Source organism: Anaerosolibacter carboniphilus (assembly GCF_014205875.1).
GTDB lineage: Bacteria > Bacillota > Clostridia > Peptostreptococcales > Thermotaleaceae > Anaerosolibacter > Anaerosolibacter carboniphilus.
The window spans coordinates 1-57,671 of sequence record NZ_JACHEN010000009.1; the positions used below are offsets into that span (position 1 = coordinate 1).

A 57,671-nucleotide genomic window follows, 5' to 3' on the forward strand; every position below is an offset into this window, starting at 1 on the left:
ATGGTTATGAGTCTATTCTTGTTTGTCGATTCGTTTGCCAGAAATTCATATTTTTCAAATCTTTTTAAAGCAGTACGAACATTTTTTATAGATATTCCCAAACCACTTTTCTTCGCAATCGACTCTAGGCTAGTAACAAATTGACCAGGCCTTGCTTTATATTTCTGTCCCTTCCACTCCCATTCTTTTTCCTTGTGGTTCGCCATCATCAAGAGTGTTATCAAAATTGTTTTTTGTTCAGGCGTTGATTCCGTCCATATTGGCTTAACTAACAGTTCCCTATGCAACTTAATCCACCCTTGCATCTCATCACCCGCCTCTTAAAAGAAATGGAACTGAAGCTTATGCCCCAGCTCCATAAGGGTCAAAATCAAGCTGCTATCTACTTACAAACTTGTCTTTCTTATCGTTATACACCAGGTCTATAGGGCTGTGGCAGCACTTACATGGTACAAAACTTACTTCATTGCTGACTTTAAAGGTTGCTGTAGTATTACATTTTGGACATTTATATGATCCATCTGTAATCCCATCTAGCTTGGTCTCTTTCTTGCATCGATGGCATGTAGCCGTGTCTCCTTCATTCCCGAATTTATACTGGACTGTTCCGCACTCATCACATTGAAAGAAAATGAGTTTTGACTTACTTGCATTGCTTATACTTACGGGTTCTTCCTCTTTGATCAAGCTTTTTGTAATTGGAGTTTTTTCTTCATAGGCCTCTTTCACTTTTTCTAAAATCTCTTTGGCAGTTATCGCAGGAGTCAATTGTATCGACTGACTATTGTAACTATGAGGTTTATGTAAGTAATTTCTCTTTGAAAACTCTGTAAGTTCCGCGGTACCTTCTTCATCCACATATCCTAGTATGATAATATTTGGGCTTATGATGAGCCCCTTCCCTTCCATGGGTGTCATTACAAATATTGGTTTGTTCTCTTCCTTTGCCAAAGCATCGTCGATCTTATCTAATACATCTAAAGCCATTGATGTAGGCATATTCATTTTCATTTCCATCCTCTTACCGAGGTTTAACAATAAGTTTAGAGTTGCCATCTCATTTCCCCCTTTATTTGATTTTCTCGTGTTTCTTCTGACAGTCTTTGCATAGGTGCTTTCCATAGTAGTTCATGGAGTAAGATTGTACAGCCTGTGGAATCTCAGTGCTACAATCACCGCACTGGCCATCATTTTTAGCTTGTCCTTGATTACTACTGCCGCCATTTCCACTGGTAGGAGCATCATTTTTCTTTTCTGTCTGCTTACCACTTTTCTTTCCATCAGCCTTTTTCAGCTTCTCGTCCCATTCATCTGAGCTGATCTTGTCAGGATCTTCACCAGTTGGAATAGCAAAAGTCCGAAGAAGCATATATTTATAGCTGTAGGTCATAGCCTTGCCTACACCCTTATCCTGTGTATCCACACCAGTACCGCTGCTGACGATGATCTCACTCTCTCCTGTATCAATGTCTACGATCTTGTATTTGGTGTTGACAGTGGTAAGCACATCATCCTTGAAGTGCTGCTGATCTATTGGAATGATCACTAACCCATGCTTGATCAGGCTGTCTCTTACAGTAGAAGTAACCTTCTCCTCAGATATGGCTTTATATTTGGTTTTTCCAAACTCGATTTGATCATCTTTCTGGAGATATTCAACATCCTTCATGACGGAGTGGATCTTCTTCCAAAGATTTTTCTTATCTTCCAATTACTCCACCACCTTAATCTCTAGTTTGTCTTCTCTGTCAGTGATCGTAATACCATCGATGATCTGACCATCAGGATCTACCGCTTTACCATCTACAACTCTAAAGAGTTTCTTAATTTCATCTTTCTTAGGCTCTTCTTTCACCCGGATCAACTCTTTCAATCCGGCTTCTTTAAGGCTATGTATTGCCTTTTCTTCGTCATACTCCCATTTTGGCTGCTGCTTTCTAAATCCAATCTTTCCGTAAGGTGTACTGCATTTGAATTTAGGATCTGCTTCACGCTGTACCACTGCATATTCTGTAAGTTTTCCTTCAAAGAAGGCAATACTCTCGTCGATCTGCTTCGCTTCATTAACTAACCAGGTCTGTATTCTCTCAATCTCAGCTTTGGCTAAAGCTTCTATTTCAGCTTTCTGATTATGATAAGCCTTTATTTTCCTAAAGGCCCAATTTACACCCTCGATATCATTGATTATAAATCTATTTTCCTGGACACCTGATTGCTGCACCTCTTCAATTTCTAAAAGATCTAATTGATTGAGCATCCTGATTCCTCCCCAAATAGTTTTTTAAGTCTCTCATACTCTCTCTTTTCGCTTGCCAACTTCTTGCTTTCTAAGTCGATACCATCAATATCAGATATATACTGCCCTTCCATCAGGCTAAAATCATGTACCCAAGTCTCGATCTCTCCAGAAGTCTTAATCTTAATATCAACACTTCTATATCCCTGCTGCTGCCATTCACGAAGCTTGTATAGATCAGGCAACTTGTCCAATACTTTAGGATCAGGATTCTCAAGATATCCCTCCCAGGCCCTTGCTGTATCCTCGATGACCTTTGTGAATCTCTCAAACTGCTTGTCTCCCTCTTGGTCATTGGAAAGATCAGTTTCGCATTCTCCAGTTAAATGAATAATCAGCTTGATTTTATCTGCTAAACTTAAATGACTTGTGATTTCAATAAAAGTTTTTAATCCCATATTTATCCTCCTAACACTGTATTAAATTCAGAAAATCTGATATAATACAGACAGCTTGTATTTTTTTATCTGACTACTGAGCAGTTGCAGCTGCTTGGTGGTCATTTTCATTTTGATTCATTTCTCTTAGTTCCTGGTCTAGTGGACAACTTAAGCATCCATATTCTTTCCAGTCTAACCCTTGACACTGCTTACACTTTTCAAATCTTTTCATCCTTTTCAAAACTGCATCAATCTTTAATTCAGCAGCCTTTAATTGAAATGTTGCAATGTCGATATGATTTGGATCTGCATAGCTAAAATTCTGCTGTGCCTGTGAAAACTGCTCCAATGCCTCTAGAAAATCTTCCAAAACAATCACCCCCTATCATTCGAGTTCATCTCTTAATACATAAACCAATGTGATGGGGAATGCTATGCAAAACATCGTGAAGAAAATTCCCCACCAATTCACATCAATCACCTCCCTTCTAATCAGCCGCACCCACCAATATCTCCAGGATGATATCATCCTTGTCCTTATGTACCTGGCGGAGTGCAACTCTTTGCAAATTTTCTCTTCTAATTCTCCTTGGCTTGTCTGTTTCTCTTGCATTTTTCTTTTGCCTAGGCACTATCTAGCCTCCTTCACTTCTCTGCAAACAGATTGCTGAATATTCTTTTTTGTGTAGTTACTACACTTTTGAGGAAAAAAATATTTCCCTATGTCGGAAACTTCAATCTCTAACTCATCCACAATCTTGTCAATTTCATCTGCTCCAAAGCAGTAGAACCCATTTATTTTGTCTGATAGTGTGTTTGTTGCTATACCTATAGAAACAGATAATTTCCTATAGGAAGACTTTTTTTCTCTTATCAAACCCTTTAATGCCTGGAGTTCTACAAACCTTTTTCTCTTTTGTGTTTTTTTCATATTGCTCCCCCTTTCTTTTGTGTAGTAAATCAACTTTTGTAATTTCATTATACTATTTCGTTTTTGTTTGTCAATGATTTAATCAACATTTTTAGCAATTATTTGTATATTTTTATTGACTAAATCAACGTTTAGAATTATAATAACAGTATACATATCGGAGGTGTTTAAATTGCCAGGGAAAGCATTTAATAAAGAAATATTTGCAAGTAGATTGCAAGAATTAATGAAGGATAATGATGATACCATATATAGTCTAGGTGAATATTTACACCTTAGTCCATCGTCTATCTCAAAGTATATTAACGCAAACATGATCCCTAAACATGTTATGATAGATGCAATTGCAGATAAATATAATGTTAACCCTGTATGGTTGATGGGTGCGGATGTTGATAAATTCAACCCTACAGATAAAAAAAACAAAAGTAAGCAAATTCCTGTATTAGGGACAATTGCAGCAGGAAAGCCTATTATGGCTCAAGAATACATAGAATCTTATGAACATGTTGGATATGATGAAAAAGTTGATTTTTGCCTAAGGGTAAAAGGCGATAGCATGGTTAATGCTCGAATATTTGATGGGGATATTGTTTTTATACGAAGTCAACCAGATGTAGAGAATGGGGAAATTGCAGCTGTAATTATTGATGGGGAAGAGGCTACCTTAAAAAGAGTCTATAAAGTGAACGGAAGCATTATACTAAGACCTGAAAATCCTCAATATCAGGATTTTGTTTTTTCTAAAAAAGATATGAAATCCGTTAGAATCCTAGGGAAAGCAATATCTTTCAAGTCGGAGGTAAGATAATATGGCCAGTATAAAAAAGTTAGCTAATGGCAGTTACCAGGCCACAGTCTTCATCGGAAGAGACTCAAAAGGAAAGCAATTAAGAAAATATATAACAAAACCAACCATGAAAGAATGCAAGGCAGCTGCCAGAGAATTAGAACAGGAAATTGAAGAGAAACGGTTTATCAATGTGGACAATGTTAGAATGGCAGCGTGGATGGAGAAATGGCTAGAATTAAACAAAGAAAGCCTTGCTCCATCTACTTTTTTAGGCTATAAAATGTATGTAGAAGTCCATTTCAATCCATACTTTGGACAATTGAAATTATCTCAGATCAATGAGATTCATATTAAAGAGTATATGAATGCAAAGCTTAAAGAATTATCTAGTACAACTGTTAGAAAACATATGTTAATACTGCGTAGAATCCTCGAGGATGCTTTAAAACATAAAAGCCCATGCAAGGATATAAAAATTCCTAATAAGGATGACTACAAACCCACAGTGCTGTCTGAGGATGATTTTAAGGCTATACACGACTCAGTTAAAGACGATCCAGTAATGGGCCTGCGTGATGAAGGAGTGATACTATTAGCTGCATGGTGTGGGCTCCGCAGAGGGGAAATATTCGCTTTAAAGTGGGATGACATTGATTGGAAAAAGTTCACGCTAAGAATCGATGAGAGTAGATCTATCTCCGAGGAAGGATATATTGATAAAAAACCAAAGTCGAAAAATGGATTGAGGACCATTGTCGTTCCTGAGTATTTAATCAGAGTATTAGAACTTTATAGAAAGAGTCTTAAAAAAATTACTGAAAGGATATTTCCTATTCGACCCGATCATTTCTCTAGTTATTTTGCTAAGATGGTTAAGACTAGAAATCTTCCATCTATTCGCTTCCATGATCTTAGACATTATCACGCATCATGGCTATACAAACAGGGTATTCCAGACCATTATGCTGCTCAAAGACTTGGCCATGATATTCATGTTCTAAAAGGGATATACCAGCATTTAGACATGGATGTGAAAAGTGATATTGATAACTTAATACGATCTAATTTTGATGAAAAAAAGGACAAGCCATTTGCTCAAACGGTTGAAAAATAGAGCAGTCCAGACATACAAAAACCGCACAAAAAACCGCACAAAAAATTTAGATTCGTAATAACGATATTAAGAATAATAGTATCATTTCTTTAAACTCAACATTTTTATTGATTTTCAAAGTTTAACAAACATTAAATTTTCAATCATTTTGCTGATGTTTATTTTTACGAAACATATCGCACTCAAAATCCGGCGGGGTAACACCCGTGAGGGTTCAAGTCCCTCCTTCGGCACCAGTAAATAACCCAGGTTATGTAACCTGGGTTATCTTATTTTTTGATGTCGTGAAAATGACAATTATATTTTTTCCTATATTTTTTAACTCGCTTCCATTTGAACTATACCAACTTCTAGCTACATAGTCTATGTAATATTCTTGCCCAGACTGTAACACATATCCCCCTTCTTTCATAGTGTATATTAGAAAAACAATTTGTGGCAGCCTTGCATTATGAATGATTCGTAAAGGAGGTGGAAATTGTGACTGAAAAAAAAGCTGGTTTGGGCAATTGGCTAGGAGAAAATGACAGTTTGCTTTTCTTCTTCCTGTTGTTGGTTGTACTGTTTGGTGGCCCTTTATTCGGATCAGGAATAGGATTTGGGGATGATTCAAGCTTATTATTCTTCTTCCTATTGCTCATTGTATTATTCTCTAGTGGCTTATTCGGAGGCATAGGATTATAGTTCAAAATAAGAAAACTTAGGCAACATTCAAAAACAGACCGAATTTTCGGTCTGTTTTACATTATTTCTTTAATATTTCTTTAATCTTCTCATAAGCGTGTTGTTCATTGGCTTGATCAAATTCAAAAACTCTCGTCTCTTCTTCATCAATGACCAGTAAGGTAACGAGGTCGTCCCTTTGCCCCAGTAGATACTCTAAGCTATCCTCTCGATAAGGCTCTTTCATCAATATTTCTTTACCCTTAAATACACCAATGACACAATACCTACTTCCTTGATCATCATCTTTAAAAACAAGTTCCATCTCGTCTTCAGTACCAAGCCGTACTTTATCTAAATTATCACTCATATGTACTTCATCAGCATATCCGATGAACCGCTCTAAATACGGCATTTTAATAAATTCCAAAGCATATTCCTCCTAATCGGGCTTATAGTTTATAGTAAAAATTATACCATATCTTTTGAAAAAATTATTTTTTCATTTCAAATTTTTGTCTTCCCATTTTCATTCTTATCATAAATGATTTTTTTCATACAAAGTATGATACCTGTAAATAATAACTCTATAGTCATCAAAAATCTTTCTATAGAAGGGAATGCTCCGTATGTCAAATAATGAACGTCTTTCCATTGGAAAACGTGCCTCTTGGATTGCCATCATAGGCAATGTTGCTCTAACATCCGTTAAGGCGTTTATTGGTTTCATAGCAGGTAGTACCGCAATGATCGCGGATTCATTCCATTCGGCATCCGACTTAGTAGGAAATATAATCGTTCTTCAAGGTTTGAAAATTTCTAATCAACCTCCTGATGAAGAACATCACTATGGACATGGAAAAGCTGAATCGATTGTGGCGAAAATTATAGCTATACTATTATTTATTACCGCCTTTGGTATTGGCATATCTGCTGTCAAAACCATCAGAAATCCAAATCTTGAGGCACCAAGCTCCATTGCTATATGGCCTGCATTAGTATCTATTGTTTTTAAGGAATGGATGTATCGCTATACAGTTCGAGTTGGCAAAAAGATTGATAGTCCTGCATTGATTGCAGATGCTTGGCATCAGCGAACAGATGCTTTTTCATCGGTGGCAGCATTAATAGGAATTATTGGAGCCCTTTTAGGTTTTCCGATTCTAGATCCCTTGGCTGGTATCGTGGTAGCAGGAATGATTGCAAAAGCCGCTTTCTCTATTTATCGAGACGCTGTAAACGAACTAATGGATACTGCACCATCAAAAGAAGTAATCGAAGATATTCGTAAGATAACGATGGAGATTAATGGAATACATGACATTCAAGATATTAAAGCTAGGAAATTAGGCAATCAGATTTTTGTTGACATGAAAATCTGCGTAGATCAATACATTTCAGTTGCTGAAGGCCATGATTTAGCAGGCAAAGCCAAACATTCTATATTAAGCAATGTAGAGAATACAAAAGATGTGTTCATTCATGTAAATCCTTGTCCATCCCATGAAAATTGTCACGAGAAAGATTCTGTCAGTACAAAAAGCAAGGAAGAATAGTTTTAAATCTTTCCCTGCTTTTTGTATTTTTTTAGGCCAGGTAATATAATTTTGAATAGACTTCTTTTTTCAATATTTAGGAGCATCACATTGCCTATATCTTCAAAAATTTTATTCATTTGGTAGATTCCAAATCCAGTTTTTAAGAATCTATTGTTTTCGTCTAACACCAGCAGCTTATCATATAACCAGCGATTTCTCCTGGATGGATTTCTATCCTTAAGAATTGTATACATATTTTGTCCCCTCGGCAAATTTCCAGGATTGCTGATTTCAATCTTATTATCACCAATAAATACCACAATATTTCTTGTCAAATCAAAATAATCTCGATGAAGAACAGCATTGGCAATTCCCTCGAATATCGCTTCTATAGGATAATCTTGATCTTTGAGTATCTCAGAAATATAGCCATAGCATCTATTGAGCATCTCCATAATGTCCCCGTGGATGGGTTGAGTGATCTGTTCGTGTCCTTCATAATGTACGATAGTGACAGAACAGTAGGGAAGATATATCTGCGGATTCTTACAAAATAGCAGCATACCACCCATGGTAGGATGAGTTTTCCCCGTCTCAGCATCGTGGTGAATAATTCCCACATTATGCCAAACACTTTTTTCCATATCTGTACTGGGATTCAAACTTATTTTTTTTAGATAGTTATTAATCAACTCCCTATCTAATACTGTAGTATCTAAGTTGTATAGGGGAATTAATTCATTGCTGATTAATCCTATCTCTTGAAACATCCTGGCTATCTCATCCCTTCTAGCAAAATCTGTAGTAGAACCTCGTCGGATATAAAAAGTTCCTGTCTGTCTCATTTGATGAGGCCGCTGATAGCTTTTAAAAATAGTTATGACACAGACACATTTGTTTTCTATTTCAATATGTTCTACCCTAAGATTAATGGGTGGGTCACATCGATAGCTAATAATTTGTTGAATCCTCTCCTCATGAAGTTCTATTGGATCTATGCCTACTATTTCTTTGCTTTTATCCTTAATGCCGATAATGATATGCCCCCTTCCACCTATGCTATTGGCAATAGCGATGATATCTTTCGCTAATTCCTTCTTCGCTGACTCGGTGTTTAACAATAAGGATTCTTTGAAATCCAGCTTGCTTCCTTCCTCCTGCTTTATTAGCATTTTTAATCTCTGGACATCCATACAATCATTCCTCTCCATCGTGCTAGAAATTCAGTTTGCCATTCACATTTACTAAGACAAACACTCAATTATTCTCATTCTAAGTATTTTCATAATTTCTACTGCCTTGTGCAAATTATCAAAGTGTTTGATAATCCTATCAAAAAGTGGTAATATTACTTTAGTATAAACAAAAGCTGGAGTGATATTATGGATTTTAAGCAATTAGAAACCTTTGTGACCATTGCTAAATTGAAAAGCTTTTCAAAAGCCGCTGATTTTCTTTTTTTAACCCAACCTACAATCAGTAATCATATGCAAAATTTAGAAAAGGAACTGGGTACTATTTTAATCAACCGTTCTAATAAAAGAATAACTTTGACAAATGCTGGGGAGATACTCTTTACCCATGCCATGGATATTTTGAATAAGAAAGAGCAGACTCTATTCTCTTTGGAACAATTTAAAGGAAAAATAGAAGGCACATTAGAAATCGCTTCAAGTAGTATCCCAGAACAATATATTCTACCTATTCTTCTTAATTCCTTTCATAAGTTCTATCCTGACGTTCGATTTAATGTCCTGCATTCTGATTCAGAACAGGTTGTAACCAGTATTTTGAACGGAGAAATTGATTTTGGTATCGTTGGTGCAAAGAATGATATCAAGCATTTAAATTACCTGGAGATCATGGAGGATACGATGCTGGTAATCATGCCGTTTATGGACCATTATAAGTCCATGGATGAAATCACTATTGATGATTTATTCCGCGAAAAAATCATTCTGAGGGAAGAAGGTTCCGGTACACGAAAAATTTTCGAGCAAGTCCTTATGCAACATAACAAGACAATTGATGATCTTAATATTATTGCATATATAGAGAGCACTGAATCTATTAAACAGTGTATACGAAGAGGTTTAGGAATTTCTATTCTTTCAGAGCTTGCGGTGATTGATGAAGTAAAATCTAACCTCTTGAAAGCAGTAAAAATTAAGGATATCGAAATAAAACGTAATTTTTATTTCGTATTTCACAAATATAGGGCTCTGTCTCCTTTGGCAGAGGCTTTTAAAAACTTCGTCTTAGAAAACAAAAACCTTTTTCAAATTGAAAATATTTAATGTTTGGGCAGCAATAGATTTCTCTATTAATATGCATATTCCTCACCGATAGAACTATTCTTGAGAATATCCTTTCATTTATTGTCAAGCTATTGATGTACTAGATATTCGTCTTTCTTTTCATACAAAAATCGGGAGTATTCTCCCGATCCCGATTTATAATGCTTCCATGAAAGCTTTATAGGCTTTGTATGTCATATACACATCTACTTTACTCACAATTTCCATTGGCGCATGCATGCTTAATACAGGAACGCCACAATCCACGACCTCGGCACCATAGTTCGCCAATATATAGGCGATAGTACCACCGCCGCCTTGATCTACTTTACCTAATTCTCCGATCTGCCACACCACATGATTATCATTGAAAATTTTTCTAACTTCTGACAAAAACTCAGCATTGGCATCATTGGATCCAGACTTTCCTCTAGCTCCAGTATATTTGACCAAAACAACTCCTTTTCCCATAAAAGCAGCATTTCTTTTATCTAAAACATCGGGGAAATTTGGATCAAAACCTGCTCCAACATCTCCTGATAAAACCTTTGAATTAGCCATTGCCCTTCTAATCAATAATTCTATGTGACCTTTTGCCTGTATGGATATCAATTCTGCAACAGCATTTTCAAAAAATCTTGATTCCATACTTGTATTTCCCATACTACCAACTTCTTCTTTATCTACAAATAGGGCAACCGCTGTCTTTTTCGGATCTTCTATTTCCAGGATTGCTTGCAGGGCTGTATAGGAACATACCCTATCATCATGTCCATAAGCTCCCACAAGGCTTCTATCTAAACCAACATCCTTAGCCCTACCAGAAGGTACAACCTCAATTTCAGCTGTGAGAAAATCGTCTTCATCAATGCCATATCTATCGTTAATGATATTCATAATATGTACTTTTACTCTTTCTTTCTCAGAAAAGTCATCACATGGGATGTTACCAATCAACACATTAAGTCCTTCTCCTGTGATTCCTTCACTTAGCTTTTTCTCAGCCTGGTCTTTTGCTAAATGGGGAAGTAGATCTGTAATAAAAAATACAGGGTCATTGTCATCTTCGCCTATAACAATATGTACTTTTTCCCCATTTTTTTTCAGTACTACCCCATGCAATGCTAAGGGAATCGTAGCCCACTGATATTTCTTGATTCCTCCATAATAGTGGGTTTTTAATAAGGCCAATCCTCCATCCTCATATAAAGGAAATGGTTTTAAATCTAACCTTGGTACATCTACATGGGCACCTACAATATTCATCCCTTTTTCTAAATCTTCTTTGCCAAGAACAAAAAGGGCTGCCGATTTCCCTTTATTATTTACATAAATTTTAGTGCCTGGACTTGCTTCAGCCTTTCCTAAAATAATATCTTCAATATTTATAAATCCCTGTTGTTCCGCCATCCTTATAATTTCATCAATACATTCCCGTTCAGTCTTTCCTCTATCAAGGAAATTTTTATATTGGTCACATAACTGATAAACTCGAGTTCTATCTTCAACTGAAAGATTATCCCAAGCATTTTTAAATTCATATGTTACTTTTTTTTGTAGCACTTCTGTAGTAGATATTTCTTGCAAATCAATTCCCTCCTCCATAAAGTAAAATTTATATATATAATATTAATATCATAACTATCCTTTCATGGATTGTCAATGTATACATGGTTATTCTTCTGTGAAATCATCTTCTTTATGATGATATTCTTCTCCAAATGGCTTATAATTATCTTTTATATATAAATTTTCTTCTCTTATATCCAAACTAATGTATTCTTCTTTACATATTTCTGATTTTTTTATATCTTTTAGATATTCCTTTAGCTTATGTCTAAGTGTGTCAATTACCTCATCTATTAGCTGCCCCACATCGTCCGCACGGTTCACAGCATCATTCACATCATCTTTACTGGAAAAGGAGATATGATTAAACTCTTCTGCTGCATCCACTAATACTCTGTATGAGTTTGTCAATCCATTTAGAATATTTGATAACTCTTCTACTTCATTGGCAAGGCATTCCCTTTTTTTTCTGCATAGCTCTATATATTTTTTTGCATCTTTGCATGGTAATGATCCATTTGCCATCTTCTCACCTCATTCAAGGTTTATGATTAATGTATATTAAATATCCCTTAAAAATAAACCATGAAAATCGCATGTTTCAATCCTATTGATTTCTTTCAAAATAAAAAGATCTAGGATAGCCCTAAATCTTTTTTATATTATGCTTATATGCATAAATCGCTGCCTGGGTACGGTCATTTACATCAATTTTCTTAAAAATATTGGACACATGATTTTTTACTGTCTTTTCGCTAATAAATAATGTATCTGCAATTTCCTTATTGTTCTTTCCTTCGGCAATCAAACTCAATACCTCATATTCTCTTCTTGTTAATCTCTCTTTTTTGAACTCATCCTCATCCATCTTTCCTTTTTTATTAAATTCTTTTACAAGGGATGCCGCAAGGGAAGGATGAATATATGATTCACCACCATGAACATCACGAATTGCCTTTACTAGGCTGGCTGATTCAGCATCCTTTAATACATACCCTGATGCACCAATATTGATGGTTTCAAAAAGATACTCTTTGTCTTCATGAATTGTAAGCATAATTACTCTACTATCCAATCCCATATCCTTTAATCGTCTTAGGGCTTGAATTCCATTCATTTTGGGCATGTTAATATCCATAAGGATTACGTGAGGTTTCAATTGTTGGGATTTTTTGATTGCATCCTCCCCATCAATAGCAACATCAACGACTTCAATATCCTCTTCTAATTCTAAAATCTGTCTTAATCCTTGCCTCATTAGCGAATGATCATCTGCTATCAAAACCTTAATTTTTGTCTTATTCATAGCTTTCCTCCTCATCTCCTACTGGAATTGAAATTTTAATGCGTGTGCCTGTACCTAAATTGCTATCTATCTCAATGCATCCTTTCAGCAATTCGACCCGTTCTCTCATGGCAAGTAAGCCAAATCCACTTTCTTCTTTGCAGGATTTCATTTTTGTCTCCACATTAAATCCAACCCCGTCATCCAAGATTAATATGTGGATCGTTTTATTTATTATTTCTAGTTTAATGACCACCGCAGAGGCTTGCGCATGCTTCCTCACATTATTTAATGCTTCTTGTATGATGCGAAACAAAGATAATTGTACGGTTGAATTTATGACCTCTTTCTTTGCAATCACAGAAAAGCTCACATTGATATGGGTTTCCTCTTCAAAATTTAAAATAAACCGCTGAATCGTTGGAACAAGTCCGAGGTCATCTAAAGACATGGGGCGTAAGTCATATATGATTTTTCTTACATCTTTTAAACACTCTCTTCCAATACTCTTTAACTGACTTAATTCAAACTTTGCTTTGTCCACATCTCTATCTATCAGCTTTTCACATATTTCTGCCTTAATTACCAGATTAGCCATTAGCTGAGCCGGTCCATCATGGATATCCCTTGCAATTCGTTGCCGTTCCTCTTCCTGAGCTTTCAGAACCTTAATCCCCATAATCTGTCGTTGTTGTATATCTTCCAGGTGACCTACCACATCCAGTAAATTGCCGCTGAGGTACCCCATGACAACACCTACTTGAGATACGAGATTCTCTGCCTTTTTAACTACTTCATAGGAATTCTTTAATCTTTTTTCTAAATCAGTTCTTTGTCTAATGAGTTCTTTTTCTTCTTGTCTTTTTAGTGTGATTTTAATCTGAAGATCCTTAGCATTTTCATAGGCTGCCTTTATATCAGGTTCACTATATAATGAAAAATTTTTACTTACACTGACCAGTTTTTTACGGCTATCCTTTTCCTTCAACTCTAGCTGATCCACTTCTTGGATAACAAGTACTGTTTTTCTTTTTATTTCTTCTACCAATAATTCTATATTTTTGCATTCACTTCGTGCCCGCTCTGCAATTTCAAATATTTCGTTTTTCCCTCTTTCAATTGCATCAATTGTGCTCTTAACAATTTCATTAATCTTCTTAATATCCATTTGAAACCTATTATTCATATCTGCACCCCATCTAAAATTCATATAAATGCTATTTCTTCATATCTTTCTCATAATCCTTCTCTAACCAAATGTCAAATTATGAAAATAGTACTTTATATCTATATGTCTTATGCTCTTTATAGGAAAAAAGACTGTACCCTGACAGTCTTATTGGCTTATGGTATAATCACTCAGTTTCCAAATAGCTTCCTCTTTCTTAAGCGTAATCACATAATTTATTTCCTGTTCATAATTAGAATCTAATCCTTGCATCCGCCATAAAATGGTGGCTTCCACTTTCAAACTGGTATTTCCATACTCGACACCATCTATATCAAGTACTTTCACGTCAATCACTTTTTCTAGATCATGAGGGTATTCAATGGCATCGCGAAAAGATTCCAAATCAAAGGTAAATAGAGGTTCTGTTGTTATCCGTTGTAACTCTATCCCATAATCTTTAATGTCCTTTGGCGTTTCATAAAGACTGTTCCATAGGTTTGCTCTTTTTTGAAATAACTGCTGAATAATCTGTTTTTCATTTTGAAACTCATCAGAAATGACTTGATCAGTTTGTCCATTCGCAAAGATTGCGTGGACATGCAAACTTAGAATGATGATTGCTAAAAAAAACAGCAATACCTTTTTCATATTCCATCCCCCTATATATTGTATCGTGTATTTGATTATACACTACGAATGGTATGAAATTTGGCTATTACTGTTGTCAAATACTATTTTCTCTCTACATAAACTTCTCTTATTTTGTTTTTTATTACAGGTTTGTCCTCATGGAGACGATTTATTCCATCTTCACCCATTTGCTTTATTGGATATTTTGAATTTTCTCTTTTTCATCCTCTGACAACACTTCTTCTAAATTTAAAAGCAATACAATTCGATCCTTAAGCTTTCCTACGCCAGTTATGTATTTTTTATCTATACCAGCAACTAACTCTGGTGCGGGTTCAATATCCTCTTCGCTTAATCTAATTACCTGAGAAGCTTCATCCACCACAAACCCTACCTGTCTACTTTTGATATTAATCACAATAATTCTAGTATCTGAGTCAACGGATACTCCATCCAAATTGAATCTCTTCTTTAGATTAATAATCGGCGTGATATCACCTCTAAGATTAATGATGCCATCTACAAATTTAGGTGTATTAGGTACTTTAACACTTTGCTTATATTCACTAATTTCCTTCACATTCATGATATCGACACCATATTCTTCATTACCTAGCTTAAATATAACATACTGCCTCTCAGACATATTTGTCCCTCCTTCATTATATATGTATATCTTTGTAGTTTTTTGTCAAACTTTTATATATATATTCTAGATGTTAGATATTTTTCCTCTTCCTGTTACAAAAAAAGAAGAACAAATTTGTATTTATTCTCCTTTATTTTTTTCCTATATGTTTAATCAACAATTTCAATATTATCTAATTGCTTTCTAAAACTTTCACGGAAAGCAACCAAATACTCTTCTCTAAGTTGCTTTTGCTCTAATTTTTCCGCCTCTGTAAGACCTTCTGCTTTTGACTTTTTCGCTAAATAATTAATTCTATCCAGTTTCTCCTGTCCAACCATTTCCTACACTCCTCTTTGTGATCTATTCTAGCTTTAAATTATATAAAAAAAATATCTATCCGTCAAATATTGCTAACGACATTTTTTGAGCTAAAGGGCTAGTCTGCTTTTCTCTCATACTAAAAAGACACACAGCGTGTGTCTTTTTAGTATTACAATAATTTACCTAACGTATTCTCTACTGCATCCACGATTTGATGTCCCTGGATCAAATTCGCACACTTGTTTATATCTAAATACATAATACGATCCTCATGGAGCGTCGCTACTTGTTCTCTGATTTTCATATATGCAACTTTCGTTCCTTTGCCTAATGCTTCAGGATCCTTGAAGTCAATAGCTTGTGCAGCAGCCATAAGTTCAATCGCCAACACATTTGTTGCATTGAATAAAATATCCTTGGCTTTCCTTGCAGCGATGGTGCCCATACTTACATGATCTTCTTGGTTCGCTGATGATGGAATAGAATCTACGCTGGCAGGATGGGCAAGAACCTTATTCTCAGAAACTAAAGCTGCAGCAGCATATTGAGCGATCATAAAACCAGAGTGTAACCCTCCTTTTTCTGTCAAAAACGCTGGTAGTCCGCTCAATTGAGGATTTACCAATCTTTCTATTCTTCTTTCAGAAACGTTGGCTAATTCCGCGATTGCAATACCAAGGAAATCAAAGGCTAGTGCCATAGGTTGTCCATGAAAATTGCCTCCAGAAATAACAGTCTGATCATCGGCAAAAATAAGTGGATTATCTGTCGCTGCATTGATTTCAATATTAATTTTATTTATCACATAGTCTAAGGCATCTCTACTAGCCCCATGAATCTGTGGTATACACCTTAAGGTATAGGCATCTTGAACTCGGATGTCTCCTTGTTTTGTTGTTGCTCTGCTTCCTTGCGTTAAAGTAAGAATATTTTCAGCTGTTATTTTCTGTCCATGATGAGGCCTTACCTCATGAACACGGGGGTCAAAGGCATCCGTTATTCCATTTAATGCTTCAAGTGTCAGTGCAGCGCCGATATCTGCCAATTTTATCAGCTTTATAGTATCGTATACTGTAAGGGTACCTACTGCTGTCATAACCTGAGTTCCGTTAATAAGAGCCAATCCTTCCTTAGATGTTAAATGGATAGGTTCTATTCCTGCTTCTTTCATTGCCTCTCTACCTGGCAATCTTTTTCCTTTATAAAAAGCTTCCCCCTCTCCCAGCATTACCAGAACCATATGGGACAAAGGTGCTAAATCTCCACTGGCGCCCAAAGAACCTTTTTCTGGAATTACTGGATGTACGCCCTTATTTAACATCTCTATTAGCGTTTTAAGGGTACTTAATCGTATACCTGAAAAGCCTTTTGACAGAGCGTTCGCTCTCAAAAGCATGATCGCTCGAACAATCTCCTCAGAAAAAGGATTTCCCACTCCACAGGCGTGACTTATAATAAGATTTCTTTGTAAATCCCTTGTCTCATCACCAGTAATCACAACATCACTAAATTTTCCAAACCCCGTTGTAATCCCATAGACCACTTTTCCATTCTCTATGAAATCATCTACTACTGCCCTTGATTTCTTTACTTTTTCAGCAGCTTCATCAGTAATATCAATCTGATACCCATTTCTCGCTACCTTTATGACGTCTTCAATCGTCAAGCTATTACCATCTATAAGAATCTTATTCATACTGCAACTCTCCTTTTCATATAATTTACATGTTTATATTATACATTTAATATTCTTTTTATTTTAAATTTTCCCTTCTTGTTTTACAAAAAAATTTTAAGCCTTCAAAATATTTTAGTAGTTTATAAATTTACTTGGATAAAGTATTGAACTATCTATATTTCCTTAAATAGAAATAAAGAAGGATATCATCCTTCTTTATTTCTATTTTCTCTTTTTAGTATGCTTTCTTGATGGAGCTTTTTTGTTATCTTTCCTTTCCAGTCTATTACCCTTTGTTTCACGCATATTGTTCTTTTTCTTTTTGTATTCCTTGCTTCGCTCACCATCCTTGGGTTTGATCAAGGCTTTTGGTCCATATCCTATTAAATCCTCTCGTCCTGCTAGCAGCAACGCATCCCTTACCAAATTATAGTTTTTAGGATTTCTATATTGAAGCAACGCTCTCTGCATAGCCTTCTCCATGCGGTCTTTAGGAACGTAGACTGGTTTCATATTCCTAGGGTCCAGACCCGTATAATACATACATGTTGACAAAGTACCAGGGGTAGGATAAAAATCCTGCACTTGTTCAGGATTATATTTTATATCTCTTAAATACTCTGCCATTTCTATGGCCGCATGGAGGTCACTACCAGGATGGCTAGACATAAGATATGGTACCAGATATTGATTCTTACCAAGCTTTTCATTGAGCTTATAGTACTTGCTTACAAATTTTTCATAAACATCTCTTCGAGGTTTTCCCATTAAGTCCAATACCTTAGAAGATATATGCTCTGGTGCTACTTTAAGTTGCCCACTGACATGATGTTCGCATAACTCTTTTAAAAAATTATCGTTTTTGTCTGCCACAATATAATCATATCTAAGTCCAGATCGAACAAATACTTTTTTGATCCCTTCAAGTTTTCTCAACTTGCGCAGCAGTTGAATATATTCTTCATGATCCACATTAAGATTCTTACATGGATTAGGAAACAGACACTGTTTGTTTTTGCAGGTTCCTTCTTTTAGTTGCTTTTCACAAGCTATCTGTCTAAAATTAGCCGTTGGTCCTCCCACATCGTGTATGTAACCTTTGAAATCTTTATCCTCTACTATTTTTTTTGCCTCATCAATGATAGATTCATGGCTTCGACTTTGGATCGTTCTGCCTTGATGAAAGGTTAATGCACAAAATGAACAACTTCCAAAGCATCCTCTGGAACTAATAATACTATATTTTACTTCTTCTATAGCGGGTATCCCGCCTTCTTTTTCGTAGATCGGATGATAATCTCGAGCATAGGGTAAATTATAGATTCGATCCAACTCCACCCTTGATAAAGGCATGGCTGGAGAATTTTGAACAATATATTGTTCGCCATGCTTCTGTATCATCACTTTTCCACGAAAAGGATCTTGTTCTTCATATTGCACTTTAAAAGCCCTTGCATAAGCAACTTTATTTTCAGATACTTCTTCAAAGGATGGAATTTCAATGTAATCATAAATATTTTCCAATGTGTCTGCCTTATAGGATGTTCCTGGAATGTGATGCATATATTTTATATCAAAACCATTGTTGAGATTATCTGCGATTTCAATAATTTGTCGTTCTCCCATTCCAAAAACCAATAAATCTGCTTCACTATCAAATAGTATGGACCGACGTACTTTATCGTTCCAGTAATCATAGTGGGCAAATCTTCTTAAACTAGCTTCTATGCCACCAATTATAATTGGAACTCCCTTATATGCTTGTTTCACCATGTTGCAATAAACGATAGTTGCACGATCAGGTCTCAATCCCATCTTTCCACCAGGTGAATAATAGTCCTTATCTCTCCTTCTCTTGCTTACAGTATAATGATTCACCATTGAATCAATATTTCCTGATGCAATAAGAAAGGCTAATCGTGGCTTTCCTAGTTTTTTAAAATCTTTTACGCTACGCCAATCTGGTTGTGGGATAATCCCTACTTTGTAGCCCGCATCCTCCAAAACCCTAGCAATTACTGCAGTGCCAAAACTAGGATGGTCAACATAGGCATCGCCAGAAACTATGATAAAGTCAAGCTGCGTCCATCCCCTTATATTCATATCTTCTTTATCTATCGGTAAAAAGGCTTGTCTGTTCATGTTATTCACTCACTCTCGTAATTTCAATAGACTTATTGTATCAAATATTTGCATGCCTTACAAAGCTTATTCTTATCTATATTTTCTTGTACTATAAAAAGGCATATTTCATATGCCTCGCTAGGGGAACCTAGTTCCCCTTCGACGGCTGCAAAGCAGCCTGAGCACCCCTCTTACTGCGGCATGAGAATTCTTCCCCTGCACCCCTTCTTTTTCATAGTACAAGAAAATATATTTTCTTGTACTATAAAAAAACCTCCAATGGAGGTTTTTTTAGCTCAGTCTTGTCTTTAATTGTTTATATATATCCTCAACTGTCATACCTTCAGCATTGATAACTGGAGCTTTTGTTACAGCATCCTCCATACCAAGGAAGTTGCTATCTTGACCTGAAACTACGATTGCATCGCAGTTTTGAAAGTTTTTGTTATTTGGTTCTAAGTCTGTAACTGTAAATCCTTGATCTCGTAAATAGTTTCTGACATTCCCCAAAGATTTTTCAACTGCTACTCTTTTCATTTTACAAAGCACCTCCTAATGTACACCTTTACATCTCTATTATTTGTACAGAAGAAGGAATTTATACGATATATAGACATTAAACTTCCACATTCTAAAAATCACAATCTTTTCTATAGATAAGCTGGGCCACTACTTTTCCTTTCAACCAATTCATGAGGTAATATCACTACTTTTTCATTTACCTCCATTTTGTTTATTATTTTAATAATCATCCTTATGGCTACTGCTCCCATATCATATAGTGGCTGCCTAATCGTTGTAAGAGTAGGCCTATAAAATGAAGCCATTTTTGTATCATGAAATCCTGTTACAGACACATCATTTGGCACCTGAAAACCATGATCCAGAAGACAGTTAATTGCACCTATCGCCATCGTATCACTAGTTGCAAAAATGGCTGTGGGTAACTTATCTGAATGGATCCACTCTTTTACAATCTCATATGCCTTATCTAATTTGAAATTCCCAAACTGCACTAAGTTTTCATTGATTTCTATACCATTTTCCTCCAATGCCTTTTTGTATCCATTGTACTGATCCATGCAAAAAGTATTACTGTCTAGACTATTACGAATTAATGCAATTTCCTTATGACCATTTTGTATGAGATAAGTAGTCATATCATAGGAAGCCTGAAAATTATCAATAGAAACCGATGGAACATCTAATCTGCTTGTGTTTCGATTAATAAGTACAACAGGCACCTCACAGTCTGTAAGATAATCGATTAGTTTATCTTGAAGATCCCAAGTCATCAGCACAATTCCTTCAACTTGCTTTCCTTTAAGAAGTTTTAGGTATCTTAACTCTTGCTCTAAATCACCATAAGTATTACAAAGGAGAATATCATAGGTATACATTTTACCGATTTCCTCAATACCATTTAAAATTTCTCCAATGAAAAAATTTGATATATCTGGTACGATTACACCAATCAACTGACTTTTCTTCATGACTAAACTTCTAGCCACCGGATTGGGCGTATAACCCGTTTCCTCAATGATTTGTAATACACGCTGCCTTATTTCATTGCTAACTGGTTTAGAATTGTTAATTACTCTAGAAACTGTTGAAATCGAAACGCCTGCTCGCTGAGCAACATCTTTAATCGTTACACTCATTGTATATCACCTCAACTATATTAAAATTTAAATTATTTGACTTAAACTGCTTCATTATTTTTTCCATGCAATACCGCACCAATGACACCGCTAATGGAACTTACAAAATTAAAATTATTAAAATCAAATTCTTTCTCTCGAATTGGTACGCTTAGCTGTAATATGCCCTGAACTTCATTTTGATAAATAATGGGTAATACGATGAGTGATTGCCAATCTGGTGTGCCAGTAAAAGGATCTACCTCATGAATGCTTTCCCAATCAATAAAATAATCGCCTACCTTTTTTGTTAAAACATTACCTATCGTATTTTCGTTGATCTTGACATCATTAACCCAGTATTCTTTATATCTTTCTCTACAATAAGTCTCTGCCACTTGTCCTTTATCAAGACTTAGAAGAATACCCTGCTTTGCTTCCATGATTTCTATCAAACGGCCCAATATCTCAAAATTTTTTTCCTTCATTGGCTTTTTTTCTTTAAGCAACTCTATAATTTCAACAATAGCCTGAACATTTCGATGATCCTGGGTAGTGTTACCAGAAATAATACCAGCAAGTTTATCTAGTCTCTTTTTATCATTCCCAATATGTAGATTCCAAATAACGGATCTATTTCGCCCTGCATCCTTAGCTTTATACAAAGCCTGATCAGCTTTTTCAATTAATTCGTCTTGTGTATTACCATGTTCTGGATACATTGATACGCCAAAACTCATGGTAACGGTTTGTTCATTACCTAGCAATACAGCGTCTTCAACTGCTTTTCTAAGCTTTTCACTAACAGCCAGTGCATCCTCATGATTTGTATTTGGAAGAAGTACAATAAATTCTTCTCCTCCATATCTACCCACAATGTCACTTTCTCGTAAGTTACTTTTTATAATTTCTGCTACACGGTGAAGAACTTCATCACCCTTTCGATGCCCATAGCTATCATTCACAAGTTTGAACCTGTCAATATCACACATAATCACAGCAAACTTACTATTATCTATTTCGGCTTTTATCAATTCACTGTTGAATATTTTTTCAATATATTTTCTAATAAATACATTGGTAAGACGATCAATAGAAGCTGCAATTTTCAAATGATAATTGTCCAACAGCACATATAGAAGGCTACATAGAGAATAACAGGTTTTGTATGCACTCAAATCAAAATTATTAAATACTTTATCCGTATCCAGATAAAGATATCCGCGCGTTTGCTCTTTTTCAGCAATCTTCCAGTTTTTTCTTTTCTCCTGAAGTAAGGTGTTTTTCTCTTTATGCCTAGTTTTGATGGGAATACAAATAATCGATTTCGCATCGTCAGGTAAATATCCATATTCATCATCCTGACCAAGACCAAAAGTTCTCTTAATTAGAATACCATCCTGTCTTTGATTCACTCTTTCAATAATAAACTCTAAAGAAGGGAGCTTTTGATAATGATGGAGTTTGATGATTTCTGTTATAGACCCTAATTCATCTGTAAGCATAATGAAACCACGGGTAGCCAAAGTTACTTGCACACAATATTTTAAAATGAAATCTACATTTTCTTTATGATCTGAAGACAAAAGGCTAATCACATCTCTTAAGTTGTTAATCTTAGAGGGTAATAGGTTTGCATATTCCTTCAGAGCAGAAGTTAAAAACTTCTGATTATGAAACAATGACTGTAAATGTGAAAAATCAAAGAAGTCCTCTAGTTCATTTATACTATTAATATCTTCGTGAGTCAAACTTTTGTCATCCATCCTGGTATCCATCATGATAAGTTGCTTTAGAATCTCTATCTTATGCTTCAATGACCTTTTATTCCGATCATGATTAATATAGGGAAGCTGGAAATCTCTAGGTACCTTACTTGTTAATCTTCTTAATATGTCCAGGGAAGCGATATAAGAGTTTATTGCTTTATAATAATCCTCATTGGTAAAATAAATGTCTCCTAGATTTCTTAGAATCTTCCATTCAAATTCCAGCAAGCTGTATTCACTTATTTCTTTTAACATATCTTCAAAGGACGCAGTCTTATTCTCCATAAAGAAAGTGTTAATGAACGCTCTTTTATATTGCAATACATGGCTGTCAAATTCTTGAATTAATGGTTCATCATAGGAGAGAAGAACTGCAGCAGCATGTAGGTTTCTATGCTCTACAAAAAAGAGCGCTGCTTCTAACAATAGTATTCTTTTTTCCTTACGAAAGCCATACATACTATATTTTTCTACTAATTCGAGGATCTCCTGGCCTGTTGCACTCTCTGGATTTCTTATATGCAAAAAAATCTTCAATCCTTCAAGTTCAAATCTACTGGTAATATCTAGGCTAATCCTTGTATGCTCAATATGTTGGATGCACTCTCTGCAAATATCAGCAAGACCAACATGCATATAATAATTTGCTTTCAACAAATGGTATAAAGAAGCGATCCTACTTGTTTCTACATCATTCACAATCTCAGCTTCAAGCTTCTGAAGGTAGTTATAAGCCTTTATATATTCGCTGAGATTCATATATATTCTACAAAGGTACATGTAAGCCCACGATATATTCGATCTTTCTCCTGTCATTTCATCAATTTGAATGGCCTTTGTAAAATATTCTATAGCTAGTTGATACTGATCTTCTACTAAATAGGTTTCTCCGATATTCAGATAGTATGTAGATGTTCCAGCGATCAAGTTATGTCTTTCAGATAATTTTAATGCTCTTTCATAATATTTCCTTGCTAAGGATGTATTTTGAACTGATTCTATGAGTAAAACACCCATATTGTTGATTGGCTTAATTGTATCTGTAAAATGCTTTGATCCTTCTAAATACTCTATGCTTTTGATGAATGTCAACATCGCATCATCATATTGACCCAAATAACTAAAAACCCTTCCCTTTTGATTGAGAAAGAGTCCAATATAACGTTGATTTCCATAGCTCATACTTTTCTTTAAAAACTCATTGACAACTTCCTCGGTACTGGATATATCCTCTCGTTCAATGTATAATTGGCTTAATAAATATCCAGCTTCAAGATAACCCTCTTCGTAATCAATTCTACCAGCGAGGCTCAATGTTTCACTAATAATCTCTTTGGCTGTAGAAAAATTCTTCTTTATCAAATATATATTTGACAGTCTATTCTTTCCATCTATCATTTTTGCCTTTAAATCAAAATCCTCTGCAATTCTAATAGCTTCTTTATTGCATGCAAGGGATTGATCCGTCTCTCCAATATTGAAATAGATTTCACCCATCATCAACAAAGCCTCAATTTTCCTTGCATCTTCCTTGCATCTAGTAAAAAGCTCCATTACCTTTTCAATAAATTCTAATGATTGCATGTAAAGATTTAACGAAAACATCTTTCCTGCAGACTCCAAGCAATAATCAATAGCTTTATGAAAACTACCACACTTTGTTAATTGATAAACGAGTTCGTCTTTGTTTTCCCTACCTTCATTTATATAGGCAATTTCTAATGTCATAGCAGCTTTTTGATGCAACAATTGCTTTTCTTCGCAATCCATTTTCTGGTAGATATTATGCTTTAGCCGCCGATTGTCATAATCATAGGAATAACCCCAATCTTCTAATTTCTCATCTAAAATTTTCATTTTTCCTAAATGATATAACATATTCTCTAAATCATCCATATCAAAGTCACACATGTTGCCAATGACGTCAAGTGAAACGGGTGTATTAAATATGGACACTACTTTTAATAGCGCTAATGAAGACCTATCCAAAGACCTGATTTGATTATTAAGTGCCTCGTCAATATTGGCGGGAAGCTGCACATTATCGATTCCAATTCCATCCCCTTTAATCATCCATTTACTATCTTCATTTATGGCGAGAGTCCCTTCAATATATAAATTCTTAATAATTTCTTCTATATATCTTGGATTTCCATCAGTAAGTTTAATAATTCTTGTGGCAAGTTTCAAAGGTTTCCAAGGCATTCCTAGTACATTCTGAATTAAAGCTGCAGTTTCTTCTAAGTTGAATTTACTCATTTGTATTTGTTGAATATTATTTTGTTTATATGCTTCATTCAAATATTGTAAAATTTCCTTATGTCCATTTGCTCTATAGGTTAATATCAACAAAGCGGGAAGGTTACTTCCACTCTTCAACAAAAATCGAATAAATTCCAGGGTACTTTTATCAGCATAATGAATATTCTCAATAATAAAAACAGCAGGCTGTTGCGCCAGGCAATCACAAAGGAAATGTAATATTCGATCATGTAGCCGAAGGTGTTCCTTTTCTTCTGAAAGTACTGGTGAAGGCTTAATCTCCCAAGTATTACCTAAACTAGGCAAAAGTTTCACCAGTTCTGAACCATATTTCTTTATAAGATCATAATCTGCATTTTTGAGTACTTGCTTTAATATTTCCTTGATGGACCTATATTGGATCATACTAGGTTCATCATAGGAAGCAAAAAAACTTAACACGCTGGACATTCGAAAACGATATAAGCTCTCCTTAATAAGCCGACTCTTACCTATCCCAGCCTCTCCCTTGATCAACAATACCTTCGTTTCGCGCTTCGCTTTTAAATCCTCAAGAGCTTTCAATATGACTTTCATTTCATTCTCTCGATTAACTAATTTTGTATTAAAGTTCAACCTTTCATATTCTTCTTTCATCTGAAAAGTGTATCCCTGTTCTTTTAATGTACCCTTGACATCACGAATTAATTGTCCAATACTCTTAATTCGCTCATCCATATCATGGGTTACCATTCGCTTAATGATACTATCAATGGCTTCATTCCTATTGTTTTTGGATTGTTCAAATTGAACCTTAAATTCATTATTTTTAAAAGAAACACCATAATAAATATAAAAAAGAACTATTCCTAATGAATAGATATCTCCTCTAGCATCGCTTTCAAATCCAAGTTGAATTTCCGGTGCTATAAACTGTTGATGATCCTCAGCTATTTTTCCTTTTTCGAATTCAATCTGCTTCAAAAATGCAAGATCCTTTATCTTAACTCGCACTTGTTTTTCTTCTCTATATATCATGATATTATCGAAATTTAGAAATTTATAATATACACCTCTAAAATGCAAGTAATGAATGGCACTACATATCTTCATAAAGACATCCAGGCACTCCTTTTGCGATAATTCAGTATATCTTATCGGCGCATGTCTGATATATTCCCTCGTATAAAAGAACTGGGATATCCTTGCAGGTCGATTATCTATAGATTGAACAATATCAAATGATTTATTCTGAAGAATATGATCATGTGAAAAAGAAGTGAATACAATAAACTCATCAATATAGTGCTGAATCAAATTGCTTTTCGAAAACTCTGGGCTAAACAGCTTTATCACGACCTTATGATTCTCATTATATAAATCTAAAGCAACATAGGAATCAGAATATGCGTCCTTATCTATATGATTCAGAATTTTATATCTTCCATTAATTAACTCCATTCCCCCACACCCTCACTGGCCTGATTATTCTTTTTCCCAATCACACTCTTCTTCTGTTCTTTCATGAATTAGTTTAAGAGCTGATATCAACTCATTCTTATGTTCTTCCGTTACATCTGCAAGTACATTACCTAGATACATTCTCCTTGCATCCAATACTTCATCCATTAATCTATTGCCTTTATCCAATACTCTTATTCTGACTACTCTGCGATCTTTCATATCTCTAACTCGTTCTACTAAGCCATTTTTCTCCATTCGATCTATTAAGTCAGTTATTGTACTACAGGCTAAAAACATCCTATTACTCAACTCACCTATCGTTAAATCTCCATTCTTAATTAATTGCACCAAAGCATCAAACTGTGGTGGCGTAATTTCGAAATCGGATAATATCTCTCTGCCTTTTCTCTTAATAGATGTGCAAACCCACCTAAGTAATCGCTCAATTTCTACGATATTTTGTGGAAACTTATCTGTGCCCATTAGTACCTCCCTCAGCTAATTTTTAAATAAACTGTATAATTGAATATGTTGTGGTATAATAAATAAAGATCCATCATGAGTTTTACCTATTATTTTTTATTATTAACATTATATTACTATTTTGCTAGGAGGTAAATATATGATCAACCATTGTACATTAAACTTGAATGCCATTGAGACCATGAACTTTTTCTGGTCATCCATCGCATCGAAAGAAAAGCTATCAGAGAAATTTATTCTAGATATTGCTATACTTGAACCATTTCAAAATACATACAACGATGAGTTTACACAGGAATCCGTGCGACGATGCTTAAGTGCTTTATCCAACAAAGAACCTTTTTCAGGTAATAAAGTTGAAAATAGATTTTATAGCAGAAATCTTATGATCTTAGAATATATAGATAGCCTAGATGAAAAGATTACTGCCTTTAAAGGGATTCGAATCAATGATATTCTACATTTCATCGGAGATTTGAATTCTACCAACGATATCAATTCACTTGAAATCATTGTAGTTCCTTCCCCCTTCGATACAGTTCAATGCCAGGACAATAAGATCATCCTAAATTTCTTTAAATTTCACCTTATAGACGGCGAGTTGAAGGCAGATGACCTGACCATACCAGAAATCATAAAAGAAGCACTTTCCAACCGATAAGTAAGCTTAGGCTTACTTTTTTTTAATATCAACTGCAATTTTATCCAGTAGCTTATCAATAGATAGAGGACTTATATTTTTATCTTACTTTTGATGCAATTTTATATTGAACATATAATTCTGTATATTCAGCAACTTTTCCTGCTAAAATAATTTGTCAGTGATTTTTTTATTCAATAGAATAACTTTTCCAATTGTAAAAGGATTTTAACTATGAGTGTAGAATAGAATATATGATTATCTTTTGGAGGTATTTGATCCATGGACTTCATGCTAAAATTAAAAAAACTTAGTAAAGAGTACTTTACTTTTGTCGTCATTCCCCATTCAGGTAAGGGAACACGCCAGTTTAAATTCAATAAAGTCTTGTTATATGCTATTCTTGGAATTACTACTACGCTTTGCATTTCATTAGTGCTATTGATCATTTCTCTGGCGAATACAAACTATGCTCTACATACTAGCCTAAACAATGCAAGTCAATTACAACGCCTTAGTAGTCAACAGAAACAGGAAATTAACGAACTTAGGAATCGAACAAGTGCTATAAATGAAAAGCTTAATACCATCAGCGAATTGGAAGAAAAAGTTCGTTCCATGGTAGGCTTAAGAACACCTGTAAATGCGCCTGCATCGAAGCCAACTTCTCGCTCATTTGACAGAAGTACCATCAGTACTGATGCTGATGAATCGATTCTTGAAGATACGGATTACAATTTAGAGGTTTTGGCTACAGAAATGGATGGCAAAATCGAAAATTTGTCTGATTTAATTGCTGATGTAGGTGATCAACTTAAGATCTTAGAATCTCGTCCCGACTTAATGCCTACCGAAGGTAAAATCACTTCTAAGTTTGGTTACCGAACTTCTCCATTCACAGGTAAACGTCAATTTCATCAAGGTATTGATATTGCCAACGACAAAGGAACACCTATCTATGCTGCCGGCACAGGGATTGTAACTTTTTCCGGCTGGAATGCAGGATACGGGAAAACAATTATCATTTCACACGGTAATGGATATCGTAGTGTTTATGCCCATAATAATGAAAATTTGGTTGAAACAGGTCAAAAGGTTAAAAAAGGAGATGTGATCGCAAAAATGGGCAGTACTGGTAAGAGTACGGGTCCACACCTACATTTTGAGATTCATTCTAAGGGTGTGCAAATTAATCCAGAGAATGTTTTAATTCGAAAGTAAAGGAGATTGGGAGTATGTTTAAAAAGAGCGATTCCTCTGTTTCGCAAATTGAGAGATTTGACACATTAATCGGAACCAATTCAAACTTTGAAGGCAAACTTACTGCAGATGGAACCATACGTATAGATGGACACTTTCAAGGTGACATTTTTGCAAAAGGAAATGTATTTATTGGTGAAGAAGGTAAGGTGTTAGGCAATATTACAGCCAAAGATATTTATAACTCAGGCACCATTGAGGGTAATGTAACAGCCCTTGGACAATTGAAAATTACATCTACAGGAAATTTGTTTGGTGATATCCATGTAGCAAGCTTTGTTGTGGAAGAAAAGGCCATTTTTGAAGGGAAATGTTCTATGAAAGACGCCTCTCAACATGATGAAAAAGTAAAGAAATTAGATATAAAGAAAGCTAATGCCTAATCGCAGCATTAGCTTTCTTTATATCAAGAGACACTATTACTTATTCTTTCCTTTGAAGAGAACAGCTTTCAAATGTATTATAGTCTAACCCAAAATTCTCTGATGCTCTCATATGGAGTAGTCGTCCTTCGTAGAAGCAAAGCCCCTTTCTTAGCCCCATGTCGTTGAGTACACTCTTTTTGTATCCTTGATTTGCAAGCTTCAAAATATATGGAAGAGTGGCTTCAGCCAACGCTAAAGTGGCTGTTTGAGGTACTGCTCCAGGCAAGTTAGGAATTGCACAATGGATAATATCGTCTATCACATAAACAGGGACTTCATGCGTAGTTGGTTTTGAAGTTTCTATCGTTCCTTGCTTATCACAGGCAACATCAACGATCACACTGCCCTTTTTCATATCCCTTAACATTTCTCTGGAGATCAAGTGTGCATCTTTTTCACCCATTTGATCAATGGTATTAATCAAAATATCTGCGATTCCAATGAATTTCGTTAGATTTTCATTGGAAAGTGTCAAATAGACTGCTCTTCTACCTAGCCTCTGCTCTAGGACTTTGAGACGATTTATACCACGATTCAAAACAGTTACATTACACCCTAAGCCTGCTGCTACAAAGGCGGCTCCTTGAGCTGCAATACCAGCACCAAGAATAACTACCTCTACTGGTGCAATACCTGACATGCATCCAACCATTAACCCTTTTCCTCCAAAGGTTGTTTGTAAGAAATTACTTGCTACCATTATAGCCATCCTTCCAGCAATTTCACTCATCGGCGCTAAAAGTGGCTTATCTCCTCGCTGATCCTCTACAGCTTCATAGCCAAAGGCTGTAATTTCTTTCTGAATAAAATGATGACACAAATCTCTGTTTCTTTCTGGTAAGATGTATGAAAATATAATCTGCTCTTTCCTTATCCATTCAAATTCTTCATTTATAGGTGGCTTTACTTTAACTATCAAATCACTATTTACATAGACTTCCGCTGAACTCTCAAGGATGACTGCACCAGCATCCCTATATTGTTGATCATTTATACCACTATATATTCCAGCTCCACTGCAAACAAATGCCTCGTGTCCTGCCTCTACCAGCTTCCTGACACCTAGATGGGTCATACCTACCCTATACTCACTGTTCGCCATTTCTTTAGGTATACCAATCTTCATCTCTTCAGTCCCTCCTTATTCATTCATAGTGGTATATTTTTATTAGTCTAAAGCCTTGAATATACCATGAATACCTATAATATTGGAAAATATGGATGAATATTGGATGATTCCTTTTTACCTATCATTCGCTCCAAAATTTCTGATAATTTTTTTATCCCGAGCTTAATTTGATCTGGATAAACTGCAGCAATACTTAGTCGAAAGCAAGGACTTTCTTTCTGATTAGATGAGAAAATAGATCCTGGCAGAATCAGTAAATTATTCTCCTCACATTTTCTATATAATTCATTTGATGAGAAGCCCTCTGGTAGGCAGAGCCAAAAATTTAATCCTCCCTGGGGCATAGAACAGCACACCCCTAAAGGAATTATATATTCATTCAAACAACGCACCATGATTTCAAACCTTTCTTCATAAATCCTTTGCATAAATTGGATATGATGTTTCCAAATGCCTTTTCTTAAATAAAGATCAAAAGCCCGTTGATTCAGACCAGAGGTTGAAATATCTGAAGCATGTTTTGCGGCTAAAATCTGAGGATGAAGCTTTGAAGGAATGACAAGAAAACCTAATCTTAGTCCTGGCATGAAAACTTTTGAGAAACTTTTTATATAGATGGTGACATCTTGCATATCCATACTTTTAAGGGTGGCTGCATCATAGCCATTAAAGTTCAAGTCACTTAAGTAATCATCCTCAACAATCAATACATTATATTTATATGCAAGTTCAAGCAATTGTTTTTTTTTCTGAGAGTTATAGGAGTAGCCTGTTGGATTTTGAAAATTAGGCATCGTGTAAATGAGCTTTGGTTTATACTCTTGAATTTTTTCCTCTAGCTTGTCCATGTCCATCCCATCAGGAAGAATAGGTATCTCGATGATTTTTGCTCCCCTTGATTTGAATGTCGCTATTGCCCCAGTATAGGTAGGGTATTCAACAATTACTGCATCTCCATATTCCACAAAGGCTTTTGAAATTACATCAATACCTTGTTGTGCTCCTGTAATGATCTGGACATGGTTTACACTTGTGCAGATACCATATTGTTGGAGATAACTAACCAAGGATTCCCTTAATGGGTAATAACCTTGGCTCTCTTGATACCCAAATACGCTTCCAGCGTCTCTATCTAATATTTCTATAAGCAGATTTTTAAAATCCTCTACTGGAAATAAATCTGGAGTAGGAGTTGCGCTGGAGAAACTGATCATATCACTATGAATATGAATTTGTCCACGATCCATCTGTTCTAAACCTCTACCCACATCTTCAAAGGGCTCACGCGCTCCTCCGTGATGATCCATAGGCTTCACATACGTTCCACTTCCAATTTTTTTATGCACATACCCTTCTTTTTCTAGCTCATCATAAGCTTTTACAATGGTGACATTATTCACTCCTAACTGTTCTGCCAGACTACGAATCGGGGGTAACTTTACATTCGATTTTATTTGCCCCTGTCTAATAAGGTCTGCAATAGACTTATATATCTGGATGTACATATGTTCAGTAGCTGCTTTATCAATATGAATCATTTGAAAAGGATCCATTTTACCCCTCCTTATTCCGCTAGAGAATTATTTTCCTTCGCAACATTGCTAAAACATTAGAAAAATCTCGATCAAAATATTTAAGACCTTGCTCTAAGATAATGCTATATGGATAATCTTGATTTTCTCTTAGCCATCTTCCAATGATCATTATTTCATCCACATCTTTTTTAGAGACCCAATGATCTGTTTTTATGAATCCTGAATGAATATCTTCTGCAATGATTGGTATATCTTTCTCTTTTAATTCATCTATTTCATAATGATACGTATTCCATACCCGTCCCCGCAATATAAGTAAGATCGTAATTGAATTTTCAGATACTGATGGAAGAAACAATATAATATTCCTCTTTTCAATATCATACATATAATTCGTACAATAATTATAAAACTTTTTTAGACAATCAATTTTCGACTGAAGCTCTTTTGCTTTTTCAAATCTAAGGTTCTCGCAGCAAGTGTCCCTTTTATTCTCCAAAAGCTCTATGGGCGCTTTACTCTGTCCCTCTAAAAATAATCGGATATGACGAACTGCCTCATCATATCTTTTTTTACAGCCTAAGTCCACACACGGAGATAAACAATCTCCGATTTGATGATATATACATGATTTTAAAGTACCAGAATTTTCATGACACCGTCTTAGTCCAAAGGATTCTCGTAAAGCATCAATGATGAATTCAAGTTCTTGACTATTACTGTAAGGTCCATAGTAGACTTCTCCATCATCTTTCAAATGTTGTTCAGGTACTAGTCTAGGGTATTCTTCACTTTGAGTTATTTTAATATATCCATAAGACTTATAATTTCTAAGCTGTTTGTTATATAATGGTAGTTTTTCTTTTATAAGCTTAGACTCTAGTAACAAAGCTTCTAGCTCTGTTCCCGTAACAATATAATCAATTTTTTTGACTTGGACAACCATCTTCATTACTTTTTTGCTATGCTGTTTTGATTGTGTAAAATACGATTGTACCCTTTTTCTTATATTCTTGGATTTACCAATATAAATTATTTCTTCTTCCGCATTTTTCATAAGATAGACGCCTGGCAGCTCAGGTATATTAAGCATAAGTTCCTTCTTTTCAATGCGCACAGATTGTACATAATGATTCATAAGAAATTCCATCTCTATCTTTGATGTATCTGTTTTTAAATATGAAAAATACATTGGTTTTTTAACTACCTTTCTATCTGTGATATACCCATTATACAAAATTGTCGTTCATTATGCCATCCATAAGAAGTTTCATTTCCGCACATAATGGATTCTTTTTAATATTTATTTCCCATACGTAGTCTAAAAATTAAAAAGTGCGGAAACTCCGCACTATTTAATGCTTATCATATTTATCCATCAATGCTTGCAGTTTTCTTGCCTGCATTCCGCATTCTTCTGCAAATCTTTTAAATAATCCCGCTACTTCCTCATCACTCACTTGCTTAGAGAACATCTCATAGTCCCTTACGCTTTCTTGGGTATCCAATAGTTTTTTCATAACTGTATCACGGGTATTCATTTCCATAAAACTACACCTCCTGTTATTCTCAATTTTATCTTGGCAATAATTATTATGCGCAATTATTATAAATATATTAGATGAGCTTTTTTTCAGTTTCTTTTTTTGAAAACAAGTCAATATTCTCTCCGCAAATCTCATCCATTTTTTGAATATACATACTGAGCAATTCTTTGGCTATATCCTCATTCAGCTTTCCATGAAGCGTTTCCGTTTCGAAGAATCGCTTTGGAAATGTTATTGTGTCATAATCATATCCCATTTTTTTCTTTATCCGCACTTTCATCTTATATATCTCTTTACCTAAGTCCATAAGCTGCTCTGTATTGTATTCTATCCCGATCGCCTTTAGCGCATCTACAACGGTTTTCAAATCATATATTTTACGGGAAAACAAACATATCACAAGACAATTTTGAATATTTCTTTCAATTTCCTCACGAATAAGATCATCAATCAGTTTGTTTTTGTCTAGTTCTTTCGTTGTTTGATCTAAAGAATATCCCCCGTTGTCCAAGTGAGAATGCCTTGCTCCTATGGTCATTCCGAGAAGATTCCCATAACCAGTATGATATCCAGCCATTTCGTGTTTACCTAAAACTGCAGCAAATTCTTTACCTCCATACACCTCTGACGCATAATTGGTTCCTCTTGAAATCGTCTTATAGAAATCGTTGCTTCCATAAACTATATTTTTAATAATATGTTGATAGCCTTCTACATCTCCAAACGCGATAGGTCTACCAATTTGTTCATTTGTAATCAAACCTCTTTGATATGCTTCTGTAATCCAGCCAAGAAGCACTCCTGTACTCATACAATCTAGCCCAAGCAACTCTATGATTTCAATTAAAGATAATATATCATCTTTATTCCCAATACCTAAGAAAGAGCCCACAGCAAATATCAATTCATGATCATATGAAATGCCAGACCATGAATATTCCATCGGATCTCCAAACTTTTTCCTTTGAACCGCCACATGAATGCAGCCAATAGGACAACCTGAGCAGGCCATCTTTCTAAAGAGCATTTCCTTTGCAAATGATTCTCCACTTATCTCATTTGCATACTCAAAGTTGCTCTGCTGAAGATTTCTCGTCGGTAATGAATTCATGTTGTTTAGTGGTTTAATATTTATAGATGTACCTATTCCGTGGTATTTTTCCATATGATCTGTTTCTACAACCTTCGAATAAATTTCATCATACATTCTCTTGAATTCTTTTTTATTTTGAATCGTCTCATTTCCATTTCCATGAATAACAATTCCTTTTAACCTTTTACTGCCAAATATAGCGCCTAATCCTAAACGCCCAAAGTGCCGATATGTATCAACATTCACAGCAGCAAATGGTATTTTTCTTTCACCGGCCAAACCGATTCGTACGATAGACCTTAATCCTGTGCCAAGTTCTATATCACGAATCAACCTTCCAGTTTCCTCCGTATCAATCCCCCATAATGATTCAGCATTTTTAAATTCAATTTTATTATTGCTAATATATAAGTATGTAGGATTTTTTGCCTTACCTGAAATAACAATAGCATCATATCCAGCAAATCGCATTGCCATACCAAGTCTCATTCCTGCATAACTCTCGCCCAGTTCTCCTGTCAATGGTGATCTAAATAGTGCTGCTACCTTTGTCACTGCTGGATAAATAGTTTCCAATGGTCCTATAGAAAAAATAATGGGCTGTCTTTCATGGTATGGATCCATTTCAGGGATCATATTTTCTTCTAATAATTTGATTCCTGTTCCCACACCACCTAAAAATACTGTCAGGTCTTTTCTTTTCTCAATTATAATTTGCTGCGTGCTCAAATCTATTTGTAGAACGCTAATATGATCTTTCATAGAAAGCATCATTCACCTCCATACTTAATACGCTATGGGGGCAAGATTTTGTACACTGTCCACATTGCAAACATACAATTGGGATATGCTTCTGATCATCAAATGCTATTCCCTGAACAATGCAGGCGGAAATACATTTTTTGCATCCTATGCATTTTTCCTGAACAAGCTGAACCCCTCCACCATCTCGTTGCATCAAGGCTCCTGTACGACATGCTGCAGCGCAAGCTGGATGTATGCATCCTCTACAAATATTTGCTACAAATCTTCCTTGAAAACCCCCACTGCTTTGAATACGAATGGCACTCTTAATGGGAGAATAGTCTCCATGTACATTCCTGGCACAAGCCAGCATACATGAACTGCATCCAATGCATTTACTCATATCTATCGCTTTTAGTATCTTTTGTCTATTCTTTTTCATGATCACACCCCATACTATTTTGCATATTTCCATTGTTTCCGAACTGTATTCTTCTTATTCTCCAGCAGGAGTCTTCCAGAATTAGTAAGCTCTATTTAAGAACATCTGCACTTTTGATATTTTGTAAAATAAAAAGAGGTGCTGTTATCACACCTCTAAAAGTCTCTTACTATAATGCCACTTTTGTAGTAGCTTTAATATCTCCTAAATATTCTTCTTAAATATTCCCATCGGTTTCCCTACTGGTAAAAATACTCTACCGAATTGTCCATTTAACATGGCTGCTGCTGAACCATAAAAACCTAGAATTGAGATAATTAGCTCTGTCCAAGCCCCTAACTCATGAGAAAACTCTGGCATAATTCCAAAAGCATTCATGCTTAAAGCTAAAAATAATACATCTATTAGTGCAAGAATACTAAATAACACCCTGTTTGTTTCTGTAGCTGCAATTGTCATAAAAAGAGAAAAAATAAGATATCCTAAAAATGCAAAACCTAATTGTTTGCCATCAGCATTGGCTGCCATGGCCTCACCAAAAAAACCTAATTTTGTTAACCAAGAAGCAGCAACCGCAATCCAAAATAATCCATAGGCTCCAAAAGCAGTTGTTCCAAATAAATTATGTCTTTTTGAATCTTCAATGCAAGCAAATAGTTGCGCAAATCCCCCTAAAAAGATAGCCCAAGGAATAGCAAATGATAGGCCTTCTGTCCATCCTAGTTTTTGCGAAGATGCAACCAAGGTTACCATGGCAAGTCCAAATAAACCTAGTGCTGAAGGGTCTGCATTTGTGATTTTTACATTTTGTGTTTCGTTGATATTCATAAAAAACCTCCTGTCATTTATACATGCCTTATTAAAATAACAGATTTCTTTTTATTCGTCAATTATTTTTTTTGAAATCCCTCTATTTACCTGATCCTCCAGCTTTTTCATTAAAAAAACTGTTCATTTTTAGAACAGCTTCTTTATTTATACATATTGAATTTTATCGCTCTTGATAGCTTATGCAAATAGAATAGAAAAAGACCTATAGGCCTCTTTCTATTAACTTTTATTATCTTACAATACCAATAAATACTAACAATGCACCAAATAAGATTCCACCAAATCCTAAGATCAATAACTGACCAAACAATTTATCTGTTTCTGATTCATCAGCGGAAGCCATTGCTAAAGCACCCAATGTTGATAATGGAGAATTCGTTACAAAGTGTGCACCAAGTATGATTGCAGAAATCAATGTTTCGCCCTTCACAGCACCGCCCATCGTTTCTACTAGACCAGGCACAGTTGGAATAAGTGTTGGCATTACAACTCCAGATGCGGAAGACACAGCAGACATTAATCCACCTACGATTGTTAAGATTGGAGCTGCTGTTTTTGTACCCATGAATGCAGATAATGTATCTGTAAGATATGTGATACCACCTGCTTTGTCAACAACATTTACCAATACGCCAACTCCACAAACAAGTAACAATGTACTCCAAGGCATGGATGCGATTGTTTTCTTCTCGTCGGCAGCACCTAATAGTAACAGTGTAGCCCCACCTAAGAATGCGATCATACCGATGTTTAAATTTAATACGATAATTGCTGCTACTACCAATGCGATAACAACAAGCGTTTGAATCTGTACGCCGTTGAATGCAGCTGGCTTTTCTTTTGTAACACCAACATCTGCCTTGAGCTTAAATCCACCTAAAACAACATACATTACAGCTGCTATAATAACCTGCGCAATGATCATATTCATAAATACATGCTGACCTGTTTGAAAACCAATTTTTTCAGCTAATTGAACCCCAATAATTCCAGTAGGAGCAATTGGTGAGAGTCCTCCAGCGTTAGACCCTGCGATTACCATACCAGCCATTAATAATGAATTGATTTTTTCCTCACGTGCCACCGCCATTGCGATTGGTAATACTAATGCGCAAACCGCGATATTACCAGGTCCGATTGCAGCTAAAATTGTTGAAAAAATAAAGAATAGAATTGGAATTAATTTTCTGTTTCCGCCCGCCATATAAGCAGCTTTTCTTGCAAGAAGTTCAAGGGTACCGTTTACCTTTGCGATTGCAAACAAGAAAGTCATCCCTACAAGGATGAAGAATAATGAAGTATTCCAACCAGCAATCAATGCTGTACCTTTTGCCTCTGCTGAAGACATTGCTACCATTTTCGCTACTGCCGGGTCTTTTGAAATATTTGTCATTACAAAGAAACCCAATAAAAATGCAAATGCAATACTCACAAGACCAGTATTAACATTTCTTTTGAAACCAACAAATATTGCAACTACTAAAACCAATAAAGATATAAGTCCCATATTCATGTTTGTTGCCCTCCTTTTTCATTTAACATCATAATTTAAAATACCAATTGCTTGACTGTACAACGTTTTCTCATATCACCTCCTGATAATGATCATTTCAATTCTATAATTAAGCAAATACCATGCCAAAATTGAACTCATCAAAACCGTTGAAAACGTTACCTTTTTTAATCAGAAATATTTCAAAAATTTTAAAAAAGCGGTAACATAGTTACCGCTTTTTTAAGTCTACATTTATAATTGTATGCAAATATTTCTTGTGGTTCTTGTGTATCCATTGCAATTGTTAATTTTTCGTCATTTTATTAATTTTGCAATGTGATTTTTTTCACATTCATTTTATAGGTAATATTGTTACCACTATGTATCAAAAGTTACCAGTTGTTTATTTCGCAATACTGTATTTTTCAATTTTACGTCTTAAAGTCAATCGAGATATTCCTAATTCTTGTGCAGTTCTTGAAATATTCCAGTTGTTCTGTTTCAAAACACGACTAATTGTTTCCATCTCCACAGTTTCTAAATTTAGATTATTATTACCTATATTCGTGACGTTTTTATCATTGATCATATTACTATCACTTACTATGTTGTGAGGCAAATCATCAATACCAATCCATTCATTCTCTTGGAAAATAATGATTCTTTCAATCACATTCTTCAATTCTCTTACATTGCCTTTCCACGCATGAGCCTTACAAATTTCCATGGCTTCATCAGCCATACCCATAATATTTTTCTTCAATTGGGTGCTGTACAGTCGAATAAATGAATCGATAAGGGGTGGGATATCTTCGACCCTTTGCCGTAGAGGCGTTGTAAAGATTGGTACCACATTTAATCGATAATATAAATCTTCTCTAAAGGATCCATTTTTCACTTCAGCTAAAAGATTTTTATTGGTAGCAGCAATGATGTTGGCATCAAATTCAATTTCTTTTACGCCGCCTAATCGTCTAAATTTTTTCTCTTGTAAAACTCTTAAAAGCTTTGCTTGCAACAGTATATCCATATCTCCAATCTCATCTAAAAACAAGGTCCCCCCATGAGATTCTTCAATCAGCCCTTTTTTCGATGTTTTTGCTTCAGTAAAAGCACCTTTTTCATAGCCAAACAATTCACTCTCCTGTAAGTTTTGAGGAATGGCAGCACAGTTTAAGGCCACATAGGGTTGACTTTTTCTTATGCCATTATAGTGGATTGCCTTTGCCACAATTTCTTTTCCCGTTCCACTCTCGCCTTGAACTAGAATATAAGTATTGTATGGTAGATTGCTTACCTTGTTAACGATTTTTTTAACCTCATTGATTTGATCACTTACACCAATTATTTCTGTGAAATCTTCATCTTGATTTTGGATCAATTCCCTTTTCATCTTTAAATATTTAAGGTTACTTTCAATAGTATCTTTGATTTCCTCAATATTAAAAGGTTTTGTAAAATAATCATTGGCGCCTAGTTTCATCGCTTCTACAGCCAATCTTACCTCGCTAATATAGGTAATCATAATCACGATGCAACTATCATTTTCCTTTCGAATTCTCCTTAAAACCTCAATACCATCAATTCCAGGCAGTTTGATATCGATCACTGCAATGTCAGGATTTACATTACGAAAAATATCTAGCCCTTCTTCTCCGGATGCAGCAGTAAATATTTTAACACCTGTTTTTGCTAATCCTACTTGCAATGATAAACGTATGCTCTTTTCATCATCAATAATTAGTAGCTTCATCAATAATTTCCCCCTCAAAGCAAATGATAAATTCTGTACTACTTCCAGCTTCGCTTTTCACAGAGATTGTTCCATTATTATCTCTGATGATCTTATGCACAATTGATAGACCTAAACCTGTGCCATCTTGCTTTGTTGTATAGAACGGATTAAAAATCTGTTCTATTTTTTCCTCCGATATGCCCTCACCGTTGTCCAATATGGAGATACAAAGTATCCTTTTATAATCTTCTTCCATCGTTTTTACCTCAATGGTTATCTTTCCATTTTCATCTACTGCTTGGATACTATTCTTTAGAAGATTGACAAATGCCTGTCGCACTGTTGCTGGGTCTATCTTTACCAAAGGTACAGATGAAGAATATTTCTTGATAATATTCACATTTTTATTCATAATTTCTGAATTTAATATATTTAAAGCACTATTAATTACACCTAGGATATTGGTAGTTATATGCACGCTTTTATGGGTTCTTGTAAAATCTAAAAAGTTAATCACTAGGTTGTTGAGCATATTCACTTCCTCACTTAATGCTGCCAATAATTCATCTCTGAGATTTTCATCCTCTATGTGACCTTTGAGTACCTCTAAGAGATTTGACATGCCTGCCAGTGGATTTCCGATCTCATGGATAATCGATGAAGACATTTCTCCAATTGTTTTTAAGCGATCCTCTCGTCTTAAATGCTCCTCCAATACTTTAATCTTTGTCAGGTCTTTAATCAAACATACAGTGCTGATCACTTGACCTTCATCATCATAAACAGGAGATAGGGAAATACTTAATGGTATTGTCAACCCATCGCTATTTTTAATCAAACATTCCCTTTCCGTTACCGTATTTTCTTCACCATTTATATAATTCTTAAAAATCTCCAGAGGAAGTCCAATATGGCTAGATAAAAATTCTAATGGTTTATTGATAAAGTATTGGCTTCTATAGCCTGTGATCTCTTCAGCAGCTGTATTGAAAATAGATATTTTATTGTAATAATCAATAACAATGATCCCACTAGCCGCACTTTTAAGAATACTATTTAGATATTTTTTAATATCATATTCCCTTTTATGAAGGTTTTTTAACGCTTCCATTTTTAGACTGAGTTCTCTACCCATATGATGAAAAGCCCTTTCCAATTCTCCTAACTCATCCGATGCAGTAATCTCTACCGCACTTGTTCCACTATCAATATCACTGCTAAGCCTTCTTACAAAATTGACCAAGTTTTCGATAGGACTTGTGATCGTATGAGCAAAATACATGCTTAAGACTAAAACTGAAATCAGCACAAATATAATGCCAGAAAAAAACCTTGATTTAATTTCTCCCAATTGGCCCAATATGTACTGCTCATTTTGTTCGACGATTACCAAGCCCTTATAGTTTGAAATTTTGCTAAAGGATACGTACACCGTATCTAGATCACTCTTATATTCCCCTACACCTTTTGTATATCGTTCCATGATATCAGAGAGTTCCTGCTCATGGCCGGCTATTTTTACACGCCTGTTAAGTACCACAGGATTAGCGATATCGCTTTCGTTGGGACTAACCAGAGTGGTACCATCCATATCGATAACATATATTCTTCCATCGAATGATTGCTGAGTTTTCTCAACAATTTGCTTTAAACTATTTAATGGTACGCCACCCCCTATAATTCCTTTCATCTCTCCCGTTTTGCTATCGATGATTGGCGATACGATAATGATATGGGGCTGATTTAAGATACTGCTAATAAAGACTTTGCTGATATATGTTTCCTTATGCTTAACGATATGCTGATAATATTCTCTTTCCAAATAATTTCTTTGATGAATGATATCATTGTAGGGATTACTGTAAGTTATCCTCCCATCCATTGTCATATAAAACATAAGATCCATCCACTTGTAACTACCGTAAATCCTGTCTATGCTTCTAATAATGGATGGCATATCATTATAGGAAGCATATTTTGCAACATACTCCACTGTGTCTTGCGCTGCAATGAGATATTGACTAATCTGATCCGAAATCATTTCCGTAATTACTGAGTTTTTTTGAATAATTTGCTGCTTAATATCTTGCGTAAAAATCTCGTAAGACATATAGCTAGCACCAGCAATCGTGATAATTACCAACGTAATAATCAATGTAGGTATCTTGAATCTCAGGCTTTTTGTATTGATCATATATGCCTCCAGGATTTGACTTCTTTCTATCCATTTTACACGAAATCGACTTTCTCTGCCATACTCTTAGACATAAATATAAAAGGGAATCCGTGGATTCCCTTTTATATTTATGCTTCCTGTTTTATTGTACGAACTCCACTCCTTATTTTAATCATAAACAGTATAAATACTAACAGTGCTCCACCACCACCTACAGGATATGCCATGGATGCCGGAAGTTTAAAACCTTCTGGCGCCATAAGGATATATGTTATACTCACACCTGTCATAAAGGTAGCAGGAACAGATGCAATCCAATGGGGTTTTGATTTTACCGCCAGATAAGCAGCTGAAGCCCATAGCACGATCATAGCTAAAGTTTGATTAGACCAAGCAAAGTATCTCCAAATAATGTTAAAGTCAATCAGCGTTAATCCAAAACCTACTGCAAATAGAGGCAAGGCCAATAGTAATCTTTTATTAATTTTACCTTGTTCAAATCCGATTGCATCGGCAATTACTAACCTTGCACTTCTGAACGCTGTATCACCAGATGTAATCGGACAAGCAATTACTCCTAATACTGCTAAAAGTCCACCGATTGGTCCTAAAAGTGATTTAGAGATCGTATTTACTACTGCACCTGTACCACCATTACCTAGTGCTTCATTTAATCCTGGGATTCCATTAAAGAATGTCATGGCAGCGGCTGCCCAAATAAGGGCGATGATTCCTTCTGCAATCATGGCACCATAGAACACTTGACGCCCATACTTCTCATTGGTCATACACCGTGCCATCATAGGAGACTGAGTAGCATGGAATCCGCTAATTGCACCACAAGCTATGGTCACGAAAAGCATGGGCCATAAAGGCAATTCTTTTGGATGCATACTTTGTAGCGTAATCTCAGGAATTTGATAGCCTTTGACTATCATCATACTCCCAATTCCAACCGCCATAATTAGCAGCGCTGCACCAAATAATGGATATATTTTTCCGATTATCTTATCAACGGGCATAATAGTTGCTAAAAAGTAATAAATAATAATCAAAGCAAGCCAAATTTTTACATTCTCTATTCCAAATAGCTTAAGGCTGCTTAATAATCCAGCTGGCCCTGTCATGAAAACAGTTCCTACAAGCACGAGTAATATAACTGAGAATACCCTCATGATTTTTTTTGCTGGTTCACCTAAATAATAGCCCACAATTTCTGAGATACTTTCACCATTGTGTCTGATCGATAACATTCCCGAGAAATAGTCATGAACTGCACCTGCAAATATACTTCCAAATACAATCCATAAAAATGCTGCAGGCCCATATAAAGCACCCATGATAGCTCCAAAAATTGGCCCTAGACCTGCAATGTTTAAGAATTGAATAAGAAATATTTGTTTCCAACTCATAGGAACATAGTCCACGCCATCTTGCATGGCTACAGCAGGCGTTGTTCTTCCTTCTTCAACACCGAAAACTCGTTCTACAAACTTTCCATAGGTAAAATAACCTAAAATAAGAACTATAATTGCTACAATAAAACTAATCATTCTTCTTCCTCCTTTTCTTTTGAAATTTCTTGAATTCATTGTACTTAATGATTATACAAATAAAGTTTTTCAATGGAAACACTATCTGTACCAAGTGTTGAATTTCATGATTGAAATGTATTATGGAGGTGAATGATGCCAATCTTGCAACATTATTTTATAAAACAATAAAAGAAGGGTCAGCTTGACCCCACATTTTTACAAATTCATCATTTCTCTAAATTTTTGGGCATTGCTCCGGCTCACAGGAATTTTGTCCTTTGAGTATCCTTTCATCGTTATTTGATAGGTACCATGGAACCAGTGATCTATTTCTTGAATCTCTTCCAGATTCACTAAGAAACTACGATGACTTCTAAAGAAAGGAAAATCTTTAAGTTTTTCTTCCAACTCACTTAAGCTAAGATTTGAAATATAATCTCCCTTTTTGGATTTAATCACAGTATTTCGGCCTTCAACACCTACAAAGATGATCTCCTGAGGATCCAGTGGAATATGCTTCCCGTTGCTGTAGACTGAGATTTTCTGAATAGCCCTTGGCTTATTTATATATTTTAAGAGTTCCTCAATAACAATTTTGCTATTCGTTTTGTTCCTTTTATATATATTTTGAAGACGTTCAATCGTACTATTAAGCCTATCAACTGAAATTGGCTTTAGTAGGTAATCAACAGCGTTAATTTCAAATGCTTTGATAGCATATTGGTCGTAAGCTGTAATGAATACGATGAGAGGATATGCTTCCTGTTTATATAGTTCACAAGCTACTTCAAATCCACTCATTCCTCTCATTTGAATATCTAGAAACACTACATCCGGTTTTGCCTTCGCAACAAGCTCACAAGCTCCTTTCCCGTCCTCCGCCTCTCCAATAATCTCAATATCATTGTACTTTTGAAGCAAATATTTAATTTCTTCACGGGCTGGAGCTTCATCATCAACCACTATACAACGCATTTTTTCACCTCCATTAGTATTTATCCTTCGGAATCACCATCTTTACAGTTGTTCCCAAACCTACTTGACTTGCAATACTTAAACAATATTCCGCTCCATATTTTGTTTTCAACCTTTTGTTTACATTCATCAATCCAATGTGGTTTGTATTTCTCTCTTCTTTCAGAAGTCCTTGGAGCTTGTCCTGATCCATTCCGATCCCATCATCTTCAACAATCAATTCCACATACTCCTTTTTATCAATAGCTCTAATAATTACAGTTCCTCCTTCAGCCTTGTTAAAAATACCATGCTTTACAGCATTCTCCACCACAGGCTGAAGGATTAATGGTGGAATCACACAGACAATATTCTCTGGTATTTCATAAATAATCTTAAGTTTTTCCCCAAATCTTGCCCTTTCTAAAGCCAAATATGATTCGATATTTTTAATCTCTCGCATCAAGTCAATATCGCCACTATTAAATTGCAAGCTCTGTCTGAAATAATCGCTCAAATGAATGATCAGCTCCCTCGCTTCCTCTGGTTTTGTGCGAATGAAGGATGCAATCGTATTTAGTGCATTAAATAAAAAGTGGGGATTGATCTGGGCTTGCAGCGCTCTTAACTCCGCTTTGGCTAATAATTTGTTCTGATATTCTAACTTACTAAGCTCTATTTGTGTAGAAAACAACTGGGCTAAGCCCAGAGCCAATTGGATATCCGTACTTGTAATACCTAATTTATCGGATTTGTACAATTTTAGTGTTCCCGCTACCCTATCTCTATCAAACAATGGCACAATGACCGCAGATAACAGCTTACACTCTTTCTCATTGCAATCGATCTCTGCTGGTGTCCTGGCTACTCGATACGCTCCTGAATCAATAACATCTTTTGTAATCTGGGTCAAAATTGGACTGCCTGTTAGATGATGATCACTGGCTTCTCCAATGTGAGCAAGGATATGCTCTGTATCCGTAATTGCAACTGCAGCTACATTTGTCATTTCATAGATTATCTCTGCTGTTCTTTTAATGGAATCCATATGAAAACCTTTTCTCAAAACAGGTAAAGTCTCATTGGCGATTTTTAGTGCCAGATGTGCCTGAGCAGCACCAATTCGTTCGTGTTCGATAAAGATGTTTTGCGTCATAGCTATGAATATGGAAATTCCTATAGAATTTACAAAAACCATGGGAAACCAAATTAGCTCCACTAAATTTAATGCATCAGGAAATGGCTTCGCCACTACCAATATAATAATCATCTGTATAATCTCCGCTGCTGCTCCTAATACCAAGGCCCCTAGCCAGCTGGTTTTTAAGTCTTTCACCAATCGACTACCATACCCGCTTATGGCTCCTTCAACAATCGTTGAGACTGCACAAGCTACGGCAGTAAATCCTCCTATATCAATAGCCCATCGGTGGCCGCCTGCTATTACACCACTCAGTATTCCCACTACAGGGCCTCCTAACCAACCGCCTACAAAAACTCCAATCACCCTTGAGTTTGCGATGGCACCCTTTACAGGAATACCAGAGTAAGTCCCTATTATGCCAAAGATTCCAAATAAAATACCCATTGCTATTTTTTCAAGGTAAGTGATGTCTTTTTTTAGAACCAGCTTTTTAAATAGACTACTTTTTGACAACAAGAAGGCTAATATAATTATGATTGCGCCTCTGTTCATTAAACTATTCATTAATTCAATAACCACGTTTTCTACCTCTTTCAATTAAAATATCTTCTATATGTTATTATACATAAAAAGAAGACAATTCACAAAAATTGTCTTCTCATTACCTCATTAAATGAATAATCGGGCTTCAGCATTCACCTAACTTTGATTAGTGTCTATATTTATTTAATTCTTTAATCAGCGCAGCTTCTTCAATCCCATAGCGTTGCGCAGCGTAGCCTACGCTTTTATATAATACGCCGCCTCAGCCGAAACATCGAATTCCATATTCGTTGAAAACCGCTTCAGCTTTAGGATAATCCGCCAGAATGTCCTTAATCATGGTATCTTTTGTAATCATATAAACACCTCCTATTCATAGGATGAGTCCATTCACTTTTTTGATACCATCGAAATATTATATCTTTTTACTTTTTATACCTTTTTATCATTTCACTTTTGATATCAACAATATCAATTTCCTTTTCAACCATCAATACCAAAGAATGATAAAGAAGATCACTCAATTCATAAATCATTTCAAATTTATTTTCATTTTTCGCGCTGATAATCACTTCTCCAGCCTCTTCACTGATTTTCTTTAAAATCTTGTCTAAACCTTTTTCAAATAAATAACTGGTATAGGAACCTTCTAAGGGATTCTTTTTCCTATTTTTCAATCTTTCCATCAACAGAGAAATGATTTCTGTGCTTTCATCCTCATTTGAATCCTTATATAGAATGGAGAAAAAACAGCTTTTTTCTCCTGTGTGACATGCATTTCCCAATGGTTCTACTAAAATAAGCAAAGCATCTTTATCACAGTCATAAGAAATCCTTTTTACCAGCTGATAATTCCCTGATGTTTCCCCTTTGTTCCATAACTGTTTTCTACTTCTACTGTAAAACCATGTCTTTTTCGTTTCTATGGTTTTTCGTAACGCCTCTTGATTCATATAGGCAAGCATAAGTATATCTTTACTTACAACATCCTGTACAATCGCTGGAACAAGGCCTTTTTCATCATATTTAATTTCTGAAAGGACTTTATCCATATTAACATCTCCTCACGTGAATACCTCTACCATAAAGATAGTTTTTTAGTTCACCTATGCGAATATCGCCATAGTGGAATACTGAGGCTGCCAATGCTGCATCAGCTTTACCAGCTTGTAATACTTGATAGAAATCTTCGTTTCTTCCTGCGCCGCCCGAAGCAATAACTGGAACCTTTACTTCCTCAGAAATCATTCTTGTAATTTCTAGATCATACCCATCTCGAATGCCATCGGTATCGATACAATTTACAACAATCTCACCTGCACCAAGAAACTCCCCTTTTACAGCCCATTCTAAGGCATCTATCCCTGTATTTACTCTTCCCCCATGGGTGTATACAGACCAGCCTTGATTTTGGTTTTTCTTCACATCCATAGAAAGTACGACGCATTGTCTGCCATACTTTAATGCAGCTGCAGTGATCAATTGAGGATCTATAACTGCTGCTGAATTCACCGAAACCTTGTCCCCACCAGCCCTTAGTACCCGTTTAAAGTCTTCAACGGTACGAATACCACCACCTATTGTTAGGGGAATGTATACTGTCTCAGCCGTCTGCTCCACAATCTGAAGAAAGATATCTCTTTTTTCATTGGTAGCCGTGATATCATAGAAAACTAGTTCATCAGCACCCTCATCGTTGTAATACTTTGCTAAGGTAATAGGGTCATTCACATCAGAGAGGTTTTGAAATTTCTTCCCCTTTACAACTCTGCCAGCATCCACATCCAAGCAAGGAATAATTCGTTTAGCAATCATAAGAGCACCTCCTTTATCTCCTCTAGAGTAACTGCACCTTCATACAATGCTTTCCCTATAATTGCACCACAAATTCCTAATGATTTAAGATCTTTGATATGCTGGACGGTTGTAATTCCTCCTGAAGCAATTATATTTAACTTCGTTTTTTCTTTAAGTTGTTTTAACTCCTGAAAATTAGGACCACTCAGCATGCCATCCTTTGCGATATCGGTATAAACAATAGACTGGATGCCTTTGTCTTCAAGCTCTTGAGCAAATACAAAGGCTGACTGGCTTAGGGTCTTGGTCCAGCCTTCCACAGCAATGTTCCCCCCCTTAGCGTCTAACGAAACGATGATCTTATTCCCAAATTGCTTGGCAGCTTCATCAACAAAGTTCTTAATCATAACTGCTGAGGTGCCTATGATCACTTTCTCAGCCCCTAACTGTAGCATGTTGTCTATATCATCCAGAGTACGGAATCCACCGCCAACCTGAATCGGTATATCGATCCCTTGAATGATCTCTCTAATGACATCTTTATTCTTGCCAAGACCATACCGTGCGCCATCCAAATCAACGATATGAAGACAAGTTGCTCCTTTTAATTTCCAAAGAGCTGCAATTTCTATGGGGTCATCAAAATAGATCTCTTCTTTGTCGAATCTCCCTTGTTCCAATCTCACACACTTACCATCACGAATATCAATAGCTGGAAAAATAATCATTTTATCAGCTCCCCAAAGTTCTTTAATAATTTTAGCCCTGTATCTCCGCTTTTCTCTGGATGAAACTGCATCCCTATAATATTTCCATTTCTTACAACAGCAGGAACTTCCACATCATACTGAGTACTAAATAGAATATCTTTTTGTACGTGGGTCTGGAGATAGTAAGAATGGACAAAATATACATATTCACCCTCATGAATATTTCTGCCAAGTTCATCATCGTATTTTCTAAGAAGCCTATTCCAACCCATGTGGGGTATTTTCAAATGTGAGCTAAATTTCACGATTTCACCTTTCAACAATCCTAACCCTTCCCATTCTCCATCCTCATAGCTTTTTTCATAAAGGAGCTGCATACCCAAACATATGCCTAATATCCATTTCTTTTTTTCTCCATTTTTCTTTATACATTCTACCAAATCGTTTTTCTTTAACTGCTCCATAGCATCCTTAAAGGCACCTACACCGGGTAACACGATAGCATCACTCTTATCAATTTCCTCTTTGTCCGATGTGATTATCGATCGAAAGCCTAAATGTTGAAAGGCTTTATCCACACTTTTTAAATTTCCTACGCCATAATCTACGATGGCAATCATCCCTCATCCCTCCTTTAATTAAACTTTAAAAATTATATATGTCCTTTGGTAGATAGAACGCCTACAACTCTATCCTCAATGATGCTGGCTTGATCCAGGGCTCTACCAAAGCCCTTGAAAACTGATTCAATCATGTGATGATTGTTTTTACCATATATCATGGCAATATGCAGTGTTATTTGTGCATGATTTACAAATGCTCTAAAAAACTCTTCTACAAGGGCAACCTCAAATTTCCTTGAGCTTTGTTGTAAAAAAGGCATATCATAATGTAAATAGGCTCTTCCGCTAATATCTAAAGAAACACGGGAAAGGGCTTCATCCATCGGTGTATAAATCGTTGCATATCTCGTGATTCCTTGCTTATTTCCTAAAGCCTCTCGAAAAGCATTGCCTAGAACAATACCAACATCTTCTACCGTGTGATGATCGTCCACAAATAGATCTCCCTTGCAGGATAAGTCCATATCTAGGAAACCATGCTTGCACATTGTATGCAGCATATGGTCAAAGAATCCTATTCCAGTGGATATACTACTTTTTCCTTCTCCGTTGATTTGCAATGTCAATTTTATATCCGTCTCGGATGTTTTTCTCTCAATGCTAGATTTTCTCACATCAACCCACCACTTTTCTTATTGTCTCGATCATACAATCATTTTCTGATCTTGTACCTATGCTGATTCTCATGCAGTTTTGCAGCATGGAATCATTTCTGAATATTCGGGTTCCAATTTCTTTTTCATAACAGGAATCAGCTATTTCTTTTAATTTATCAGATTTTACAAGAACAAAATTGCCTTCCGATGGAAAAGCGATTATCTCTTTTTCTTCCTGTAATGCATTTAACATATATATTCTTTCTGCTTTTATAGATTGAATATAATTTTCTACCCTATCTACATTACGGAGCGCCAAACTACCCATTGCTTGAGAGAAAGTACTCAAGTTATAGGGGGGACGTACGCGATTTAAAATTTCTATGGTATCCTCTCCTGCCACACCATATCCAAGGCGTATATCTGCCAATCCAAAGGCCTTAGATAACGTTCTTAAAACGATGAGGCGATCCCAATCATTCACATAACTTACCATGGTTTCCCCAAAGAATTCATAATATGCTTCATCTACTACAACCATTGATTCCGTTCTCTGAAGTACTTCTAAAATATCTTTGCTTGACATGGTAGTACCAGTAGGATTGTTGGGGTTGCATAAAAATATCACTTTAGCTTTGCTCTGATTTGCAGTGTCAATGATTTTCTCCACATCTACCGTAAAATCTTCTTCTGAAGGAACTTCGATCATTTCACCACCAGCAATTTTTGTAAAAATATTATACATGGAAAAGGTGGGTACATGGGTAACTACAAAATCTCCTTTATCCACAAAGGTTTGTATAATCACTTGAATAATCTCATCAGATCCATTGCCGCAAATGATATTTTCCTGCTTTAAACCTACATATTTGGCCAAATCCTGCCTTAGGCAAAAAGAATCTGTATCAGGATATCTATTCATCTCCATTTCACCAATGACTCCAACAATTTCATCATGCATCTCAGCTAGCATATTAAAGGGATTTTCATTGGCATCAAGCCTTATCTTATAACTGTTCTTATTAGGGCTGTAGGGTACAATAGAACGCACAGAATCTTTTATTAAATTTTTCATCCTTTATCCCTCACTCTTATGGCATTGGCATGAGCCGTTAAGCCTTCTTTTTCAGCAAAATAAATGATCTGGTCACGGGCTTGATCCAGCGCTGATCTATTATAATAAATGATACTAGATTTTTTGATAAAATCATCGACCCCAAGGGGTGATGAAAATCTTGCGGTGCCCCCAGTGGGAAGGGTATGATTCGGACCAGCAAAATAATCACCCAGAGGCTCTGGGGAATAGGCTCCCAAAAAAATTGCACCAGCATTTTTAATCTTTGATAATGCATCAAATGGTGAATCCACCATTAATTCTAAGTGTTCCGGGGCAATCTTATTCACTAGCCGAAATCCTATCTCTAGATCGGGTACAACAAAGATGTAGCCATGATTCTTTAAGGATTTTTGAATAATTTCTTTTCTAATCAATAGTGCAGCTTGCCTCTTTACTTCTTCCTGTACTTTCTCTGCCAACTCTTGAGAAGTAGTTACCAATATGACACCTGCATCTTCATCATGCTCTGCCTGAGAAAGCAAGTCAGCTGCGATAAAAGTGGCATTCCCTTTATTATCAGCCAATATACAGATTTCACTGGGCCCTGCAATCATATCAATGTCTACAGATCCGTACACTTTTTTCTTCGCCATAGCTACATAGCTGTTTCCCGGCCCTACAATCTTATCTACAGGGGGTATTGTCTTTGTTCCAAAGGCGAGGGCCCCAATAGATTGGGCACCACCTACTTTATATATTTCTCTCACTCCACATAGATTGGCTGCGACCAAAACGTATGGATTCAATTTACCCTCTTTATTAGGCGGTGATACCATTGCTATTGAATCAACACCCGCAACCAATGCAGGTATGGCGTTCATCAGCACTGTTGAAGGATATGCTGCTTTGCCTCCTGGCACATATATACCGATTCTCTCAAGAGGCGTCACCATCTGCCCAAGAATAATATTTTCACTGGGATTTCTAAACCATGAGTTTTGCTTCTGCTTCTCGTGATAGTACCATATATTCTCCTTGGCTTCCTTTAGTATTGCAACAAATTCTGGCTCAACCTTGGAGAAAGCTTCTTCGACCTCTTCTTGTGAAACTCTTATATTACTAAGTGTCACGCCATCAAACTTTAATGTATATTCTTGTAATGCAGCATCCCCTCGTCTTTTGACTTCCTTTAAAATCTGATCCACAATTGCATCAATCTCATTATTGGCCGTATCTCCTCTATTCAGATATTTTGTATCTAGATCATCCTGAGACATATCATCAAAATATACGATCTTCATTTATTAAACTTCCTCTCTTTTTTGATTCGGTCGCAGCTGCTGGATCATGGTTTCGATTATATCCCCTTTCGTTTTTAAACTAGCCTTATTCACAATTAACCTAGCGCTTACAGGACATATTTCTTCAACGATGACCAATCCATTCTCCCTTAATGTAGTACCTGTTTCTACAATATCAACGATCATATCTGCCAAACCCATAATGGGAGCTAATTCTACAGAACCATTTAGTTTAATAATTTCCACAGATTTTCCTTTTCTTTTAAAAAACTCTTTTGCTACATACACATATTTTGTTGCTACATAGGTTTTTCTTTGAACATTCTCAACGTAATCCTTTAAAGCAGCTACTACAAACTTGCACTTTCCAAATTCTAAGTCCATCATCTCATACACACTTGCCATTGACTCCAGTAAAGTATCCTTACCTACGATGCCTATATCTGCAGCTCCTTGTTCCACATAAGTAGGTACATCATCAGCCTTTACTAGTACTAGTCTCACCCGCTTTTTCTGATCCATATGGATCAACTTCCTACTGTTTGATGAATAGTCATTAAAGCATATTTCCATTCCTTCTAAGGCTTTTACAGCGGTATCTGCAAGTCTTCCCTTTGCTACCGCTAAATTGATATATTTTTGCATGTTGCCTCCTAGTGAATAGATCCATACAGTTGGCCCATATCGATGCGTTTCATAAATTCATCTATTGCACCGCCGTATATAAGATTATTTTTCAAACTAATGACTTTGATCATGGTACCTTTTACTTCGATAATCTCTTTGATATTTCTAGCAGCTGCATGGCAGATCTGTTCCTTAAGATTTTCTCTACACGCATCTGTCTCAACAATAAACCCCTTTTCTCTTAAATCACTTGCCATACGAAAAGCACTTTTTCTGTTTTCAGCTTTATATAGTACAAGAAAATCTGTATAACATGGCTTGCTATTTAGATTATACATTTCTAACACCTCCATCAATTTGTCAACATTTAACCCAAATCCCACTGCTGGTGTTCCTCTCCCATCAGTCTTAATCAATTGATCATATCTTCCTCCGCTTAGTATGGTCTTTCCATAATCCAGAATGTAACCTTTAAAAATAATGCCCGTGTAATAGTGCATAGGATTGATCCTCCCTAGGTCAAGGGTAATATATTTATCATAGGCGTAATCTTTAAGTATGTTATATACTTTTTCTAAGTTCTGAATGGCATTTTCCATTTCATTATTCTGAATAAGATATTTAGCCCTTTTAATTACCTTTTCAGCAGATCCATAAAGACTGGGGATCTCTAATATTGCGTTTGCGATTGAATCTTTTATTTTGTATGCATTCAACAAATTCTCAAGCTCAGCTAAGTTCTTTTGCTCAATTAAATATTGCAATTGACTCTGTTGATTTTTATGGATCTCACATTCTCTTAACAACGCTCTACAGAAGCCCACGTGACCCAAATCAATTTGGAAACCGTCAATTTCATTTTTGAGAAGTATTTCTATTGCTAGAGCAATAGTTTCTCCGTCTGCTTCTTCCCTCTCGTTTCCAAGAAATTCAACGCCTGCTTGAATAAACTCTCGTTTCATTCCATTCTGTTTATCATTCATTCGAAATATGTTGGATATATAACTGTATTTTTGATATCCACTCTTTCCAGCAGCCATGCGGGCGATAGGGATCGTCATATCAGGCCGCAACACTAAAATTCTTCCTTTTTGATCTATCAACTTGAACATCTCATCCCGTGATAAACCACCCAATGCAGTAAATGTATCATAATACTCAAAGGCCGGTGTGGATACCTGATGATATCCAAAACTCTTGAAGGTTTTTTTTATTTTATCTATGATTTTTTCTTTGGCAGCATATTCATCACTATGGACATCCGTTACTCCTTCGGGAATAAAATCAAAAGAATTTTCCATACAACCACCTCTTGCTTTATTAATTTATCGCTTTATCGTATTAAAGCATAGATTAATAATAATTACTTTTTTTATTTTTGTCAATACTATAAATTTAATTATCTTATAAAAAAACCGCTTTTCAATAAAAGCGGCGTGGTCGAAAGGCTTATATAGTTACTTTATCAATGGAAATGCGCTTATCATGATTACATTGATTACAGTGAAATACATGCACACATTGGTCATAGGCTGCATCATCAATACGTTGCGTAATACTCATCGGAAGATATGTACTATAATCATCAAAAAAATCTTGAATAGCACCTGCGTTTTCCATCTGGTTCCCACATGTGGGACATTTAAAGAGGTATGCTACCATAGCATTACATATTGGGCAAATCAGTTCCATCTCTACGCCTCCAATCAAAATTCTCTTCCTTCATATTTTTCGTTGCCCAATAAAAAAAATTCAGTTAAATTTATACAATTTCGTCTACTTTTTCTAAGCATCTTATCCTTTTAGCCAAAATTTCTCTATTACTTTTTTATCAGAAGTTAATTCAGGAAACCATAACTGAAATTCATCTACAAAAGAGCTATTCTGAATATGAAAATCCTTTACATCCTTCCATGCCCTTCTGCTTTCTTCCTCTGACCATTGCCGACCGTGAATACCTGCTAGACTAATATGAAACACAATTTCATTTGAACTAAACTCACGAACTTGAAATCCTTTTTTTTCTAAACCCTCGTGGATTTGCTGATAAATTTCTTTTAACTCCTTGGTTTTAACTATATGAATCGTAATACAATTATAAGGACAAGGGATATAACTAAAGCCACTAGCCATCATTTCAAAAGGTGCTATATTGGCTAATAGATCTCTAATCACTTTTCTAATGCTTTGCAGTTCTTCCTGATCTTTATAGGAGATCGCTTCCAAGGTAAGGTGCAGCTCAGGCAATTCGCCTCTGTGTAGATCATATTTATCCCAAAGAAATTGCTGTATCTTTTGGCTACAATATAATAAACTTCCTTTTGGAACCGCAACCAAGTATACTAAGTTTTCCATGGTATTCCTCCATCGTTTTGTTTGTATGATAAACATATGTATTTTCATTGCTATTCGATTAAAAATCACCTTGTAATTCTATACTATATAATTGATACATTAGAAAGCAGCGATATACTGTTAACTTTTACCCATTTAACATTATTTTAACACTTTCCTAACATGTCCATAATCATATAATATCCTATAAAGATAAAATATAGAAGTGAAATAGTGAGGATGAGGGAGGAATATGGAGTGACAGAAAAATTATTAGCTAAACTAAAAATTATTCATCCTATAGTAAACTTTTTTAAAAGAATGCCAAAACTAAAAATTAGCTATACTAAGCTAAAATTTCTTAAAAAACCATTGTTTCCAAAATGGTCTCAACGATTTGCTTCTAGTATTCATTTGCCAAATTTATTATCCCACAAAAAAAACAGAAAGTATAGCAATAGCACTGTACATCAAAAAATTTCTAATGCCTTTATTCTAATGATGATATTGATTTTACTTGTTTCTGCAACGACGAATATAGCACTGCTATTATCGAATCGCAGTCTAAAAAAAGTAGAAAGTATGGTAAATAATCAAATTCTTCTTTCTTCTCAAATCCAAGCTCAAAGCTTACAATTCAATACGATGTATCAAAGGTATCTTATGCGTAATTTTTCAATATCTGATTTACAAAAGAAGATCGGTGAAATTGATCAAACCGTTCAGCTTTTTAAGAAGTCACTAGAGATTGATGGCAGTAATAATCATTTAGAGATCATACATAATGAGTTAGATAATCTTCAAAGCATTTATACAAGAATCCAGGAATATAATAGTAAGCTAACCACGATTTATCCAATGGATTCAGATCCGACAAAAGATAGTATTGTGTTATTAACTTTGGATCGAATTGAAAAATTAGTTATATCTGCAAATCTCATTCAAGAAACAACAACTGCTCATACAATTCCAATTTTTAAAGAAATTAGTTCTCGTAACAATATATACATGTTTTTTTCTATTATTATTGCTTTAATGGCATTAGGAATTGCCTTAATCTTTGCCATACGTATATATAAAGAAGTCATTTCTTTTAGAAATCATATTAATAATCTAACCCAAGAACTTGTCCACGAAACAGATATAATGACCCGCATTTCTTCTAGCGTTAAAACCGAGGCAGAGCAATCTAGCAAACAAATTCTTGGAATGTCTAATACCCTAGATTTTCTTGTATCTGGGACCGACGAAATCTCTGCTAGTATTCTTGAAATAGATACAGGTATTCATCACGTTACAGACCTTAACAAAGATCTTGGAGATTCGGCAGTCTCAGCTATCAACTTTGTAGCAAAAACTCAGCAGGATATTCAAGTTTTTAGTAATAGACTTAACAATAACATTCACGCCGTACACCAAGTTGTAGATCATTTACATGCCACCATGAAAGATATCACGGATACATCACAAGAAGTTGTGGTTCTTTCAAATAAGATGAATAGCATCAGATCTATTCTGACGTCAATATCCTCCATCTCAAAGCAAACAAACCTCTTAGCATTGAATGCTTCCATTGAAGCAGCCAGGGCAGGAGAGTATGGTAGAGGTTTTACCGTTGTAGCAGAAGAGATTCGCTTTTTAGCTGATCAATCTACGAGAAACACACAAGAAATTGAAAAAATCATTAATGATCTTGTAAGTTTTACAGAAATATCCACCTCAAAACTTGATCATAGCACAAAAACTGCTTCTGCTTCTCTTCATGAAACAAAGAAAATCACCCAGATATTTGATGATGTTAACGAAATTTTTTCAGCCATTGTACATAATATTAACGATATTAAGCGCCTTACAGATCGTGTATCAAATCATTCTTCGGTCACATCAAGAAAATCCGAAGAAATCAGAAATTACTCCCAAAGTATTTCTGCAAAAACACAGCAGTTTTTATCCTCAATACAGCAATTTGCAAATACTCTAGGCGAAATTAGCAATAATACAAAATCTTCCCTTAATCGTAGCCAAGAGCAGTTCCACTTAATAGACACGCAAAAAGAGAATATTGAAAACATATATCAGACAGTAAAACAATTATAAGAAAGTCTTTTCTAAAGATTTGACTTTTATGATACATATGACGGCAATTATGGATTTATCCATATGTTTCAGAGGTTCATAATTGCCTATGTATTTTAAAAGCTAAGGATAACCTTAGCTTTTTTTGCTGCATAATCTATTTAATGTATCTAATATTTCGTCATTGCTCATATGAGAAGCATTCATCGTTAATACATACTTTGAGTCTCCATACTCCCTCATCTGACAAGTACTAATTGTCTCCCAAATTTCATCCACACCTGTGAAAACGATTGCCGAGACA

The 57,671-nt window shown here is 35.5% G+C and carries 57 protein-coding genes and 1 pseudogene (1 of these 58 running past the window's edge); 9 read left to right on the forward strand and 49 right to left on the reverse strand.

Going from position 1 to position 57,671, the window contains the following annotated elements; translation table 11 throughout:
• From HNQ80_RS08320 to HNQ80_RS08355, 8 genes and pseudogenes are all read right to left on the reverse strand, one after another.
• Nucleotides 1-305, reverse strand: a pseudogene (locus HNQ80_RS08320) (hypothetical protein); the annotation flags it as partial.
• 73 nt (nt 306-378) lie between these two features.
• On the reverse strand, nt 379-1,056 hold the full coding sequence (locus HNQ80_RS08325; RefSeq protein ID WP_184310086.1) for a hypothetical protein: 678 nt from the start codon (nt 1,054-1,056) through the stop codon (nt 379-381).
• 13 nt (nt 1,057-1,069) lie between these two features.
• Nucleotides 1,070-1,711, reverse strand: a complete 642-nt coding sequence (locus HNQ80_RS08330) for an ERF family protein (RefSeq protein WP_207726924.1) — start codon at nt 1,709-1,711, stop codon at nt 1,070-1,072.
• Complete coding sequence (locus HNQ80_RS08335) at nt 1,712-2,257, reverse strand: host-nuclease inhibitor Gam family protein (protein ID WP_184310088.1); 546 nt, start codon at nt 2,255-2,257, stop codon at nt 1,712-1,714.
• Complete coding sequence (locus HNQ80_RS08340) at nt 2,242-2,694, reverse strand: hypothetical protein (protein WP_184310090.1); 453 nt, start codon at nt 2,692-2,694, stop codon at nt 2,242-2,244. Before HNQ80_RS08340 ends, HNQ80_RS08335 begins: the two co-directional genes overlap by 16 nt.
• A 73-nt stretch (nt 2,695-2,767) precedes the next feature.
• Complete coding sequence (locus HNQ80_RS08345) at nt 2,768-3,046, reverse strand: hypothetical protein (protein WP_184310092.1); 279 nt, start codon at nt 3,044-3,046, stop codon at nt 2,768-2,770.
• A 118-nt stretch (nt 3,047-3,164) separates the two neighbouring features.
• Complete coding sequence (locus HNQ80_RS08350; RefSeq protein ID WP_184310094.1) at nt 3,165-3,308, reverse strand: hypothetical protein; 144 nt, start codon at nt 3,306-3,308, stop codon at nt 3,165-3,167.
• Nucleotides 3,308-3,607 (reverse strand): DUF739 family protein, encoded by a 300-nt coding sequence (locus tag HNQ80_RS08355; RefSeq protein WP_184310096.1) that lies wholly within the window; start codon nt 3,605-3,607, stop codon nt 3,308-3,310. Before HNQ80_RS08355 ends, HNQ80_RS08350 begins: the two co-directional genes overlap by 1 nt.
• Before the next feature lie 172 nt (nt 3,608-3,779).
• Here HNQ80_RS08355 and HNQ80_RS08360 point away from each other — a divergent pair, with 172 nt between their 5' ends.
• From HNQ80_RS08360 to HNQ80_RS08370, 3 genes are all read left to right on the forward strand, one after another.
• A complete protein-coding gene (locus tag HNQ80_RS08360) occupies nt 3,780-4,418 on the forward strand; it encodes a LexA family protein (RefSeq protein WP_243183071.1) in 639 nt (212 codons plus the stop codon).
• Between the two features lies 1 nt (nt 4,419).
• Nucleotides 4,420-5,514, forward strand: a complete 1,095-nt coding sequence (locus HNQ80_RS08365; protein WP_184310098.1) for a tyrosine-type recombinase/integrase — start codon at nt 4,420-4,422, stop codon at nt 5,512-5,514.
• 480 nt (nt 5,515-5,994) lie between these two features.
• Nucleotides 5,995-6,198 carry a hypothetical protein gene (locus HNQ80_RS08370; protein ID WP_243183092.1) on the forward strand — a complete coding sequence of 68 codons (204 nt, stop codon included), beginning with the start codon at nt 5,995-5,997 and terminating at the stop codon, nt 6,196-6,198.
• 61 nt (nt 6,199-6,259) lie between these two features.
• On the opposite strand, the gene HNQ80_RS08375 is transcribed toward HNQ80_RS08370, so the two are convergent.
• Complete coding sequence (locus tag HNQ80_RS08375) at nt 6,260-6,607, reverse strand: hypothetical protein (protein WP_184310100.1); 348 nt, start codon at nt 6,605-6,607, stop codon at nt 6,260-6,262.
• Nucleotides 6,608-6,806: 199 nt separating this feature from the next.
• Here HNQ80_RS08375 and HNQ80_RS08380 point away from each other — a divergent pair, with 199 nt between their 5' ends.
• Nucleotides 6,807-7,733 carry a cation diffusion facilitator family transporter gene (locus tag HNQ80_RS08380; RefSeq protein WP_207726925.1) on the forward strand — a complete coding sequence of 309 codons (927 nt, stop codon included), beginning with the start codon at nt 6,807-6,809 and terminating at the stop codon, nt 7,731-7,733.
• A gap of 2 nt (nt 7,734-7,735) precedes the next feature.
• Here the strand turns inward: HNQ80_RS08380 and HNQ80_RS08385 are convergent, their stop codons facing one another.
• On the reverse strand, nt 7,736-8,908 hold the full coding sequence (locus HNQ80_RS08385; protein ID WP_184310104.1) for an RNA-binding domain-containing protein: 1,173 nt from the start codon (nt 8,906-8,908) through the stop codon (nt 7,736-7,738).
• Nucleotides 8,909-9,097: 189 nt separating this feature from the next.
• On the opposite strand from HNQ80_RS08385, the gene HNQ80_RS08390 reads away from it, so the two are divergent.
• Nucleotides 9,098-10,012 carry a selenium metabolism-associated LysR family transcriptional regulator gene (locus tag HNQ80_RS08390; RefSeq protein WP_184310106.1) on the forward strand — a complete coding sequence of 305 codons (915 nt, stop codon included), beginning with the start codon at nt 9,098-9,100 and terminating at the stop codon, nt 10,010-10,012.
• A 156-nt stretch (nt 10,013-10,168) separates the two neighbouring features.
• Here HNQ80_RS08390 and HNQ80_RS08395 read toward each other — a convergent pair whose 3' ends face one another.
• From HNQ80_RS08395 to HNQ80_RS08455, 13 genes are all read right to left on the reverse strand, one after another.
• A complete protein-coding gene (locus HNQ80_RS08395) occupies nt 10,169-11,599 on the reverse strand; it encodes an aminopeptidase (protein WP_330602807.1) in 1,431 nt (476 codons plus the stop codon).
• Nucleotides 11,600-11,686: 87 nt separating this feature from the next.
• Nucleotides 11,687-12,106 (reverse strand): methyl-accepting chemotaxis domain-containing protein, encoded by a 420-nt coding sequence (locus HNQ80_RS08400; protein WP_184310109.1) that lies wholly within the window; start codon nt 12,104-12,106, stop codon nt 11,687-11,689.
• Between the two features lie 121 nt (nt 12,107-12,227).
• Nucleotides 12,228-12,887: a response regulator gene (locus HNQ80_RS08405; RefSeq protein WP_184310111.1), complete on the reverse strand. Its 660-nt coding sequence runs from the start codon at nt 12,885-12,887 to the stop codon at nt 12,228-12,230.
• Nucleotides 12,880-14,052: a sensor histidine kinase gene (locus tag HNQ80_RS08410; protein WP_184310113.1), complete on the reverse strand. Its 1,173-nt coding sequence runs from the start codon at nt 14,050-14,052 to the stop codon at nt 12,880-12,882. Before HNQ80_RS08410 ends, HNQ80_RS08405 begins: the two co-directional genes overlap by 8 nt.
• A 150-nt stretch (nt 14,053-14,202) precedes the next feature.
• Nucleotides 14,203-14,685, reverse strand: coding sequence for a hypothetical protein (locus tag HNQ80_RS08415; RefSeq protein WP_184310115.1), 483 nt, complete (start codon nt 14,683-14,685; stop codon nt 14,203-14,205).
• A 175-nt stretch (nt 14,686-14,860) separates the two neighbouring features.
• Nucleotides 14,861-15,313 (reverse strand): chemotaxis protein CheW, encoded by a 453-nt coding sequence (locus tag HNQ80_RS08420; protein ID WP_184310117.1) that lies wholly within the window; start codon nt 15,311-15,313, stop codon nt 14,861-14,863.
• A gap of 152 nt (nt 15,314-15,465) precedes the next feature.
• Nucleotides 15,466-15,636, reverse strand: coding sequence for a DUF896 domain-containing protein (locus tag HNQ80_RS08425; protein WP_184310119.1), 171 nt, complete (start codon nt 15,634-15,636; stop codon nt 15,466-15,468).
• A gap of 152 nt (nt 15,637-15,788) precedes the next feature.
• Nucleotides 15,789-17,315 (reverse strand): histidine ammonia-lyase, encoded by a 1,527-nt coding sequence (hutH, locus tag HNQ80_RS08430; protein ID WP_184310121.1) that lies wholly within the window; start codon nt 17,313-17,315, stop codon nt 15,789-15,791.
• Between the two features lie 204 nt (nt 17,316-17,519).
• Entirely contained in the window at nt 17,520-19,439 is a 1,920-nt protein-coding gene (locus HNQ80_RS08435; RefSeq protein WP_184310123.1) for a YgiQ family radical SAM protein, read from the reverse strand.
• A 273-nt stretch (nt 19,440-19,712) separates the two neighbouring features.
• Nucleotides 19,713-19,958, reverse strand: coding sequence for a YkuS family protein (locus tag HNQ80_RS08440; RefSeq protein WP_184310125.1), 246 nt, complete (start codon nt 19,956-19,958; stop codon nt 19,713-19,715).
• A 113-nt stretch (nt 19,959-20,071) separates the two neighbouring features.
• On the reverse strand, nt 20,072-21,082 hold the full coding sequence (locus HNQ80_RS08445; RefSeq protein WP_184310127.1) for a LacI family DNA-binding transcriptional regulator: 1,011 nt from the start codon (nt 21,080-21,082) through the stop codon (nt 20,072-20,074).
• A gap of 41 nt (nt 21,083-21,123) precedes the next feature.
• Entirely contained in the window at nt 21,124-26,532 is a 5,409-nt protein-coding gene (locus HNQ80_RS08450) for a diguanylate cyclase (protein ID WP_184310129.1), read from the reverse strand.
• Between the two features lie 24 nt (nt 26,533-26,556).
• Nucleotides 26,557-27,018 (reverse strand): MarR family winged helix-turn-helix transcriptional regulator, encoded by a 462-nt coding sequence (locus tag HNQ80_RS08455; RefSeq protein WP_184310131.1) that lies wholly within the window; start codon nt 27,016-27,018, stop codon nt 26,557-26,559.
• Nucleotides 27,019-27,157: 139 nt separating this feature from the next.
• Between HNQ80_RS08455 and HNQ80_RS08460 the strand changes: the two genes are divergently transcribed.
• From HNQ80_RS08460 to HNQ80_RS08470, 3 genes are all read left to right on the forward strand, one after another.
• Complete coding sequence (locus tag HNQ80_RS08460; RefSeq protein ID WP_184310133.1) at nt 27,158-27,679, forward strand: TDE2712 family protein; 522 nt, start codon at nt 27,158-27,160, stop codon at nt 27,677-27,679.
• A gap of 261 nt (nt 27,680-27,940) precedes the next feature.
• Nucleotides 27,941-28,879, forward strand: coding sequence for a M23 family metallopeptidase (locus HNQ80_RS08465; RefSeq protein WP_184310135.1), 939 nt, complete (start codon nt 27,941-27,943; stop codon nt 28,877-28,879).
• 14 nt (nt 28,880-28,893) lie between these two features.
• Entirely contained in the window at nt 28,894-29,301 is a 408-nt protein-coding gene (locus HNQ80_RS08470; protein WP_184310137.1) for a bactofilin family protein, read from the forward strand.
• 40 nt (nt 29,302-29,341) lie between these two features.
• On the opposite strand, the gene HNQ80_RS08475 is transcribed toward HNQ80_RS08470, so the two are convergent.
• From HNQ80_RS08475 to HNQ80_RS08595, 25 genes are all read right to left on the reverse strand, one after another.
• Entirely contained in the window at nt 29,342-30,469 is a 1,128-nt protein-coding gene (locus HNQ80_RS08475) for an alanine dehydrogenase (protein ID WP_184310139.1), read from the reverse strand.
• A gap of 74 nt (nt 30,470-30,543) precedes the next feature.
• The gene (gene pdxR / locus HNQ80_RS08480) at nt 30,544-32,025 is read right to left on the reverse strand and encodes a MocR-like pyridoxine biosynthesis transcription factor PdxR (protein WP_184310141.1); all 1,482 of its coding nucleotides are present in this window, start codon (nt 32,023-32,025) and stop codon (nt 30,544-30,546) included.
• A 19-nt stretch (nt 32,026-32,044) separates the two neighbouring features.
• The gene (locus HNQ80_RS08485; protein ID WP_184310143.1) at nt 32,045-33,145 is read right to left on the reverse strand and encodes a GIY-YIG nuclease family protein; all 1,101 of its coding nucleotides are present in this window, start codon (nt 33,143-33,145) and stop codon (nt 32,045-32,047) included.
• Nucleotides 33,146-33,362: 217 nt separating this feature from the next.
• Nucleotides 33,363-33,554 (reverse strand): hypothetical protein, encoded by a 192-nt coding sequence (locus tag HNQ80_RS08490; RefSeq protein WP_184310145.1) that lies wholly within the window; start codon nt 33,552-33,554, stop codon nt 33,363-33,365.
• Between the two features lie 70 nt (nt 33,555-33,624).
• Nucleotides 33,625-35,409, reverse strand: a complete 1,785-nt coding sequence (locus HNQ80_RS08495) for an aldehyde ferredoxin oxidoreductase N-terminal domain-containing protein (RefSeq protein WP_207726926.1) — start codon at nt 35,407-35,409, stop codon at nt 33,625-33,627.
• Nucleotides 35,393-35,833, reverse strand: a complete 441-nt coding sequence (locus tag HNQ80_RS08500; RefSeq protein ID WP_184310149.1) for a 4Fe-4S dicluster domain-containing protein — start codon at nt 35,831-35,833, stop codon at nt 35,393-35,395. Before HNQ80_RS08500 ends, HNQ80_RS08495 begins: the two co-directional genes overlap by 17 nt.
• Before the next feature lie 204 nt (nt 35,834-36,037).
• A complete protein-coding gene (locus HNQ80_RS08505) occupies nt 36,038-36,661 on the reverse strand; it encodes an acetate uptake transporter (protein WP_184310151.1) in 624 nt (207 codons plus the stop codon).
• Nucleotides 36,662-36,893: 232 nt separating this feature from the next.
• The gene (locus HNQ80_RS08510) at nt 36,894-38,177 is read right to left on the reverse strand and encodes an ArsB/NhaD family transporter (protein ID WP_184310153.1); all 1,284 of its coding nucleotides are present in this window, start codon (nt 38,175-38,177) and stop codon (nt 36,894-36,896) included.
• A gap of 385 nt (nt 38,178-38,562) precedes the next feature.
• Complete coding sequence (locus tag HNQ80_RS08515; protein ID WP_184310155.1) at nt 38,563-39,912, reverse strand: sigma-54-dependent transcriptional regulator; 1,350 nt, start codon at nt 39,910-39,912, stop codon at nt 38,563-38,565.
• Complete coding sequence (locus tag HNQ80_RS08520) at nt 39,893-42,088, reverse strand: PAS domain-containing sensor histidine kinase (protein WP_184310157.1); 2,196 nt, start codon at nt 42,086-42,088, stop codon at nt 39,893-39,895. The genes HNQ80_RS08515 and HNQ80_RS08520 overlap by 20 nt, the downstream gene beginning before the upstream one ends.
• A gap of 110 nt (nt 42,089-42,198) precedes the next feature.
• Nucleotides 42,199-43,623: a carbon starvation CstA family protein gene (locus HNQ80_RS08525; RefSeq protein WP_184310159.1), complete on the reverse strand. Its 1,425-nt coding sequence runs from the start codon at nt 43,621-43,623 to the stop codon at nt 42,199-42,201.
• A gap of 198 nt (nt 43,624-43,821) precedes the next feature.
• Nucleotides 43,822-44,580, reverse strand: coding sequence for a LytR/AlgR family response regulator transcription factor (locus tag HNQ80_RS08530; RefSeq protein WP_184310161.1), 759 nt, complete (start codon nt 44,578-44,580; stop codon nt 43,822-43,824).
• Nucleotides 44,581-44,593: 13 nt separating this feature from the next.
• Nucleotides 44,594-46,300, reverse strand: a complete 1,707-nt coding sequence (locus tag HNQ80_RS08535; RefSeq protein WP_243183072.1) for a sensor histidine kinase — start codon at nt 46,298-46,300, stop codon at nt 44,594-44,596.
• A 208-nt stretch (nt 46,301-46,508) separates the two neighbouring features.
• A complete protein-coding gene (locus HNQ80_RS08540; protein WP_184310163.1) occupies nt 46,509-46,604 on the reverse strand; it encodes a DUF1858 domain-containing protein in 96 nt (31 codons plus the stop codon).
• A 67-nt stretch (nt 46,605-46,671) separates the two neighbouring features.
• The gene (gene hisIE, locus HNQ80_RS08545; protein ID WP_184310165.1) at nt 46,672-47,298 is read right to left on the reverse strand and encodes a bifunctional phosphoribosyl-AMP cyclohydrolase/phosphoribosyl-ATP diphosphatase HisIE; all 627 of its coding nucleotides are present in this window, start codon (nt 47,296-47,298) and stop codon (nt 46,672-46,674) included.
• A gap of 1 nt (nt 47,299) precedes the next feature.
• The gene (gene hisF, locus HNQ80_RS08550) at nt 47,300-48,061 is read right to left on the reverse strand and encodes an imidazole glycerol phosphate synthase subunit HisF (RefSeq protein WP_184310167.1); all 762 of its coding nucleotides are present in this window, start codon (nt 48,059-48,061) and stop codon (nt 47,300-47,302) included.
• The gene (hisA, locus tag HNQ80_RS08555) at nt 48,058-48,771 is read right to left on the reverse strand and encodes a 1-(5-phosphoribosyl)-5-[(5-phosphoribosylamino)methylideneamino]imidazole-4-carboxamide isomerase (protein ID WP_184310169.1); all 714 of its coding nucleotides are present in this window, start codon (nt 48,769-48,771) and stop codon (nt 48,058-48,060) included. Before hisA ends, hisF begins: the two co-directional genes overlap by 4 nt.
• On the reverse strand, nt 48,768-49,373 hold the full coding sequence (gene hisH / locus HNQ80_RS08560) for an imidazole glycerol phosphate synthase subunit HisH (protein WP_184310171.1): 606 nt from the start codon (nt 49,371-49,373) through the stop codon (nt 48,768-48,770). Before hisH ends, hisA begins: the two co-directional genes overlap by 4 nt.
• Nucleotides 49,374-49,405: 32 nt before the next feature.
• Complete coding sequence (hisB, locus tag HNQ80_RS08565; protein WP_184310172.1) at nt 49,406-49,990, reverse strand: imidazoleglycerol-phosphate dehydratase HisB; 585 nt, start codon at nt 49,988-49,990, stop codon at nt 49,406-49,408.
• A gap of 1 nt (nt 49,991) precedes the next feature.
• Complete coding sequence (hisC, locus tag HNQ80_RS08570) at nt 49,992-51,047, reverse strand: histidinol-phosphate transaminase (protein ID WP_184310174.1); 1,056 nt, start codon at nt 51,045-51,047, stop codon at nt 49,992-49,994.
• The gene (gene hisD / locus HNQ80_RS08575) at nt 51,044-52,330 is read right to left on the reverse strand and encodes a histidinol dehydrogenase (protein ID WP_184310176.1); all 1,287 of its coding nucleotides are present in this window, start codon (nt 52,328-52,330) and stop codon (nt 51,044-51,046) included. The genes hisC and hisD overlap by 4 nt, the downstream gene beginning before the upstream one ends.
• 3 nt (nt 52,331-52,333) lie before the next feature.
• Nucleotides 52,334-52,975, reverse strand: coding sequence for an ATP phosphoribosyltransferase (gene hisG / locus HNQ80_RS08580; protein ID WP_184310178.1), 642 nt, complete (start codon nt 52,973-52,975; stop codon nt 52,334-52,336).
• 8 nt (nt 52,976-52,983) lie between these two features.
• The gene (hisZ, locus tag HNQ80_RS08585) at nt 52,984-54,258 is read right to left on the reverse strand and encodes an ATP phosphoribosyltransferase regulatory subunit (RefSeq protein WP_184310180.1); all 1,275 of its coding nucleotides are present in this window, start codon (nt 54,256-54,258) and stop codon (nt 52,984-52,986) included.
• 148 nt (nt 54,259-54,406) lie between these two features.
• Entirely contained in the window at nt 54,407-54,649 is a 243-nt protein-coding gene (locus HNQ80_RS08590; RefSeq protein WP_184310182.1) for a hypothetical protein, read from the reverse strand.
• A 102-nt stretch (nt 54,650-54,751) separates the two neighbouring features.
• Entirely contained in the window at nt 54,752-55,312 is a 561-nt protein-coding gene (locus HNQ80_RS08595; protein ID WP_184310184.1) for a 2'-5' RNA ligase family protein, read from the reverse strand.
• A gap of 237 nt (nt 55,313-55,549) precedes the next feature.
• Here HNQ80_RS08595 and HNQ80_RS26435 point away from each other — a divergent pair, with 237 nt between their 5' ends.
• A complete protein-coding gene (locus HNQ80_RS26435; RefSeq protein ID WP_184310186.1) occupies nt 55,550-57,388 on the forward strand; it encodes a methyl-accepting chemotaxis protein in 1,839 nt (612 codons plus the stop codon).
• A gap of 114 nt (nt 57,389-57,502) precedes the next feature.
• On the opposite strand, the gene HNQ80_RS08605 is transcribed toward HNQ80_RS26435, so the two are convergent.
• Nucleotides 57,503-57,671, reverse strand: the 3' portion of a protein-coding gene (locus tag HNQ80_RS08605) for a YkuS family protein (RefSeq protein WP_184310188.1). It continues 392 nt past the right edge of the window; only the last 169 of its 561 coding nucleotides appear in the window; its start codon lies off the right edge, out of view — the gene reads right to left on this strand; the stop codon is at nt 57,503-57,505.

Excerpts from the sequence above, each read along its gene's own strand:
- HNQ80_RS08380 (WP_207726925.1), top strand. The coding sequence starts at position 6,807 with ATGTCAAATAATGAACGTCTTTCCATTGGAAAACGTGCCTCTTGGATT.
- HNQ80_RS08455 (WP_184310131.1), bottom strand. The coding sequence starts at position 27,018 with ATGGGCACAGATAAGTTTCCACAAAATATCGTAGAAATTGAGCGATTA.
- HNQ80_RS08390 (WP_184310106.1), top strand. The coding sequence starts at position 9,098 with ATGGATTTTAAGCAATTAGAAACCTTTGTGACCATTGCTAAATTGAAA.
- HNQ80_RS08475 (WP_184310139.1), bottom strand. The coding sequence starts at position 30,469 with ATGAAGATTGGTATACCTAAAGAAATGGCGAACAGTGAGTATAGGGTA.
- hisA (WP_184310169.1), bottom strand. The coding sequence starts at position 48,771 with ATGATTATTTTTCCAGCTATTGATATTCGTGATGGTAAGTGTGTGAGA.
- HNQ80_RS08325 (WP_184310086.1), bottom strand. The coding sequence starts at position 1,056 with ATGGCAACTCTAAACTTATTGTTAAACCTCGGTAAGAGGATGGAAATG.
- HNQ80_RS08340 (WP_184310090.1), bottom strand. The coding sequence starts at position 2,694 with ATGGGATTAAAAACTTTTATTGAAATCACAAGTCATTTAAGTTTAGCA.
- HNQ80_RS08420 (WP_184310117.1), bottom strand. The coding sequence starts at position 15,313 with ATGTCTGAGAGGCAGTATGTTATATTTAAGCTAGGTAATGAAGAATAT.
- hisF (WP_184310167.1), bottom strand. The coding sequence starts at position 48,061 with ATGATTGCTAAACGAATTATTCCTTGCTTGGATGTGGATGCTGGCAGA.
- HNQ80_RS08400 (WP_184310109.1), bottom strand. The coding sequence starts at position 12,106 with ATGGCAAATGGATCATTACCATGCAAAGATGCAAAAAAATATATAGAG.
- HNQ80_RS08435 (WP_184310123.1), bottom strand. The coding sequence starts at position 19,439 with ATGAACAGACAAGCCTTTTTACCGATAGATAAAGAAGATATGAATATA.
- HNQ80_RS08385 (WP_184310104.1), bottom strand. The coding sequence starts at position 8,908 with ATGGATGTCCAGAGATTAAAAATGCTAATAAAGCAGGAGGAAGGAAGC.
- HNQ80_RS08470 (WP_184310137.1), top strand. The coding sequence starts at position 28,894 with ATGTTTAAAAAGAGCGATTCCTCTGTTTCGCAAATTGAGAGATTTGAC.
- HNQ80_RS08365 (WP_184310098.1), top strand. The coding sequence starts at position 4,420 with ATGGCCAGTATAAAAAAGTTAGCTAATGGCAGTTACCAGGCCACAGTC.
- HNQ80_RS08500 (WP_184310149.1), bottom strand. The coding sequence starts at position 35,833 with ATGAAAAAGAATAGACAAAAGATACTAAAAGCGATAGATATGAGTAAA.
- HNQ80_RS08490 (WP_184310145.1), bottom strand. The coding sequence starts at position 33,554 with ATGGAAATGAATACCCGTGATACAGTTATGAAAAAACTATTGGATACC.
- HNQ80_RS08355 (WP_184310096.1), bottom strand. The coding sequence starts at position 3,607 with ATGAAAAAAACACAAAAGAGAAAAAGGTTTGTAGAACTCCAGGCATTA.
- hisZ (WP_184310180.1), bottom strand. The coding sequence starts at position 54,258 with ATGGAAAATTCTTTTGATTTTATTCCCGAAGGAGTAACGGATGTCCAT.
- HNQ80_RS08510 (WP_184310153.1), bottom strand. The coding sequence starts at position 38,177 with ATGAATATGGGACTTATATCTTTATTGGTTTTAGTAGTTGCAATATTT.
- HNQ80_RS08590 (WP_184310182.1), bottom strand. The coding sequence starts at position 54,649 with ATGGAACTGATTTGCCCAATATGTAATGCTATGGTAGCATACCTCTTT.
- HNQ80_RS08410 (WP_184310113.1), bottom strand. The coding sequence starts at position 14,052 with ATGAATAATAGGTTTCAAATGGATATTAAGAAGATTAATGAAATTGTT.
- HNQ80_RS08450 (WP_184310129.1), bottom strand. The coding sequence starts at position 26,532 with ATGGAGTTAATTAATGGAAGATATAAAATTCTGAATCATATAGATAAG.
- HNQ80_RS08520 (WP_184310157.1), bottom strand. The coding sequence starts at position 42,088 with ATGATCAATACAAAAAGCCTGAGATTCAAGATACCTACATTGATTATT.
- HNQ80_RS08485 (WP_184310143.1), bottom strand. The coding sequence starts at position 33,145 with ATGAATCATTATGTACAATCTGTGCGCATTGAAAAGAAGGAACTTATG.
- hisH (WP_184310171.1), bottom strand. The coding sequence starts at position 49,373 with ATGATTGCCATCGTAGATTATGGCGTAGGAAATTTAAAAAGTGTGGAT.
- HNQ80_RS08515 (WP_184310155.1), bottom strand. The coding sequence starts at position 39,912 with ATGAAGCTACTAATTATTGATGATGAAAAGAGCATACGTTTATCATTG.
- hutH (WP_184310121.1), bottom strand. The coding sequence starts at position 17,315 with ATGAATAAGATTCTTATAGATGGTAATAGCTTGACGATTGAAGACGTC.
- HNQ80_RS08415 (WP_184310115.1), bottom strand. The coding sequence starts at position 14,685 with ATGAAAAAGGTATTGCTGTTTTTTTTAGCAATCATCATTCTAAGTTTG.
- HNQ80_RS08465 (WP_184310135.1), top strand. The coding sequence starts at position 27,941 with ATGGACTTCATGCTAAAATTAAAAAAACTTAGTAAAGAGTACTTTACT.
- HNQ80_RS08595 (WP_184310184.1), bottom strand. The coding sequence starts at position 55,312 with ATGGAAAACTTAGTATACTTGGTTGCGGTTCCAAAAGGAAGTTTATTA.
- HNQ80_RS08460 (WP_184310133.1), top strand. The coding sequence starts at position 27,158 with ATGATCAACCATTGTACATTAAACTTGAATGCCATTGAGACCATGAAC.
- HNQ80_RS08445 (WP_184310127.1), bottom strand. The coding sequence starts at position 21,082 with ATGAGTGTAACGATTAAAGATGTTGCTCAGCGAGCAGGCGTTTCGATT.
- HNQ80_RS08495 (WP_207726926.1), bottom strand. The coding sequence starts at position 35,409 with ATGAAAGATCATATTAGCGTTCTACAAATAGATTTGAGCACGCAGCAA.
- pdxR (WP_184310141.1), bottom strand. The coding sequence starts at position 32,025 with ATGGATCCTTTTCAAATGATTCATATTGATAAAGCAGCTACTGAACAT.
- hisD (WP_184310176.1), bottom strand. The coding sequence starts at position 52,330 with ATGAAGATCGTATATTTTGATGATATGTCTCAGGATGATCTAGATACA.
- HNQ80_RS08440 (WP_184310125.1), bottom strand. The coding sequence starts at position 19,958 with ATGAAAAGAGTAGCAGTTGAAAAATCTTTGGGGAATGTCAGAAACTAT.
- HNQ80_RS08425 (WP_184310119.1), bottom strand. The coding sequence starts at position 15,636 with ATGGTTGGACAGGAGAAACTGGATAGAATTAATTATTTAGCGAAAAAG.
- HNQ80_RS08405 (WP_184310111.1), bottom strand. The coding sequence starts at position 12,887 with ATGAATAAGACAAAAATTAAGGTTTTGATAGCAGATGATCATTCGCTA.
- hisIE (WP_184310165.1), bottom strand. The coding sequence starts at position 47,298 with ATGGATAAAGTCCTTTCAGAAATTAAATATGATGAAAAAGGCCTTGTT.
- HNQ80_RS08540 (WP_184310163.1), bottom strand. The coding sequence starts at position 46,604 with ATGATTACAAAAGATACCATGATTAAGGACATTCTGGCGGATTATCCT.
- hisG (WP_184310178.1), bottom strand. The coding sequence starts at position 52,975 with ATGCAAAAATATATCAATTTAGCGGTAGCAAAGGGAAGACTTGCAGAT.
- HNQ80_RS08525 (WP_184310159.1), bottom strand. The coding sequence starts at position 43,623 with ATGATTAGTTTTATTGTAGCAATTATAGTTCTTATTTTAGGTTATTTT.
- HNQ80_RS08335 (WP_184310088.1), bottom strand. The coding sequence starts at position 2,257 with ATGCTCAATCAATTAGATCTTTTAGAAATTGAAGAGGTGCAGCAATCA.
- HNQ80_RS08530 (WP_184310161.1), bottom strand. The coding sequence starts at position 44,580 with ATGCGTTGTATAGTGGTTGATGATGAAGCTCCAGCCCGTGAAGAAATT.
- HNQ80_RS08505 (WP_184310151.1), bottom strand. The coding sequence starts at position 36,661 with ATGAATATCAACGAAACACAAAATGTAAAAATCACAAATGCAGACCCT.
- hisC (WP_184310174.1), bottom strand. The coding sequence starts at position 51,047 with ATGAAAAATTTAATAAAAGATTCTGTGCGTTCTATTGTACCCTACAGC.